This is a genomic window from Neochlamydia sp. AcF95, from assembly GCF_018342455.1.
GTDB lineage: Bacteria > Chlamydiota > Chlamydiia > Chlamydiales > Parachlamydiaceae > Neochlamydia.
In genome coordinates this window covers 1-42,027 of sequence record NZ_JAEMUC010000051.1, presented here as the reverse complement: position 1 = coordinate 42,027, position 42,027 = coordinate 1, and the positions used below count along the sequence as shown (strand labels likewise).

At 39.5% G+C, this 42,027-nt stretch carries 33 protein-coding genes, 1 tRNA gene, 1 other RNA gene and 1 pseudogene; 8 read left to right on the top strand and 28 right to left on the bottom strand.

The window, feature by feature from the left end; genetic code table 11:
• The 10 genes and pseudogenes from NEOC95_RS06635 to NEOC95_RS06590 form a co-directional block, all read right to left on the bottom strand.
• Positions 1-533: tetratricopeptide repeat protein (locus NEOC95_RS06635; RefSeq protein WP_213152235.1), on the bottom strand; the 533-nt coding region annotated here is incomplete at its 3' end.
• 418 nt (positions 534-951) lie between these two features.
• Entirely contained in the window at positions 952-1,113 is a 162-nt protein-coding gene (locus NEOC95_RS09875) for a leucine-rich repeat domain-containing protein (RefSeq protein ID WP_166157791.1), read from the bottom strand.
• Between the two features lie 48 nt (positions 1,114-1,161).
• Positions 1,162-1,839 (bottom strand): annotated as a pseudogene (locus NEOC95_RS09870) (leucine-rich repeat domain-containing protein); the annotation flags it as partial.
• Between the two features lie 1,842 nt (positions 1,840-3,681).
• Positions 3,682-4,824: a cysteine desulfurase family protein gene (locus NEOC95_RS06620; protein ID WP_213152233.1), complete on the bottom strand. Its 1,143-nt coding sequence runs from the start codon at positions 4,822-4,824 to the stop codon at positions 3,682-3,684.
• Positions 4,808-5,575: a Stp1/IreP family PP2C-type Ser/Thr phosphatase gene (locus NEOC95_RS06615; protein ID WP_242678236.1), complete on the bottom strand. Its 768-nt coding sequence runs from the start codon at positions 5,573-5,575 to the stop codon at positions 4,808-4,810. Before NEOC95_RS06615 ends, NEOC95_RS06620 begins: the two co-directional genes overlap by 17 nt.
• A gap of 188 nt (positions 5,576-5,763) precedes the next feature.
• The gene (locus NEOC95_RS06610) at positions 5,764-7,032 is read right to left on the bottom strand and encodes a serpin family protein (RefSeq protein WP_213152232.1); all 1,269 of its coding nucleotides are present in this window, start codon (positions 7,030-7,032) and stop codon (positions 5,764-5,766) included.
• The gene (locus tag NEOC95_RS06605) at positions 7,032-7,862 is read right to left on the bottom strand and encodes a CPBP family intramembrane glutamic endopeptidase (RefSeq protein WP_213152231.1); all 831 of its coding nucleotides are present in this window, start codon (positions 7,860-7,862) and stop codon (positions 7,032-7,034) included. The genes NEOC95_RS06610 and NEOC95_RS06605 overlap by 1 nt, the downstream gene beginning before the upstream one ends.
• A 140-nt stretch (positions 7,863-8,002) precedes the next feature.
• A complete protein-coding gene (locus NEOC95_RS06600) occupies positions 8,003-8,617 on the bottom strand; it encodes a DUF7499 family protein (RefSeq protein ID WP_213152230.1) in 615 nt (204 codons plus the stop codon).
• Between the two features lie 289 nt (positions 8,618-8,906).
• Positions 8,907-9,005, bottom strand: an RNA gene (ffs, locus tag NEOC95_RS06595) — signal recognition particle sRNA small type.
• Positions 9,006-9,020: 15 nt separating this feature from the next.
• Complete coding sequence (locus NEOC95_RS06590; protein ID WP_213152229.1) at positions 9,021-9,686, bottom strand: MazG family protein; 666 nt, start codon at positions 9,684-9,686, stop codon at positions 9,021-9,023.
• A 309-nt stretch (positions 9,687-9,995) separates the two neighbouring features.
• Between NEOC95_RS06590 and NEOC95_RS06585 the strand changes: the two genes are divergently transcribed.
• Positions 9,996-10,460 carry an NUDIX hydrolase gene (locus tag NEOC95_RS06585; protein WP_213152228.1) on the top strand — a complete coding sequence of 155 codons (465 nt, stop codon included), beginning with the start codon at positions 9,996-9,998 and terminating at the stop codon, positions 10,458-10,460.
• Between the two features lie 500 nt (positions 10,461-10,960).
• Here the strand turns inward: NEOC95_RS06585 and NEOC95_RS06580 are convergent, their stop codons facing one another.
• The 12 genes from NEOC95_RS06580 to rlmN form a co-directional block, all read right to left on the bottom strand.
• The gene (locus tag NEOC95_RS06580) at positions 10,961-12,577 is read right to left on the bottom strand and encodes a hypothetical protein (protein ID WP_213152227.1); all 1,617 of its coding nucleotides are present in this window, start codon (positions 12,575-12,577) and stop codon (positions 10,961-10,963) included.
• Between the two features lie 92 nt (positions 12,578-12,669).
• Entirely contained in the window at positions 12,670-13,737 is a 1,068-nt protein-coding gene (waaC, locus tag NEOC95_RS06575; protein ID WP_166157748.1) for a lipopolysaccharide heptosyltransferase I, read from the bottom strand.
• A complete protein-coding gene (locus NEOC95_RS06570; RefSeq protein WP_213152226.1) occupies positions 13,734-14,609 on the bottom strand; it encodes an RluA family pseudouridine synthase in 876 nt (291 codons plus the stop codon). The genes waaC and NEOC95_RS06570 overlap by 4 nt, the downstream gene beginning before the upstream one ends.
• 88 nt (positions 14,610-14,697) lie before the next feature.
• Positions 14,698-15,726 (bottom strand): phenylalanine--tRNA ligase subunit alpha, encoded by a 1,029-nt coding sequence (gene pheS, locus NEOC95_RS06565; RefSeq protein WP_166157754.1) that lies wholly within the window; start codon positions 15,724-15,726, stop codon positions 14,698-14,700.
• Positions 15,727-15,809: 83 nt separating this feature from the next.
• Positions 15,810-16,166, bottom strand: a complete 357-nt coding sequence (gene rplT, locus NEOC95_RS06560) for a 50S ribosomal protein L20 (RefSeq protein WP_166157757.1) — start codon at positions 16,164-16,166, stop codon at positions 15,810-15,812.
• Between the two features lie 96 nt (positions 16,167-16,262).
• Entirely contained in the window at positions 16,263-16,448 is a 186-nt protein-coding gene (gene rpmI, locus NEOC95_RS06555) for a 50S ribosomal protein L35 (RefSeq protein ID WP_207391834.1), read from the bottom strand.
• Between the two features lie 42 nt (positions 16,449-16,490).
• Positions 16,491-17,069 (bottom strand): translation initiation factor IF-3, encoded by a 579-nt coding sequence (gene infC, locus NEOC95_RS06550; protein ID WP_347566662.1) that lies wholly within the window; start codon positions 17,067-17,069, stop codon positions 16,491-16,493.
• An 80-nt stretch (positions 17,070-17,149) separates the two neighbouring features.
• A complete protein-coding gene (locus NEOC95_RS06545) occupies positions 17,150-18,850 on the bottom strand; it encodes an aminoacyl--tRNA ligase-related protein (protein WP_213152225.1) in 1,701 nt (566 codons plus the stop codon).
• 10 nt (positions 18,851-18,860) lie between these two features.
• A tRNA-Val gene (locus tag NEOC95_RS06540) sits at positions 18,861-18,937 on the bottom strand.
• Between the two features lie 92 nt (positions 18,938-19,029).
• The gene (gene uvrC, locus NEOC95_RS06535) at positions 19,030-20,859 is read right to left on the bottom strand and encodes an excinuclease ABC subunit UvrC (protein WP_213152224.1); all 1,830 of its coding nucleotides are present in this window, start codon (positions 20,857-20,859) and stop codon (positions 19,030-19,032) included.
• A gap of 424 nt (positions 20,860-21,283) precedes the next feature.
• Entirely contained in the window at positions 21,284-21,493 is a 210-nt protein-coding gene (locus tag NEOC95_RS06530) for a hypothetical protein (protein ID WP_213152223.1), read from the bottom strand.
• A gap of 111 nt (positions 21,494-21,604) precedes the next feature.
• Entirely contained in the window at positions 21,605-22,672 is a 1,068-nt protein-coding gene (rlmN, locus tag NEOC95_RS06525) for a dual-specificity RNA methyltransferase RlmN (protein ID WP_213152222.1), read from the bottom strand.
• 471 nt (positions 22,673-23,143) lie between these two features.
• On the opposite strand from rlmN, the gene NEOC95_RS06520 reads away from it, so the two are divergent.
• Positions 23,144-26,200, top strand: a complete 3,057-nt coding sequence (locus NEOC95_RS06520; protein ID WP_213152221.1) for a glycine--tRNA ligase — start codon at positions 23,144-23,146, stop codon at positions 26,198-26,200.
• A 375-nt stretch (positions 26,201-26,575) separates the two neighbouring features.
• Here NEOC95_RS06520 and cyoE read toward each other — a convergent pair whose 3' ends face one another.
• The 6 genes from cyoE to NEOC95_RS06490 all read right to left on the bottom strand — a co-directional run bounded on the left by cyoE (position 26,576) and on the right by NEOC95_RS06490 (position 32,310).
• Positions 26,576-27,427 carry a heme o synthase gene (gene cyoE / locus NEOC95_RS06515; RefSeq protein ID WP_249270198.1) on the bottom strand — a complete coding sequence of 284 codons (852 nt, stop codon included), beginning with the start codon at positions 27,425-27,427 and terminating at the stop codon, positions 26,576-26,578.
• Positions 27,428-27,476: 49 nt separating this feature from the next.
• The gene (gene cyoD / locus NEOC95_RS06510; protein ID WP_213152220.1) at positions 27,477-27,842 is read right to left on the bottom strand and encodes a cytochrome o ubiquinol oxidase subunit IV; all 366 of its coding nucleotides are present in this window, start codon (positions 27,840-27,842) and stop codon (positions 27,477-27,479) included.
• A gap of 1 nt (position 27,843) precedes the next feature.
• Positions 27,844-28,452 carry a cytochrome o ubiquinol oxidase subunit III gene (gene cyoC, locus NEOC95_RS06505; protein WP_213152219.1) on the bottom strand — a complete coding sequence of 203 codons (609 nt, stop codon included), beginning with the start codon at positions 28,450-28,452 and terminating at the stop codon, positions 27,844-27,846.
• A gap of 2 nt (positions 28,453-28,454) precedes the next feature.
• Positions 28,455-30,419: a cytochrome o ubiquinol oxidase subunit I gene (gene cyoB / locus NEOC95_RS06500; protein ID WP_213152218.1), complete on the bottom strand. Its 1,965-nt coding sequence runs from the start codon at positions 30,417-30,419 to the stop codon at positions 28,455-28,457.
• A gap of 39 nt (positions 30,420-30,458) precedes the next feature.
• On the bottom strand, positions 30,459-31,355 hold the full coding sequence (gene cyoA, locus NEOC95_RS06495) for a ubiquinol oxidase subunit II (RefSeq protein ID WP_213152217.1): 897 nt from the start codon (positions 31,353-31,355) through the stop codon (positions 30,459-30,461).
• Between the two features lie 448 nt (positions 31,356-31,803).
• Entirely contained in the window at positions 31,804-32,310 is a 507-nt protein-coding gene (locus NEOC95_RS06490) for a Dps family protein (protein ID WP_213152216.1), read from the bottom strand.
• Between the two features lie 364 nt (positions 32,311-32,674).
• On the opposite strand from NEOC95_RS06490, the gene pgm reads away from it, so the two are divergent.
• From pgm to NEOC95_RS06460, 6 genes are all read left to right on the top strand, one after another.
• Positions 32,675-34,339 carry a phosphoglucomutase (alpha-D-glucose-1,6-bisphosphate-dependent) gene (pgm, locus tag NEOC95_RS06485; RefSeq protein ID WP_213152215.1) on the top strand — a complete coding sequence of 555 codons (1,665 nt, stop codon included), beginning with the start codon at positions 32,675-32,677 and terminating at the stop codon, positions 34,337-34,339.
• A gap of 505 nt (positions 34,340-34,844) precedes the next feature.
• A complete protein-coding gene (locus tag NEOC95_RS06480; RefSeq protein ID WP_213152214.1) occupies positions 34,845-35,255 on the top strand; it encodes a thiol-disulfide oxidoreductase DCC family protein in 411 nt (136 codons plus the stop codon).
• 160 nt (positions 35,256-35,415) lie between these two features.
• Positions 35,416-36,600, top strand: a complete 1,185-nt coding sequence (locus tag NEOC95_RS06475) for an autotransporter outer membrane beta-barrel domain-containing protein (RefSeq protein WP_213152213.1) — start codon at positions 35,416-35,418, stop codon at positions 36,598-36,600.
• Between the two features lie 158 nt (positions 36,601-36,758).
• Positions 36,759-37,184: an IS630 transposase-related protein gene (locus NEOC95_RS06470; protein ID WP_213152212.1), complete on the top strand. Its 426-nt coding sequence runs from the start codon at positions 36,759-36,761 to the stop codon at positions 37,182-37,184.
• Positions 37,185-37,458: 274 nt separating this feature from the next.
• The gene (locus tag NEOC95_RS06465) at positions 37,459-38,040 is read left to right on the top strand and encodes an ISAs1 family transposase (RefSeq protein WP_213152236.1); all 582 of its coding nucleotides are present in this window, start codon (positions 37,459-37,461) and stop codon (positions 38,038-38,040) included.
• A 180-nt stretch (positions 38,041-38,220) separates the two neighbouring features.
• A complete protein-coding gene (locus NEOC95_RS06460) occupies positions 38,221-41,913 on the top strand; it encodes a tetratricopeptide repeat protein (protein WP_213152211.1) in 3,693 nt (1,230 codons plus the stop codon).
• Positions 41,914-42,027 lie beyond the last annotated feature (114 nt).

The following is a 42,027-nucleotide window of genomic DNA, read 5'->3' as shown; positions in this document are numbered from 1 at the left end:
TTAGGAGAGTTTATAGAAGAAAGGCTTTTCTCTTTACCTTTATCTCTACTCTCAGTAAAAAGAGGGGGAAGTTGCTGGGAAGATAAAGAAGCTTTGGAAGAGCGTTTAAGGCAAAATTCAAGATAAGCTTGAGCTTTTTCATAGGTAGGAGTTAATTGCAAAGCTTGAAGTAAAGCTTCTATAGCAGTTGTATACTCTCCTTTTTCAGCCAGTTCTTTACCTCGTAGGAAATGTCCTACAGCTTCTTCGCTAGGCTCATGCTTAAGTTCTTCTAATGGATGAGATTCAGCCGTTTCGGCTAGGTGTCGCACCGTGTAGTTAGGTGCATGTCTTTCAATAAGCCTTCTATCTAGAGGACAAAGTTTATTGCGCGCTAAGCATTGGATAACGGTATCTTCATTAAAGGTATGGCCACAAGGGAACAAAGTAACAGCCCGAGTCATCAGCTCTCCTGAGACGGCATCTTCTATATTCTCTGAGACTGTAGTACGGAAAGTTACCTGGGTGCTAGAAGTAGAAGATGAAGGGACCATAATAAGCTCCTTAAAATTTTAGGATAAGTGATTACCTTAAATGCTGATGTAACCTGCTTTTTAAGGTCTTGTCTTAACTTTTCGCCATTAACTTATTCTTTTCATCTTTATTGATCAATTTTTATTTTAAAGAAAAAAAAGAAAAGCTTCGTTTGCATTTGGTAGAAGCTATAGTCGCTGTTCTTACCTTTTATCAATTTTTATCTCATCTTTTTGGATTAGCCTCTCAACGTTTTTGCTCCCAAACCTTCCATTTCATAGACTGCATAACCTGCTAAAAGGCTTAAAAAGGGAAAATTTTTGCCAATTATACGCTACCTATCTGAAAACTTGGCCCAAAGGCTAGGAAAGATAGATTTCCGTTTATTCACCAAAGTAAACAAGCGTACAAAAGATAGGATTGACTTCTTAATGTCATCTAAAGAGGGTTATCATCAATCTTGAGTGATCTTAGCTTAGGAAGAGGAGGAATAACGGCTAGCTGGTTATATCTTAAGTCAAGCTTTTCCAGCTTAGTTAGCTGCCGGATTTCCGCAAAAATAGCGGCTAGCTGGTTGAAGCTTAAGTCAAGAGCTTGCAGCTGCGATAGCTGCCTATCTCAGTAGGCAAGAGGTTAGCCGGTTGTTGCTTAACAAAAGCGTAAGCGTATGCAGCCGAGAGGCAATTTCCGCGAAATACAGTTTCGCTGGTTGTTGCTTAACCAAAGCGTTTTCAGCTGAGAAAGCTGCCCTATCTCGGCAGGGATAATAGTTAGCTGGTTATTACTTAAGTTAAGCGATTGCAGCTGAGAGAGCTGCCATATTTCTGCAGGAATAATAGTTAGCTGGTTATTACTTAGGTTAAGCGATTGCAGCTGAGACAGCCAACCTATTTCTGCAGGCAGAGCGGTGAGCTGGTTATTACTTAAGTCAAGCCATTTCAGCTGAGAGAGCTGTCCTATCTCTGCAGGAATAATGGCTAGCTGGTTATCACTTAAGATAAGCATTTGCAGCTGAGAGAGTTGCCATATCTCTGCAGGAATAATGGTTAACTGGTTGCGGCATAAGGCAAGGCTTTGCAGCTTAGTAAGCTGCCCTATCTCGGCAGGTAGAGCAGTTAACTGATTATCGCCTAAGTTAAGCACTTCTAGCTTAGTAAGCTGTCCTATCTCTGCAGGAAGAGTGGTTAGCTGGTTGTTATATAACCAAAGCCCTTGCAGCTGAGAAAGCTGCCCTATTTCTGATGGAAGAGTAGTTAGCTGATTATTACTTAAGATAAGCCATTCCAGTTGAGAAAGCTGCCAAATCTCTGGCGGTAAAATGGTCAAATTTAACTCATCATGTAAGTCCAGTTTGATAATGTTTTTACCATGCTTTTCTATCCACTGTTTTAGCAGTTCTCCTTTTTTCTTTAAAGGTAGAGCTTTAATCTGTGGTTGATTTAAGTACTCTGTCCCTCCAGGGAGTTTTTGCCAGAATAAGAGGCGGTTAATATTTAGTAGATAGGAGGAATAATTAGAAAGAGTGAAGGCCTTGCTTTCCTTAGCATTTCCATCAAATTCTAAAGGAGAAAGAGAAGCGGCTAAGGTAAAAAGCTTTTGAAAAATGTAGGGTACTTTTTCTTCAATAGAAAGAGTAGGTTCAATTTTGTAAATCTTATCTAAAATGCCAGCTTGTGCTATGAAATCCCCATTCCCTTTAGGAAAATGAACCTGGAGAATGGCGTTGTAAAGCGAGGTCATGGAAATAGAGGCTGTGGAAGAAAGAGAAAGAGGTTGAATTTCATTAGTCGAGCTGGTAGATGAAGAAGAAATAGAAGGTTGAGGAACGCCCGGGGCAAGGGAGGAGGACTCTTGGTGGATTTGCCGCAGTTTCTCAAACACAAATTGCCTAACCTTTTTATTTTCTCCTAGTAATTTTTCTGTCCATTTATAGCTTATTTTTTCTTTCTGATTTAGCTCTTCACCTTCCTGGCTCATCAGCTCTTCGACTTGATTCTCTAATATCTTCTTTAAAATAGAGTTTTCTTGAATGGAAGGCTCTTCTAACAGATTGAATAAAAGCTCAGTATAACGTTCTTTAGGAGAGTCTGTAGAGGAAAGGCTTTTCTCTTTACCTTTACTATGAAAAGAAGGCGGAAGAGGAGGAAGCGGCTGCGAGGGTAAAGATGCTTCTGAGGAGCGTTTAAGGCAAAATTCAAGATAAGCTTGAGCTTTTTCATAGGTAGGAGTTAATTGCAAAGCTTGTAGTAAAGCTTCTATGGCAGTTGTATGCTCTCCTTTCTCAGCAAGTTCTTTGCCCCGTAAGAAATGTCCTACAGCTTCTTGGCTAGGTTCATGCTTAATTTCTTCCAAGGGATGGGATTCAGCCGTTTCAGCTAGGTGCCTCACCGTGTAGTTGGGAGCATGTCTTTCAATACGCCTTCTATCTAGAGGACAAAGCTTATTGCGCGCTAAGCATTGGATGACGGTATCTTCGTTAAAGGTATGGCCACAAGGAAACAAAGTAACTGCCCGAGTCATCAGCTCACCTGAGACCGCATCTTCTACATTCTCTGAGACTGTGGTGCGGAAAGTTACCTGGGTGCTAGAAGTAGAAGATGAAGGGATCATAATAAGCTCCTTAAAGTTTTAGGATAAGTGATTGCCTTAAATGCTGGTCTAACATGCTTTTTAAGGTCGGGTCTTATCTTTTCGCCATTAACTTATTCTTTTCATCTTTATTGATCAATTTTTATTTTAAAGAAAAAAAGAGAGAAGCTTCGTTTGCATTTGGTAGAAGCTATAGCAGCTGTTCATATCGCTTATATTTTTTATACTTTCTATAAAGAAAGACATGGAGAAAAATTTCTTAGGAAGTAAGATATAAATTTATCTTGAAAAAAGAAACTTCTTGTTTCTCAGTAAGAGAAAACAAAGGTATTCTTGGATGACCTGTAAATTTAAGGAAAATACAACAAAATTTAACTTAATAAAAAGGGCTAAACTCTCTAACACATCCAAAATATATTAAAGCGCTTTAAGGTTTAAGGAGAAATTTTATAGGGTAGGATAACTGGAAACATTTTATGTGCTATAAAAAATTATCAATCGACCTCTTCTAGAAAGAACGTCAGCATTTTTTTCCATGTATGTCTGGCTTATTTGCAAGCCTCTATTCTTAAAGATAGCTTATAAAGCCTTTAGTTTGGTTACCAAGTTCACAATTATATTAATCGCCCGATCTATTTCTTCTTGAGTGGCATATCGGCTTAAAGAAAAGCGAATCGACTCTCTTACCCTTTTTAAAGGAATTCCCATGTTAAGAAGAATACGTGAAGGCTCCATGGCTCCTGAGGAACAGGCAGACCCATGGCTAGCAGCAATTCCTGCCATATCTAAAGCCGCTAACAATGTTTCTCCATCTACCTCGTCAAAACTTAGGTTGACTGTATTGCAAACTCTGTCCCCCTCTCCATTAATGCGCACGGCCTCGCCTAAATGCTTTTTTAAAGACTCTTCGAAATAGATCCTTAATTTTAACATCTTTTCAGAAGCTTCCGGTAAAGTTTGGGCCAGTATTTGTATGGCTGCAGCCATTCCAGCAATATCGGCCAGATTTTCAGTTCCTCCGCGACGGTTATATTCTTGCAGCCCTCCGTGCAATAAGGGGAGTAATTTTTGAGAAGATTTTAGATAAATAAATCCACAGCCTTTAGGAGCATGAATTTTATGCCCACTAAAGGACATTGCTGACACACCTGCAGGAATTTCTAATGGCTCTTTACCAAGCAAAGCTACACCGTCTACAAAAAAAGGAACATTTGCCTCTTCTGCTATCTTGGCGATAGCTTTAATATCTGTTTTCACTCCTGTTTCATTATTTGCTCCTATTAAAGCAATCAATCGAGTATGGGGACGAATAGCCGCAGCTACATCTTTTGGCAGAACAGCGCCATGCAAACCTGCCGCAAGGGATGTAACCTCAATTCCTTGATGCTGCAATAAATCCATCACGCTATGCACACAGGCATGTTCAACGTTAGAGGTCACTATATGCCCTTGAGTTAACGCACCTAGGATACCGCGAATGGCCATATTCGCTCCTTCTGTACCTCCAGAAGTAAAAATAATCTCTTGAGGACGTACTTTAAGATAGCTAGCAATAGCCTGGCGTGCTTGGCTTAAAACCTGGCGGGCTTCACGGCCAAAGGAATGAGGACTAGAAGGATTTCCTGGATAGGTCCGTAAGACTTCGGTCATTACCTGGATGACGTAAGGATCCACACAAGTGCTGGCGTTGTTATCTAGATAAATTCTATTCACGCGTTTCATCAATTTTAATAATCACTAAGGTGATATTATCATGCCCACCTTTTGCATTAGCTTTGGCAACTAGAATGTGGGCAGCGGCCTCAATATTTTGAATGCTGTTGAGCACGGATTCAATTTCTTTTGTGCTCAGCATATCGGTAAGGCCATCTGAACACAGCAGATAAATGTCATTTTTAGCTACGTCGCTAATATGCACGGAAGGCTCCACCGATTTTTCTGTGCCTACCGCTTTAGTGATAATGTTTTTATAGATAAATTTATCTTTACTTCGTTCATTCACTTGACCTAAGTCCACTAACTCCCTTAGCAAAGAATGATCTTTAGTTAATTGTTGAAGACGAGCGTTGTGTAAACGATAAATTCTACTGTCCCCTACGTGAGCATAAATAATACCCTGCGGATGGCAGAGTAAGCAGCATAGGGTGGTTCCCATTCCCCGCCACTCCTTTTCAGCTTTGCTCAGCTCATAGACAGTATGATTAGCATGCTCGATAGATAGCTGAATAAGGCCATGTGCTTCATCAATGGAGAGCGAAGGGCCAGCAATAGCAAGCGTTTGCTGCAAGTGCTCACAAAGAGCTTTAGCTGCCTCACGTGCCGCTACTTCCCCTGCACGATGTCCCCCCATGCCATCTGTTAAGACCACAAAGTCCAACTCATGCACATGCGTCCAAAAATCTTCATTATTTGAGCGTACAAGGCCTTTATCTGAAATGCCGTAAACGGAGACCTTATAATACTTTAGGTTCATAAACATAGAATTTTTGAGGAAAGGCCTTACTAATCAGCTGCATTTTAATGAAAAAATCATAACTCATTACAGATTTTTTTACTAGATGGGAGTAGAGAGAAGGAAAACAAGCTCAAGGGGTAATTCTTGCCCTCTATCAAGATTGCTTAGGCACTTGATAGAGGGTAAGCTTTTTAACGAGTTAGTAGCTAACTTTTATTAGGGTCGGTTACCCTGCCCATAAAGAGGATAGCACCTGTCTTTTTCTCATAAATCATATAGATAAAAGGATGATCTACTTGAAAGATCACAGGAGCTTTTGGCTCCAAAATTGAGGTAACATTCATGCTAATAGAGGTGGCTGCTGCAGCTTCGCTACCATTTTCATCCATGGATAGATAGACTTTATGTAGAACATTTCCAATCTTTAACCCTTTAAATTCAGTTATCTTGGAGAAATTGGCTTGATCACTAAAAGGTGTGTGCATCCCCATCTTTTCTAAGATCTCTTTTAGATTGCTAAATTGGAGAACTTTAAATTTAGGGATTGTTACGAGTACCTTAGTATTTTTTAAATTTTTTCTCCATTCCTCTAGCTTTCTTGCTGTTAACCCTTTTTCTACTTCCCTTAAAGCCTCTTTTTGATGAGGTAAAATAATCATCATAGAAAATTCAGGACCTTCCTTCCGCGAAAGAATGTAAGGAAGCTCCACGATGGCAGCTTCGGGAGTATCTAGATAAGGAAAATGAGCTGTTTGAGTCATGGATAAAGCTGTCTGAACGATCCCATCCTCTGGAAAGAAAGGTTGTTGAGTAGTTAAATGGGGATCAAAAGGGCTTTTCCATTTTGCTTTCAAATAGAGAGCACTTATTAGGACCATGCGGGTGGATGAATCTATAGCTTGGGGATGCAAAATATCAACGATTTTGCCAAAGGTATGGTGCTTAACCCAAGCATTAATGGTAGCCCTTGCAGTTTCAGTTTGTCCTTTAAAGTCGACGATTCTAAATGTGCCATTAAAATATTTTTTCATTTCTTCTTTATATGAAGAAAGTAAGGGAAAATTGGTTTGAATCCACAAAGAATTGGCTACCCGGACGCGTATTTCCTCAGAAGCACTGCTTGGATAAAAAGTAAAAAAGTGATTTAGCTCTGCTAAGCCTTTTCCCAATTTCTCAACAGAGGAAGGATAATGAAAAGCAGTGGAGATTTCTTTATGGGTATTTTCATTAGCACCGCTATAAGCCATCGCAAAAGAAGAAAAAATACTGTAGGGAGAAAAGCAAAGGTTATCACTGGAGGGCAGCTGATTGTACATATCTATAGCAAACGCATTCGCCCCTTGAGAGACTAAAAGTATTTCACTCAGCTCATCCTGAGAGACTTTTTCTTCCTCCGATTGTATAGGTAGGGAGAATAGACTTATCCATCCTAATATCACTAATTTAAACCAAGCTTTTGTAAAGATGTGCTTCATTAAACCTCTCTTTTTGTATAAAAAATTAGCATAATATTAACCGCATTGAAAATAGCATGTAAGCTAACAGATGCCCAAATCGATTGCTGCCGCTCGTAAATAAATCCTAGAAAGCAAGACAAGACAAAAAGCGAAGCAATTAATTCAACATTTCCCCAGCCCTGTAGGGAAGAAAAATGTAGGAGGGCAAAGATTAAGGAAGTCAATCCAATCGCTTGCTGGGAGGTCATATATTTCTTCAATCCATTTTGTAAAAACCCCCTAAAAAGCAATTCCTCAATGATGGGGACGATGAATATAATGCATACACTTAAAGTCATTAACAGAGGTAGAGAAGAGGTTGCCATCCTAATTTGCTGCACAGCTACTTGTTCAATTTCAACATTTTGATAGGTGAGCATTAACAAAAGCGCAACAAATTGACCTGTTGCGATCACTAAAGGATAACTTAAGACTCCACTGATGCAAGCAATAAAAAAATCTTGTAACTTATAAAGACTGCCCTTTGAAGCACATGCACCTAAAATTATCTCTTGATTTTCTTTAGATAAAGAAAAGTAGTAGGCGCCCATTCCTATGCCTGTTATAAAAATAGCGTAGATAGTGTACCACCCTTGCATTTCTGCAGTAAGAGATGAAGGGAAAGAGGGCCCTTCTTGTGGATAAAAAAAAGTCCAAAGCTTAAAAGAGGCAGGAACCCATACAATTTGTAAAAGAAAGAAAATAGCAAAAGAATAACTCCATAACTTTACCGCTAACGTTTGCTTGGTTTCAGACAATCTTCTACTGGAGCTAAAATAATCATTTTTCCAGGCCATTAACAAAAACATTATAAATATAAAGCTTGCGCTTGCAAAAATCTGTAACCGCTCAATCATCACTGTTTGCATGTTTTCCATTTCTTAAACTTAAGTTTATAAATTAGAAAGAGTAAGGCTTGCTTGATCTCCCTCCCTCTCTCTTTTTTCATCTACAGAACGTGTAATGCTACATTTTCTAAGCGTATGATAAGATCTCTTACTAAACGCTCGCTTAATTTTTTAAAATAATAGTTTTCCTTATCACTGTCCCAGGCTGCATGAGGGAGCAAGAGCTGCTCTGTCATAATCTCTTGCAGAGCTACTATCGGTTGCTCTCCACGTAGATCAATTATACGCACCTTTAGCTTCATAGTGAGTAGGTGTTTGTTATGTAGATGAGGGGGCATGCATTTCATCTCTACCTCTCCATACCTATCTTTTCGATATTCTACAAGTTCGGTAGCTACTATTACATCAGCTCCCCCAAAATTCTTTACAAAAGAAAAATCGGGGTCAAAAAAGGAAACTTTTTTCATCTTATCCAATTGTCTTTCGACGAACTCTTGGGGATAAAGATATAAACTTCCTCTTTCTCTCAATTGCTGACGCGTTTTCTTTAGCAGATAATCGACACTAGAGGAGCTTTCCATAGTATCAACGGTAGGCAATAGTACTACACGTGGTTTGGCCCTACCATCATCATGCATGGGATAAAAATCTCCATAGCGCGAACCACAAGAAATAGTAAGTAAACAGATTATTAAAGATAATATAATTTTGTTCATCAATTTCACCTCAAATAGACATAAAAATCTGTTATTAATAAGAAACTAGTTTTATAAGATGCAATTTTATCAAAAAAATTATTATTTCTCTATAAAAATTTTAACATCAAAGCACTAGCAGCCGAGTAGGAGAAGAATAAATAAAGAAACATATTTTCCCACCTCATTTTCTAGAATAAAGGAAGGTAAAAAACAATGACCTTAGACGTGCAAGGAAAAAGTTATTAGAAAGATAGCTTACTTGGAAGGCATACTATCGTTTAACTTTAAGAAAAATTAAATTAAAAAGAGTGCCGGAGATTATCTCAAGGCATAAACATTATCCTTAAGGCTGCTACATTCCTGTCCTGACCTGGTTCGAACTATTTCATTCCACAAGGTCCCCGGCAGCTATAAAGATAGCTTATTCCTCGTTATTTATAAATGCTTTTTTTTCAAAAAGTTGAAAATCTTTTTCTAAATGGGTGAGAGTTTTTCTTAAAGCATGCTCAGCATCTAGGCCCTGCTTTTGAGCTACTCCTACCAAGAAAAGAAGATGTTTACCTAATTCATTTTCATTATGAATGCCAGCAAGATCACCGGGAGGTAAATCTTTTAAATAGCCAGAATTTTTTATTTTTTTAAGGACTTTTTGAGCGCGTGATAAAGCAGGCAAGCACTTAGAAATGCCATCCAGTGCACTTTTGCGTGTATCTTTACCTTTTTCACGTTTTTTTATCTCTTCCCACTGATGGGAAAGCTCTTGAGAAGTATTTATCTTTTTTCCCTCGCCAAAAACATGAGGATGGCGTCGAACTAATTTCTCATTAAGCTCGTTAAGCACGGCACCAAAAGTAAAACGCTTCTCTTTTTCTGCTATCTTACACAGAAAAACAGCATTAAAAAAAAGGTCCCCTAGCTCTTCTTGAATATGGCTATTGTTGCCTAAATCTATCGCTTCAATGACTTCACAGCTTTCTTCTAAAAGCGAAGATCTTAGCGAATGTAACGTTTGTGCCTGATCCCAAGGGCACCCGTCTGGCGCTAACAAACACTCGATAATTTCTATCAGTTGATTAAATTCTTGCATAGCCACTTTATGTTTAGATGATTCAATAAATAATTGAGGTTTACAGCTTCATAGGGGCCCTATTAAGAAATTTTATCTTTTATGCTTGGGGGTTTTCCTTCTAAAAACAGCTTAAAAGCCAACCATTCACAAGACAAGATAGAACAAAACAGAAGTCAACATTCCCTAGCTACCCCATAAATAAAATCTGACTTTTAGGTTTATAGCCTTAATAGGCCTTTTTATTTATAAACTAAGGTGATGTAAAAAAACTAGAATAATCCTTCCGTAAGTGATAGGGTAGGAGGTTAAAATTTTAGATAAGGTTATATGGAAAAACAATGCACCGCTACCGCTTATATTTTTGATCATGAAAAAGTTTTACTCGTTTTCCATCGAAAATTAAGCAAATGGTTGCCTCCTGGGGGGCATATGTATCCTCACGAAACGCCTCCTATGGCAGCCAAACGAGAGGCTAAAGAAGAAACGGGCCTTGAGGTTGAGATTATCCTTCAAGAAAATATATGGATTGAACGGTGGAATGCGCATAGTTTTGAACGTCCCTATCTATGCTTGTTAGAAGAAATTCCTCCTTTCGGAGATCAACCTGCCCATCAACATGTTGATTTTATTTATATTACCCGCCCCATCGGAGGCGAGATCAGAGAAAACCCTGGTGAGACTAATGGGATACGCTGGTTTACCCTAGATGAGATAGAAGCTTTAAACCCGGATGGAGAGATTTTTGTGGAAACTCAGCAAACACTTCGTCATCTTTTCTTAAGAGGCTTTTAAAAAATGTGGCCCCCCATGAAGTCTTTGAACAAAGTAAAACTTTAATCATCAATACAAAAGGTCAACGAATGCACTACCTCCCCTTTCATTCTTATCACTTTCCCGCTTCAACAAAAAGTATTAACGAAATTCACCCTTAAAAGATATAGGAAGACTTATCAAGGGAAGGTAAAGATTTCCAAAGAAGGATTCATTCTTGCCATTTAGTACCTATATTGACCGTCCTGTACCTTTCAATGGCATTCATACAGTGCATATCTTTGTACTTCCTGTCCCTCAAAGATGAATTCATGCAGCTAGGGACTCATTTTATTGCAAAAATTAGTGCTAAGAATACTTTATTAAGGTGAGAAAGCTAGCAAGCTAGTAGGAGAAAACTCTTGGAGGAGACTTAAAATCTACAAAGATAGGGTTTTAAGGTGGCAAGCTTAAAAAGCTAAAAACCTAATGTCTATTAAGGGAGCCATAGGCCTTTAGCTTTTTATCCATTCTCATGCTTTTTAGCTAAGCTTTATCCATGAATTTCTTCTTTTAAAAATCCGCCAAAAACAGGCTAAAAGCCATTGGCCAATTTTAATAAAAGGAGCCGCTAAAAACTTGAAAACCTTTGTGACTAGGGATTCTTGCTTAACTTTAGCCATTTTCCCTTTATCCTTTACCTTTTGAGCTGTGTCTCGCTTTGTTTCTACCCTCTTTGTAGAAGCAGCTCTTAAAGGAGAAGCCTGCACAGACGGCCTTGCTCCTTCTCTACCCTTTTGAAAAGTTATGTCAGATGCTGTAGAGGCCTCTGGTAATGCCCCGTTCTTTTTTTTAATATGACGGGGAGCAAGAGAAGAAATGTTAAAGGTAGCTGGCTGAATCCCCTCTTTACCTTTTTCTTCTGTCCGTTGCATGCCCTCAAGCGAAGATAAAGGGCCTCTGCCAAAGTTTTTAGCTGCTTTTTGCTCTCCCTCATTTTTCTTAGGCGGGTTTGATTCTTCAAATTCTTCTAAGCTTGCGGCTAATGCTTCTGCTAGTGCTTTTTCTTCATCATAGCTTGCAAAGGTAAGAGGATTTTCTTCCCGGGGTGAGGCCCTTTCCACACTTGGCTCTTCTCTAGCCCTTTCTTCTTCGTCATCCATGGCGGCTATTACAGCTAATAAGTCTGCTAGGTCTTTTTCTTCCTTTTGATAAATGTCATCTTGCGATGTAGGAGGAGTTTCTCCTCTGTTTATAGAAGAAGGAGGGAGTGGGCTTTGAATAAACAGTTCATGTTGCTCGCCATATAATCGATCAAGCTCTCTTTCTTTATCAGCAATCTCTTCTTCAAGCGCTAGAATTTTATAGGCATTTTCATTCAAAGTTTTTCTCACTTCAGAGGCTAGGAGTTGATTGCCTGCAGGCAAGTCACTTAGTATTTCAATATTATGAATATTGGCTTTGCGAAGGTAGGAAATGTTTTCGGGTTCGAAAATTCCCCAGTCCACCCTTGCGAGAAATTCGCGCATCCTAGCTTGCTCCGCTTCGGAAAGGCTTTTTTTATTTAAATCGTTGAGGGTACGCAAGATTTTAATTATATGGGCTTTATGCTGCCCAAGGAGAGAATTCTCCTCTTTTAAAATAAACCCATCAAGCTTCTCAATCAAAGGCGATAAGTAGATAAAGGAAGGGCCTTCTATATCCTTAAGAACTGCTTGATTGGCTTTTAATAGAGCAGAACGCTCCTCTTTGCTTTGAGCTATTTTCTCTTGCAGCCATTGCTTTTTATAAGCAGGGCTTTTTTTAAAGGCTTTTTCTTCCCCAGTGATAAAAGCTTCTCTCTCGGGGTGATTAATTTTATCGAATAGCTTTTCTAATCGCTTAGTTGTATCATTGTTATCATCCTCTATTTTAGAAGCTAGATAAGCTACCGCCTGCTCAACTTTTATCTCTCTATCTGAGCAATTTCTATCGATTAAACGCTGTATAGACTCTCGTAAGCGCCCTTCAGGAGTAAGCGTTTTATCAATTTTAAGGCGATTAAAAGTTGCAATAGCATTCCTTAGCTTCGCTCGCCCTCCATGAGGCCGAATATCTTTATAAAAGCTATATAAAAGCTCTCTTCCCTTTTCCGCCCCTTTGTCTACATTAAAGCTCATCAAGCCCCTCCTAAAATTATCTATTAATTAATCTGATGAATAGACAATAGCAATATCCTTTAAAGATTTTATTAAAGCTTAAAAAGATCCTCTTAAATTTCTAACTGTGAATAAAAATGGGCAAACTGCTGAAACAAATATTTTCCTGATAAGCCACGCATGCACAACCCCGTCGTACAAGACCTTAATACAGGACAACGCCTTTCAAAAGTCTGGCCATAAGGGCACTCGCCTTGTATAGCTTCATGGAGGCTACCCTTAGGCTTATATTTACGAGCAGAAGAAGCTCCAAACACACTAAAGGAAGGTGTCCCCGACATTCCAGCTAAATGTAAAGGCAAGGAATCCATCGCAATGACAGCATCTATCCGACTCATTAAATTTTGTAAAACCGCAAGAGAGACTTTATCCAAAAGGCTTACGTTTGTCAATAAGGCAGACTGAAGCTTTTGGGCTATGGCTAATTCTTCGGAATTTCCCCATACTAAAATGAGCGAAACTTTCAGGTTGCTAGAAATTTCATATAAAAAGCTTTCAAGGGCTTCATAAGAAAGCCTTTTATTTCTCCAAGCAGAGCCTGCACAGACTAAAATCTTTGGCCCAGGTAACGCTTTTATCTGGGTCCAAAGAAGATCAAAAATGCCTTTTTGTTCCTCATTTAAATTTAAAATTAATTTTTCTTCTTTTAAGGGAGAATAACATTGAAAATAGTGCTGAACCAGATATACGTTTTCATCTCGCACATTTAATTCTTTAGGAGGATCGAAATGATGATGGGTTACCCACCGGTTAGGCCACTCCTGGAGAGATTTAGATCCAAACCCTACTTTATGAGCACTTCTTGCTAAAAAAGTAGGAATGGCTGATTTAGTGTTACCTTGCAAGTCAATCACAGCCGCATATTCTTGCTGTTGTAGGGCGGAGCGAAAGCTTAATATGCTGCTCCATGTTTTTAAGTTAAAAGGCTTTTTTCGCCAACCTTTTGTATCTATTTCAATGACGCGTTCAACTAAAGGGTGACTTTTAACAATTTCGGCAAAGCTCTTCTCCACTACCCAATCCACTTTAATATTTGGAAATTGCTGATGGAGAAAAGCAAGTACCGGAAAGCCATGGATAATATCCCCTAGTGACGAGGTTTTAACGATCAATATTCTCATAACACCTGCGCCATGGCTTGCTGAAAATCTAGAGGAATAGGAGCTTGAAAGTACATTTTGCGTAGAAGAGTGGGATGAATAAAGGATAGCTCATAAGCATGTAAAAGACAACGCGGGCTATAATAAGAACAATGAAAGAGCTTTCCATACTGCCGATCTCCTAAAATAGGATGTCCCATTTCACTCATGTGCACGCGGATTTGATGGGTGCGGCCTGTGCGCGGATAGCAGTGTACTAAAGAGGCTTTTGGGCCTTTTTTCTGAACTTTCCAGGCGGTTAGGGCCTGCTGGCCCTCAGCGGGAGGGACAGACCCCCATAACGACTGTCCAAGATAACCATGAATTTTACCTAAATAGTTGTTAATGCGTCCTGCTTCTTGCCTAGGAATTCCATCAATAAGAGCTAAGTAAACTTTATCGATCTCCTGCTTTTTAAAAGCAGTTACCATCTTTTCGCGAAACGCCTTACCTTGCGTAAACATCAAAAGCCCGGTCGTATCCCGATCTAGACGATGCAAAAGCTCCCACCTCCCATTATAAGCTTTTAAAGCTTCTATTAATACTTGGCCATCCGAGGCTACCCCTGCAGGCTTATTGTAGACAAGTAATTCTTCATCCTCATAAATAATCTGACTAGGTAAGAATTGGAAAGAAACAGAAGGTTTTTTCTGTAGAATTTCTGCTGGCAAGGAAACTTTATCTCCCTTAGCGAGAACCGTGGAAGCAAAATGCTCGAGCCGATGATTCACATAACATCCATTATATTCAATACAGCTCTTAATTTGGCGAGCAGAATAGCTTGAACCTAACTTTTCTTTAAGAAAATTGACCAGCTTTTGGCCACTTTCTGCTGTATCTACCATCCATTGCATATTAACCCTTAAAAAAAATTTAAACAGGCTAAAAAATTTACTCCTATTCTTTTTCTATAACTTTTTAAGCATCCTTAATTAGAAGGGATTAAAAATGGGTGAATTGCTCTAAAAAACGCAGATCATTTTCTGTAAATAGACGAATATCTTTTACTCCATGTTTTAGCAATACCATTCTTTCTACGCCTATTCCCCAAGCATAGCCCGAATAAACTTCCGGGTCAATTCCTCCATTCTTTAATACTTCGGGATGCACCATTCCAGCCCCTGCAACTTCCAGCCAACCAGAGTGCTTACAGAGCTGGCATCCTGTTCCCTTGCAAGAAAGACAGGAGATATCTACCTCTAAGCCTGGTTCAACAAAAGGAAAGTAACTTGGACGATAACGCGTCTCAATTTCTCGTCGAAATAGTTTTTTAAAAAACTCTTGCATGGTAGCTAAAAGATCGGCAAAGGTCACGCCTTTGTCGATATATAGGCCTTCCACCTGATGGAAGAAAACATGGGAACGAGCTGTAATGGTTTCATTGCGATAAGCTTTACCAGGAGTAATGATGCGAATAGGGGGCTGGTGAGCTTCCATGACGCGCACTTGCACATTACTGGTATGAGTGCGTAGAAGGACATCAGGCGTGATATAGAAAGTATCTTGCATATCACGGGCTGGATGATCAGAGGAGAAATTAAGGGCTTCAAAGTTGTAATAATCGGTATCAATATCAGGGCCATATTGTACAGAGAAGCCCATGCCTACTAAAATATCTAGGATACTGTCTAAGGCTTGCGTAATTATATGCTTACGCCCAATGGAATGTCGCCTGCCAGGTAAAGTAATGTCAATCTTTTCTTGAGCCAATTGCTGATCTTCTTCTTTAGCTATCAGCTGCTTTTCATGCTCCTCAATTTGATGCAAAACTTTTTCTTTGAGCTCATTAATTTCCTTGCCAAAGGCGGGCCGCTGGTCAGGATTAACCTCTTTTAAGAGTTTCATCAAATTTTGGATAAGACCCTTTTTCCCTAAATACTTTATTTTCAAATTTTCTATCTCTGCCGTGGTCTTTACGGCAGCTATATCGGCAGCAAAATCGCTATGGATGGCTTGAATGGAGCTATGCACAATCTTCCTCAAAAAATAAAAATAAAAAAATAGCAGAGTCACACTCGGTGGCTCTGCTAAAAATGTAGGAAATCAATACCTTGTTATGCAAGGGCTTGTTTTGCATGATTCACCACGGCGGCAAAGCCTTGGGGATCACGAATAGCCATATCGGCTAACATTTTTCTATCTAAATCACATCGCGCTTTTTGCAAACCATGAATAAACTTGCTATAAGAAATTCCATGGATTTTTGCAGCGGCTCCAATTCGCATGATCCATAAGCTACGGAACTCGCGTTTTTTCTCTTTGCGATGGCGGTAATTATAGGCCAACGCTTTATTAACCGCATCACTTGTAAGACGCAAGTGGTTTTTTCGATCACCGAAAAACCCTTTAGCTCTCTTAAGTAGTCTTTTTTTGCGACGATGTGAAGCAACAGCATTGGTTACTCTAACCATAGCTTATCTCCACTGTTATTTGTCTAATTCTTTAATTATTAAAATATTAGATCGTTTCATTCATCTTTCTGACTTTTAGCTAGTCAGATCTATATTTTATACGCACATTAATCGTTTGTACGTTTTCAAGTGCGCCTCATTAACTAACGCCGGTTTGGATAGCTGGCGTTTACGCTTAGGTGTTTTTTTATTCAAAATATGCCGCTTACCTGGACGCCCTCTTTTGAGCTTACCAGTTGCCGTCAATTTGAATCTGGCCGCAACAGCCTTTTTTGTTTTCATCTTAGGCACGTGAACTTCTCCCTACATATCTTTTCATTTTGCCTATGCGCTTTCTTCTTCCCTGGTAGGCTGGCTCTCATTCGAGGGGCCTTTCGCGCCTTCTTTTTTCTTCTTTCCACCAGGTGCTAATATGACAATGAGCATTCTTCCAAATAACTTAGAAGGAGACTCTACAGTGGCGATTTCTTCTAGATCTTCGCACACTTTACGAAGAACCTTTTCTCCAATCTCTGGATGAGCCATCTCTCGCCCTCTAAACATGCATGTTAACTTGACTTTATTGCCTTTAGCGATAAAATCCCGAGCATGTCTAATCTTTGTCTCTAGGTCATGGATATCGATATTCGGCTTGACCTTAATTTCTTTTACTTTAACTTGATGTTGAGCTTTCTTGCTCTCTTTTTCTCGTTTCGTTTGATCGTAACGAAATTTGCCGTAGTTGATAATTTTACATACGGGTGGATTAGAGCCTGCTGATATTTCTACCAAATCTAATCCATCTTCTTCAGCTCTAGCTAAGGCTTCATGCAAAGGGACTACACCAATTTGCTCACCAGTTTGCGTAATCAAACGAACGCGCGGAGCACGTATTTCTCTGTTAACTTTCAACCGAAATTCCACCCTCGTTATAGAAGCACAAAAATGTTACCTTGCACTTCTTAGTTTTTATTAGACCTCTTTCTTAAAGAGGTAGACTTCATTTAAGTTTTTAATTCGTTTTCTAACTTCAATTGCTCAAGAAATTTATTTAAAACTTCCTCTTGCACGCTTTCTTGCTGATATTTCTTAAATATAACGGTGCGATTTTCCTCTTCTTTATCCCCTACTCTTACAAGATAAGGAATTTTTTCATAGTGAGCGGCTTGAATCTTTAACCCAGCATTGTGAGTAGAATCATCCATACTCACCCGGAAACCAGCTTTTTTTATCTCCTCAAACACCTGAATAGCATAATCGAAATTTTTATTCATCTCTGGAATGATGCGTATCTGTTCAGGAGCAAGCCATAGAGGCAAGTTCCCGGCATAGTGTTCAAGGAGAATAGCTGTTAAACGTTCAATTGAACCTAGTACCGCTCGACCTACCATGACAGGCGCATGTATTTTGCCATCTTGCCCTGGATAGGATAAGCCCATTTTATCGGGATGGTACAAGTCAATATAAATGCAAGAGCTTTTCCAATCACGCTCCAGTATATCAGTGAATCGCGCTTCTATAGCAGGACCATAATACTCTTGAGGCTCTTTGTCAATCACATATTTAAAGCCGCTTACATCCAAGGCTCTGACTAAACTAGCTTGAGATTCCTCCCACTTTTTAGGAAGCTTCTTATACTTTCTGCTTTTAACAATCAGATGCCATTGGATCCCAAACCCCATTACTTTAATAGTTTTATTAATGAATTGCAAGGAAGAAATGAGCACATCTAAAAGTTGCTCGGCACCACAGAAGATATGAGACTGATCGGCATGAAAGGAACGGGACCTTAACATTCCCCATTGGTGGATCTCTTTCCCTTGATTGTAAAATTCAGCGTATTCTGCATAAGCGAGAGGCAGTTCTTGGTAAGAATGTGGCTTAGATTTGTAAAGAGAAGCATGCAAAGAAGCTTTACTAGCACATAAAGCATAATCTAATCCTTCGGCTTCAAAACGTAAAGCCAAAGGCTCTATTGAATCGGCAAAAGGCTGCTTTACCAGCGTGGGAGTTGTTACCCATTGACACCCTTGTCGTTGATACTCGGCTTTCAACCAATTTAGCAATATTTCACGAAGGATAACTCCTTTAGGGTACCAGGTCCAGCAGCCTGGACACGTCTCGTCCAAAATAGTGAATAGATTCATCTGCTGACCCAGTTGCCGGTGATCGCATTGCTTGGCAATCTCTCTTTTCTTCAGAAATTGCTTAAGGCTATAGCTTTCAGAAAATACGGTTCCCTGGATGCGTGTTAATGAAAGATTAGGTCTACCGGGTAAGGAAACTTTAAAAGAACTTACCTCTAATAATTTAAAGGCTCCCACCTGCTTAGTCGTCTCAACAAAAGGAGGTGCCACCCAATCGTAAAACTCACCCACTTGACAAACATGCACTAAAGTCTCTGCACAAGCCTTTAATAAAATAACTTTAAGGGTTTGCCCCTGATGTTTAAATAGCTCGATAGCATTTTTGCGCATCATTTCCATAGGCTTGAAGGGCAGGCTTTGCCGCATAAAGTCACGCATGCGCTCTTCGATATACAAGAATTGCTCGTGAGTAATAGCTTCGGGAAGAAAAAAATCGTAGTAGAAGCCCAGATCTGTAGCCTCGCCTTGGAATAGCTGTGCTTTTGGAAAAAGGCTACAAATAGCAAGCGCTAATAACTCTGCAGCCGATTGTCTTAGAGTTTTTAGCGGATTAGTCATAACCATAAAATGGTGGGATATAGCTGACTCGAACAGCTGACCTCCACGATGTCAACGTGGCGCTCTAACCAACTGAGCTAATATCCCATCGGGATTAGTGAAGAAGGCATATTAACGGAGAGCACTGAATTTATTCAATCAAAAAAGAATGATTCCTTAATTTTTAATAAGCAGCCCCATTACTTAGCATTTTTTAAATATTCGGTTAAAGCTTTTATATCTTTTTGGGTAAGGCGGGGAAGTTGCGAGATCTCTTCTAGGGTAGCTTCCCTTATTTTTTTAACACTACCGAAATGCTTTAGCAGCAAAGCACGTTTTTTAGGACCTATGCCGGGAATATCATCGAGGGAACTTTTAATTGTTTTTTTTGTTCTTAAATGGCGATGGTAGGTGATGGCCGTACGGTGAGCTTCATCACGAATTTGCTGGAGTAAAAACAAAACAGGTGAGGTCTTATGCAATAAAAGGGGATCTTTAACGCCTGGCAAGAACACCTGCTCTTCTGTCATGCCGCGATCGTGTCGCCCTCTTTCTTTTGCTAAGCCGATCACATCGACCGTGGCGATATCTAAATCGGCTAGCAGCTTTAAAGCCATGTTAAGATGTCCTTTTCCTCCATCCACTATCAACAAATCAGGTAAGTCATTTTCTTCTTTAGCTCTTAGATAACGTCTATTTAAAGCCTCTTGCATAGAAGCATAGTCATTCGATTGATCGATCGTACGAATCTTATACTTGCGATAACGATTGGAGTCTTTTTGACCATTAGTAAAAGCAACCATCGTAGCGACAATGGTGGTGCCTGCCATATTAGAAATATCAAAACATTCGATGCGCTCAGGATACCTATTCAAATGGAACCTCTCTTCCATTTCTAATAAGGTTCGCTCCCTAACAGCTTGCAAATCTTTTTCTTGATGAAAAGAAGCTTTGGCATTAGCGATAGCCATTTCAACCATCGCTAATTTGTTACCCCTCTGCGGATGATAAATGCGTACTCCTCTTTTTCTTTGGCTAGAGAGAATTTCAGCAATAGCCGACGGGTTATCAACAGGCGCGGAAAGTAAAATTTCATGAGGCAATTCAGCCTGCTCATCATAATTTTGTAATAGGAAAGATTCGAGCAACTCATGATCATTTTGAGCGATCTGACTAAAGTTATGGCGCCTTGATCCTACAAGCTTACCTGCCCTAAATAAAAGCTGGCAAAGAATGGCCTCATCACCTTGGCGAAAAATTCCAAAAGCATCGGCATCCTCCCCGAGAGGCTTATCTACTTTTTGCGTTTCAATCGTTCTCTCAATCTGACGAATGGTCTGTAAAATCTCTCCTGCCCTTTCAAACTCTAAAGCTTCCGACTGACGCTCCATTTCAGCTTTTAAGTCTTGCAAAACTTCCTTATCTTGCCCCCTCAAAAACTTGATAGCTCCATCCATGTAATGATTATACTCTTCTTTTGTACATTTATTGACACAAGGGGCTATGCAACGCTTGATATCGTAAAGAATACAGGGACGATGGCGCCGGACGAGTTCCTGATCAGAACATTGCCTTAAGGGAAAGATACGTTGAATTAAACCTAAAGTATGGCGAGCAGCTAGGGCACTCGTATAAGGTCCAAAATAGTAACCATCGGATTTAGGTTTACCCCGATACCGTATAAGGCTGACCATAGGCCAGGGATGTCGATTGTTAATTTTTAAAGCAATATAACTTTTATCATCTTTGAGTAAAGCATTATATCTAGGCTGGTATTGCTTAATCAGATTGTTTTCTAACAACAAAGCTTCTTTTTCTGAATTAACAACAATCGTATCAATTTCTTCAACTTTTGCAATTAAAAAAGGGACCATTAGACGCCCATCTCTACCTGCAGCAAAATATTGTTTGACCCGTTGGCGCAAATTGTTAGCTTTGCCCACGTAAAGAATCTCATTTTGCTCCCCCTTCATCAAGTAAACACCAGGCTGGGTAGGAAAAAGATCGAGTTTTTTGAGATCAAAAGACATAAACACCTTTTATTGCAGAGCGTAATTTTAAAGGGAGCTTCTTATCTTAAGCAACCTAATAAATAAAAATGCTTTTTCCTTCCTCCCTAGAAAGCCAGGAAAAAACCTCCTTTTAAGGCTTTTCACCCCTTTTTAAAGGTAGCCGTTTAGTAAGAGAAAACTTAAATAATTCTTCCCTAAAAAGCTTTACCGCCAGGTGGTTAGGCCCTAGCGCTGCCTATTTTATCCATCAACCGCTTGAGTGAAGTCCATTTTTAAAGGTTAAGAATTTTCTCTTGCCATCTTTTTCTATGCCATCCTGCCAAAGATTAAAGGAGTGATTGCTGGTTTAGCTGGATCCACCAAACTGGCCGATAGACAAAAATGAAAGAATGATAGCCTTGATTTTTTCTGGAGGGAGTAAAAGTCGGAACAACCTTTATACTTAAGGTTTAGCTCCTCTTTTAGGAGACCGACGATTTTTCTTTTGCTCAGATCTAGGCGATTTAGAGCGATTGCTGGGAGGAAGATTTAGCATTATTTCAAGCTCGAGAATGCGCTTTTCAAGACGTTTAATCGTCTGTTCCTGCTCAAAAACCATCTGGCTCTGATGCTGGACAAGTATGAAAAGATCTTCATAGGTGGGTTTCATCATGATAAATTGACCTCCTAAGCTTTTTTTAACAATGATACCGGAAGCCTACTGCTGGATTAGCAGTTGCTTAAAGCATCCCCCTTAATTGATTAAAAAGCAGATCGCTTGTGTTTACTCTGGCATCATCGCTAAAGCAGGCTTTGGTAAATTCTGCTGCTGCATGGCCAATTGCCCACAGGCTGCCGCAATATCATCACCTTTGGTGTAGCGGCAAGTGTTAACGATCTTGCATCCAAATAAAACGCTTCTAAATTCTTTAATCGCTTTCCTATCAGGCCGCTGCAGCCTAACATTTGGAATAGGATTGTAGGGAATTAAATTAACTGTACATTGTTTGCCTTTTAATAGATGGGCCAATTCATGCGCATGATCAGGATGATCATTGATACCCGCAAGCAGAGTGTATTCATAGGTAATATCGCGCTTCGTTTTCATACTATACTCATCCATAGCAGCTAAAATATCCTCTAAAGGATATTTGCGCGCATAGGGAATAATCTTTTTGCGAATATTTTGATTAGGAGCATGAAGAGAAAGAACCAAATTGACTTTAAGGTTTTCGGTGCTTAAACGCTTGATTCCATCTACGATTCCTACCGTAGAGACCGTAATCCTTCTCTGAGAAATATTAAGGGTTTCCTCATCAATGATGAGATGGATCGATTTCATCACGGCCTCATAATTTTTAAGAGGCTCACCCATCCCCATGTAGACCACATGGCAAACACGTTCTTCTTTTTGCTTTAACCAATGGTTAATCTGCACGATCTGCTCGACAATTTCCCCAGGTCGTAGATTACGAAAAAAACCTTGTTTTCCCGAAGCGCAAAAGGCGCAGTTAGCAGGACATCCTACTTGCGAGGAGACACAAACAGTACGACGCTCACCAGAGCAGATCAGTACTGATTCGACCAGATTACCATCCCTTAACTTCCAGAGAAATTTATAGGTTTCCAAGTCGGTAGAAGGGGTGATTTTTACCAATTGCAAAGTAGGCAAAAGCAAGCCCTTTTTTAGCTTTTCACGCAGAGGCTTACTGAGGTTAGACATCAAATCCCAATCTAGGATCGATTTTTTATACACCCATTCAAAGAGTTGGCGCGCATGAAACTTTTTTTCCTCATAAGTTTCTAGCCAATCTACAAGCTCTGAATAGGTTAGGTCACAAAAATTTGTCATTATTTTCTCAATTAATAATTTTATTTATAATGCAGCATACCATATGTATTAAATAACTACTAGTTAATTCCTTACTAATTATTTTAGCTGGCGTTAAAAAAACAAGCCTACTAAAAATCTGTAGAGCCTGCTTAAAACTTGCTTGTTGGGATAAGAGAAAGTGCCTTACCTCCTTTATTAAAGGCCAGTTTCCCTGGTAAGAATAAAAAAAGTTATCCATACGTCTAAAAATTTATAAAGCTATTTATTGGTTATTTAGAAGTTTTTTTCCTCGATTTTTATGATTTCCTAGCTAGGGAGGGTTCAGTTTAAGCTATTTACAAGACGAAAAGCGCAAGTAGAGAACTTTAGGGCTATATAATAAAAAATAAAAGGGAAAACAATTAAGAGAGAAGTGAAGATGATGAAAATGTAGCGTTATTTTTCTTAAATAAGATAACATCATGCCTTTTATAAAAAATGAGTATCTACATGATTACCTTTCAGGAAGTTTTAAGACGTCTCTCGCTTTTTTGGGAACAGCAAGGATGTATTATCCATCAAGGATATGATCTTGAAGTAGGAGCCGGGACCTTTAACCCTGCCACCTTTCTACGCTGCTTAGGTCCCGAGCCTTATCGTGCAGCTTACATTGAACCCTCACGCCGCCCTGCAGATGGACGTTATGGAACCAATCCCAACCGCCTTCAACACTATTTTCAATACCAGGTGATTCTCAAGCCCTCACCCTCGCATATCCAGGATCTATATCTAAAATCCTTAGAAGCTATTGGCTTTAACTTAAGTGAGCATGATATCCGCTTTGTGCATGATGATTGGGAGGCCCCTACACTAGGAGCTTGGGGATTAGGATGGGAAGTCTGGATGGATGGAATGGAAGTTACCCAATTTACTTATTTTCAATGCGTGGGGGGGCTCAATTTAAAACCCATCACCGGTGAGATTACCTATGGGATTGAACGTTTGGCCATGTATCTACAAAAAGTCAATAACATCTTTGATTTACAATGGAATGAAGAGATTACCTATAAAGATATTTATCATCGTAATGAAGTCGAATGGAGCCATTACAATTTCGAAAACGCTTCAACCGAAATGTGGTTTCGACACTTTAATGATTTTGAGAAAGAGGCTCAAGCATTAATGGCTGCAGGCTTGCCGCTGCCGGCCTATGATTTTGTCATGAAAGCTTCGCATGCTTTTAATATTCTGGATGCACGGGGCGCCATTTCTGTTACTGAGCGAACAGGTTATATTGCCCGTATACGTAATCTTACTAAGCAAATTGCCGAAAGTTATACCAAGAGCCGCGAACAACTTAACTACCCTTTACTAGGCAAATTTAACTCTGCGCCACCAGCGGGAAAGGAAGAGATTATAGCTCCTACGCCTTCTAAAGAAGAAGAAAGGGAAATGCTCGATACTAATAAAAAAGAGGCTTTTCTTTTAGAAATTGGCTCTGAAGAGCTCCCCGCTTCATTTGTCAGCTTGGGCTGTCAAAATCTAGAAAAAGCATTTAAAGCTTTTTTAAATAAAGAAGGTATTGCTTATGGAGACATTAAAACTTATGGAACTCCTCGCCGCCTGACCTTGTATGTTGAAGATCTTCCTTACCTTAAGCCCCCGCAAATCCTAGAAAAAAAAGGGCCCTCTTTAGAGCAAGCCTATGATAGCGATGGGCAATTAAAACCAGCAGGTGAAGGTTTCTTTCGCTCGCTTGGCATTTCCCCTATTTCCTTGGCTACTATCCGTGAAGCTCCCTACGGCTCGGTGCGCATTCAACAAATCAAAGGAATCGATTATCTATTTGCCTCCATGCAAACACCAGGAATACCGACAGCGCAAATCTTAGCTAAAAGCTTACCTAGTCTCATTTTAAGCCTCGATTTTCCTAAAAAAATGCGCTGGGGTTCTCTTGAAATTTCTTACGCACGTCCTCTGCGCTGGATCACCTGCCTTCATGGCCCTCATATCATCCCCTTTAGCGTGGGCAATATTCAGGCTGGTCGGAAATCCTTTGGGCATCGTCAGCTGTCCCCTGAAGCTTTTGCTCTTAATAAAGCCCAAGAGTATGTGGAAATTTTAAAGAAACATCAGGTGATGGTAGATATGGGGGAAAGAGAAAATACCATCATTGCTGCCCTAGATAAGCTAGAACACTCTTTACAAGCAAAGATTATCTGTCGAGAGGCTGTCATCCCCCAAGTTTTGAACTTGGTGGAGTGGCCCCAAGTAACTTATGCCTACTTCAATGCCTCTTTTCTTAAGGTTCCTAAAGAAGTATTGATTTCTGAGATGGTGGAACATCAAAAATATTTCCCTGTTACCGATGCCCAAGGGCAACTGCAAAACATCTTCATTATTACCGCTGACAACAATCCTTCGGATTATATACGGGCTGGTAATGAGCGTGTCTTATCAGCTAGGCTCTCTGATGGAGCTTTTTTATATGAGCAGGGCTTGAAAGTATCCTTAGATTCTTACAATGAAAAGCTTAAACAAGTGACTTTCCAAGCTCACTTAGGGAGCGTATGGGATAAGGTTAAACGGATTGTCTCTCATGTAGAGATTTTGCAAAAATTGCTTAACAAAGGTAGCTTGGAAAAAGCTAAACGAGCAGCTTGGTTATGTAAAGCCGATTTAGCCTCGGAAATGGTTTATGAATTTCCCAACCTACAAGGTACAATAGGAAAATACTATGCGCTAGCTTCAGGCGAGGATCCCGAGGTAGCCGAAGCCCTAGATGAACATTGGATGCCGCGAGGAGAAAACGCCCCTTTACCCCAAACCCTTACAGGCACCTTAGTAAGTCTTGCTGACAAAATCGATAATTTAATCGGTTGCTATTGTGTGAATCTTAAGCCTACCTCTTCTAGTGACCCCTATGCGCTAAGGCGCCAGACTCTCGGCGTGATTAAAATGCTTATCAATGGCTGCTACCGTCTACCCTTAATGGAGGTCTTCCGGCAATGTTTTGATCATTTCCCTGAAGCTCTAATAAAAGATAGAGAGCATTTATTACAAGAGATAGAAGCTTTTATTACCAACCGTATTAAATCAGTTTTCCAAGAATATGATCTTTCTAAAGATGAAATCGAAGCTTCTCTTTCTTCTAACTTTAGTGATATCTACGATACTTTTTGCAAAGCTAAATCCCTTCACCATTTTAGGCAAACCAACAAAAAGTTTCCTCTTCTCTTTGAAGTTTATAAAAGAGCTAAAGGCCAATTAGCAAACATTCCAAGTGCCGCTTTTTCAAAAGAATTACTTAAAGAAAATGCTGAGAAGAACTTGGATGCTTTGCTAGGTCAAAAGCAGATGCAACTCACTCAGGCAATTACCTTGCATGATTATGATAAAGCTTACGAACTAATTGCAGATATCCAACCAGCTTTAGCCCAGCTTTTTGATGAAGTTAAAATCTTGGCGGATGATCTAAAATTGCGAGACAACCGTATAGCTTTGCTGCAGCGCGTTTTTGACATGTTCTCTCAATTGCTAGACTTTAGTAAAATTAGTGAGAAATAGGTTTTAATCCTCTAGGAAGCTTTAGATATGCTGCTGCAAAAAAATTTAACAATTTTTCTCCAAAGATTTTTAAACCCTATCAACCTTTTTCGTTCATAAATCTATTTACACCTTTAAAAAAGCAAGGAGATAAACCTAAAATCGCGAAGGTAATTTTTTTTTGGCTATTTCTTTGTCTTTTAGCATTAATGGATTCTTTTATAGTTTTTAGGCTTGAATCTTAAAATAAATTCTTAGTTACTGTTAATACTGTCTATCTATCCTTGCTATTTGCTAGCGAAAAATGCTGTAGAAATGATTATCTTGATTCTTAAACTCTTTTACAAGATAGCCAAGCAGAGGTATCGGGTTGGTTAGCCAAGTATCTGTTTCCTTTTAAACCCTATCGATAGCCATCATGAAACATTCGACCATAATCACTACGATAGAAAATAAAAACATTTGGCGGGCCCATTGCTTGTCGTTATCACTTTTAAAACCTTTTAAACATAACACATACCACATTAACCCCATCAGGACAGCCACGGTTAAATAGGCATAGCCAGTATATCCCATGAACGTTAACATGACAGTCGCCAAGATAAAAGCCATGATATATAACCACATTTGTATTTTGGTCGTGTATATACCCTTTTCAAGCGGCAAAACTGGGATGGAGGCGGCAGCATAATCCTCTAGGCGATAGAGGGTAATCGCAAAGAAATGGGGCATTTGCCATAGGACCATAATGGTAAACAGGAGGAAAGCACCTAAGTCTAATTGATTGCTGGCCGCGCAATAACCTACAACGGGAGGGACGCCTCCTGCTAGGCTTCCTATTACCGTGCCATAAGAAGATCTATATTTCGATAGGCCATACACGACTACATAGAATAAAAAACCAGTTAGAGCTATCATGGCTGTCAAAAAATTAACATATAAAGCTAACACGCCCATTCCTAACAAACCAAGAAAAGTACCAAATAGGAGTGCGTTTTGTTTAGAGACCAGACCCTTAACAAGCGCTCGATCTTTAGTCCTCGCCATTTTCTTATCTATCTCTCGATCCATATAGTTGTTAAACACGCATGCTGAGGCAATCACTAAAGATAGACCCAGCAGAGTCCAGCAAAACAGCCAGAAGTTAAAAGGTCCTTTTGAAGCAAGCATAAAGCCGCCAAAGGTTGTTACCGCATTACCTGCTATGATGCCAGGCTTAGTCAACATGTAATAAGTTTTAATGGTCATCGTCTTAAATAGCCTTATGATTTAATCCTAGAGGTTAGAGTCATATTTTCTATTCGCTGGGGTGAAACATCGCTTGCATAGACATCAATCTTTCATCTAAATCATTCATAATCCATAGCGAGCCGACTACTAAAATGGCAATCACCCCTATCATAAAAGCTAAAGCCACTAGATTCCAGCGGGGCTTATTCTCTTCTTTAAGATGAAGAAAAAATAAAAGCTGGATTAGAGCTTGCATGACTCCTAAGCTAACCAGGGCAACAACTAAAACTTTACCGGTTAATAAATGTTCCTGGACAATTATATAGGCAGCTAAAGTCAATACTAGGGATAAAGCAAAGCCTATTCCATAGGATTTAAAGCTTCCATGCCTAGAAGCTTGCGGAGTTTTTATAGGATAAAGATTATCTTTCATGTTACTGCGCTCCCATTAAGTAGACAAAGGTGAAGATAAAAATCCATATAATATCTAAAAAATGCCAAAACATGCTAAAGCAAGCTAATCGTCTAAGCGTATTTGCGCTCAAACCCCGTGACAAAATTTGCATTCCCAGGACTACTATCCATAGTAAGCCTGCTAGAATATGCAAGCCATGGGTACTAACCAAGGTGAAATAGGCTGAAAGGAAAGCACTTTTTTGCCAGCTATGTCCCTCCTGGATAAGATAGTTAAATTCCATTATTTCCAGGATCAAAAAGGATAGCCCTAATAAAAATGTTAAGCTTAAATAGCTTAACGTCTTATTTTTTTCTTGTCGGTGAGCCGCTAACATAACCAATCCGCTGGTAAAGCTGCTGGTTAATAAGATAAGAGTTTCTATCAAAGCAAAGGTAGGGCTAAACAATTGACCAGCAGAAGGTCCACCATATGTACTATTGTGCAGCACGGCATAGGTAGCAAAAAAGGTGGCAAACAAAATGCAGTCGGTCATTAAGTAGATCCAAAAGCCAAAGAGCGTTTTAGCAGAGGTGGCTTGAGAAGAGTCCGCATGATTGATGGATGAAAGCGTCGTTAAATCTGTCATAGCTATCCCCTACTCCTGGCATGTGCTAACTCTATTTTTTCTACCTCTGCAGCTGATAGGTAGTAGTCGGTATTATCATCTAAGAGACGTATAAGGGTGCCTATTATAGTGCCTAGCAAGCTCAAGAGAGCAAGCCACCAAATATGCCAAATAACCGCAAAGCCAAAGAGGAGGCTAAAGCTAGCCACATAGATACCCATTGCAGAGTTTTTAGGTAGATGAATATCTTGATAACAAGGCTTCTTTGCATCCAGCACATGCGCCTGTTTTTTAGCCCAATAAGGATCGCGTTCGTTCACTTCAGGGATCATAGCAAAATTATAAATGGGTGGAGGAGAAGAAATGGACCATTCCAATGTTCTACCATTCCAGGGATCATTACCCACCTTATTTTGTTTTCGTTGGATCACACCTACCATAAGTTGTAAAAATTGGAGGAAAGCGCCACCGATAATGATGCAAACGCCTACCCCGGCAATCACAAATAAGGGATGCCAGCCAGTGGCCTCCTCATAATGGTTTAAACGGCGGGTGGCTCCCATTAAGCCAATGAGATAGAGCGGCATGAAGGCCAAGAAAAAACCTATAATCCAACACCAAAAAGCATATCTTCCCAGCTTTTCATGCAATTTGAACCCTAAAAACTTAGGAAGCCAATAAGCAAGGCCGGCGAAAAAAGCAAATAAGACGCCTCCAATGACCATGGAATGAAAATGGGCTACCAAAAATAAGCTATTATGCACCTGGAAATCAGCAGCAGGCACAGACATTAACACACCTGTCATGCCTCCACTCGTAAAGATGACTACGAAACCTAAAAACCAAAGCATAGGCCGTGAAAATTGAATACGTCCTCTACACATAGTAAATAGCCAGTTAAAAATTTTTACGCCCGTGGGAATAGCAACAAGCATGGTCATAATGCCAAAGAAGGCGTTAACATTGGCCCCTGCTCCCATCGTAAAGAAGTGATGCAGCCACACGATAAAAGATAGAAAAGTAATGGAAGCTAGCGCCCATACCATGGAGGTATAGCCGAATAAGCGCTTATGTGAAAAAGTTGCCACAACTTCTGAGAAAATTCCAAAACCTGGCAACATGAGAATATAAACTTCGGGATGCCCCCAGGCCCAGATGAGGTTGATATACATCATAGGGTTGCCTCCAAAATCGGCCGTGAAAAAATGGGTTCCTACGGTACGATCTAAGCTCAACATGCCAAGGGTAGCTGTTAAAATTGGAAAAGCAAAAATGACTAAAACCATGCTATTTAAAGCACTCCAGGTAAATAAAGGCATTTTCATCAGCGTCATGCCAGGGCAACGCATCTTTAAAATAGTCACTAAGAAATTAATTCCCGAGAGCAAGCTGCCCATACCAGCAATCTGTATACTCCATATCCAGTAATCTACGCCTACATCAGGGCTGTACTGTAGACTTGAAAGAGGTGGGTAAGCTAACCATCCTGTCGCCGAGAAATTTCCTATAACAAGGGAAAGATTGACCAAAAATGCACCTGCTGCAAACAGCCAAAAGCTCAAGGAATTCATAAAAGGAAAAGCCACATCCCGAGCCCCTATCTGTAAAGGCACGATTAAGTTCAACAAGCCGAACACGGCTCCCATGCTCACAAAGAAAATCATAGTGGTACCATGAGCAGAGAATACTTGCTGGAAATGGGAAGAGGTCAAAAAGCCCTGCGATTCCCCTACTGCGAGTATCTGCTGAGCCCGTAACATCAAAGCATCTACCACGCCTTTGAATAGCATTAAAAGAGAGACAATGATATACATCATGCCAATTTTTTTATGGTCCAATGAGGTTAACCATTCATTCCAGAGCCATTTCCACCTACGGAAATAAAATAAGAGAGCAACAATCATTAAGCCAGCTATAGCCATGCCTATACCCGCACCACTTTCAATGGGGTCGTGCTTGAAAGCTTCAAGGTTTAATTTTCCAAACATGTCATTTCCCTATATGGATTAAGATCAAATACTTACTAATTATTCTAAAGAGGCATCGCTTTTGCTTGGATTTGAGCCCATGGGCATCATGTAGCTCATAATGATCCAATCAAACAAATTTTCTTTTTGCAAAATATAGGTCTCTGCGGAGGAATTTTGAGTGGGTAGGATTAATTTTTTATACTCGTTTAAGCTAAGTTGCTTAGGTGATTGCTTTGCTTTTTCTATCCATTGCTCGAAATCTTCGGATGAAGTGGCTTTAGCCGTAAATTTCATGCCAGCAAAGCCTTCTCCACTAAAGTTTGCAGAAGAGCCTCTAAAGCTGCCTAGTTCATGCGCTATAAGATGTAGCTTTGCTTTCATGCCGGGCATCGCATACACTTGCCCCCCCAGTTGCGGGATCCAAAATGCATTCATAGGAGCGTCAGCAGTGACTTCAAAATTAAGGGGTGTATCTTTGGGAAACTGAAGAAAGTTTACCGTAGCAATTTTCTGCTCAGGATAGATAAATAGCCATTTCCACTGTAGAGCTACAGCTTGTATGGTCAGAGGCTTAGTGCTTGCCTGTAGCGGCTTGAAAGGATCTAATTCAAAACTACTTTTCCAAGTGATAACCGAAAGGACCAGAACAATTACAAAAGGAATTGCCCACCAGATAAACTCAACAAGATGGCTGTGATCCCAATCGGGTGTATATTTTGCTTTGGAGTTGCTGGCTCTATAGCGGCAAGCGATAGCAATCATCAGGATAAATACTGGAATAACCACGATCAACATCAGAAGAGTTGCTTGAATGATTAAGTCCAGTTCTCTTTGAGCGATCGCTCCTTTAGGATTGAGCACAGCGATATCGCTATTATGCACAAACCATCCTACTACGAGGAAGATGGCAAGGAGAGAAACAATAAAAAAGGCTGATTTGTAAATTTTGTTCATCTTTTTCAATTCCTAAAAAGATAATAGACACCAGCTACTTTGCTGGCACCCCTACCTATTTATTCAAATTTTTCTTTATCCTTTTATCTGAGACGAGCCACTTTGTCTAGATAAATGAAAGAATGAACAATAAATCTTTTATTTCCGAATTCAAATCAACTTTTTTTTGATGGTTAGCTATGAATAGATTAAGGAAATTCAGGCAGATGAAACTTTTTTATCCCCTTTAAATCTTACTCATTAGTTTCTACCTTAAGTTAGGAGCTTATTCTTATAATCTTCAAAAAGCCTTTTCTTACTTTCTAGGATTTTCTTTGCAGAAAAATCAACCAGCTTTAAATTATTTTTTAAGAAGAAAGCACAAAAGCCAAGAATAAAGCGTTTTTGGAGATCCACGTCAATAGCTCCCCCAACTTTACGGTATCTTAAGGCCTGATCAGCAAAGGATTTAGCTTTGCTGCGTTTCGAAAAGAAACCAGGCTCGCCGCTGGGCCTCGTCGATATAAACTTCAAGGATACTAGTCGTGGCCACATCTTGATACTCTTGACAAACTTTATGGGCAGCAAGCATGCGAGCAGCCAAGTTTCTATTTTCCTCTTCTAAACGCTTAAGCATCTGGATAGCTTCAAAGGATGGCTCGTCATCATCTTGCACATTTTGCAATTGACTAATCTGTTTGATAGAATGAATGGTAAGAGCTCCAAGCTTACGTACCCTTTCTGCAAGGACATCGATCATCGCAAAGATCTGCTCGGCTTGCTCATCCATCAAGAGATGATAATCGCGAAAGTGAGGGCCAAACATATGCCAATGATAGCTTTTTGTTTTTACATATAAAGCAAAAGCATCCGCAATTAAGGGATTGAGAACTTGAGAAATTTTATGACTTGCTTCCGTTTGGAGATGAGTGGATACTGCCAGAGTGGAGGGGACAGGATTGTATGTATTTTTCATAGAGGCTCCTCTAGTATGCTTTCTGTATTCTTCAAATTAACGCAAAAAAATTTTGTAGAATCTTTATCTTTTTAGCAGATAGGGTTGCTTTTTATCTTGGACACACTTTATCTACATCTTGACATTTTTGCAAGGTTGCCTATAAATTTTATATACATAAAATATTTTAAAAGCCATATTAAGCTTCAAAGCTGGCACCCATAAGCCGCTTGGAGAATCCTTTAAACGAAAAAGGTTAAAAAGCTAATAAACTATTTTATTGGTGCGAGTTAAAATTAAAAGCCTTTCTGCAGTAAGGAATTTCATGCAGGGTCTAATACAATTTTAAGCTAACATGCTATCATACAATATGAAGAGGAAATAAATGAGAGTCAGCCCACTAGCCGGAAAAATCAGTCCTTCTGATAAGCTTGTAAATATACCCCAACTTATCACAGCTTATTACGCTGAAAAGCCCGATCCCCTAGACACCGCTCAACAGGTAGCTTTTGGAACATCGGGCCACCGTGGTTCTGCATTGCAAAAAAGCTTCAATGAACATCATATTCTAGCTATTAGCCAGGCGATTTGCCAGTATCGCAAGCAGCAAGGAATTGATGGCCCTTTATTTCTGGGCATGGATACGCATGCGCTTTCTAAGCCAGCTTTAATGAGTGCTCTAGAAGTATTAGCAGCCAATGGAATAGAAATTTTGCTAGCTGAAGGAGAAGAGTATACACCTACGCCCGTTATCTCCCATGCTATAGTGTCTTATAACCGCCATCGCACCAAAAATTTAGCCGATGGTATCGTCATTACCCCTTCCCATAACCCCCCCAGTCAAGGTGGCATCAAATATAATCCGCCTAGCGGAGGACCTGCTGACCTTCATATTACCCAATGGATTGAAACAAAAGCCAACGAGCTAATGCGCAATGAGCTAAGAGGCCTTAAGAGAATTTCTTATGAAAAAGCTTTAAGCTTGTCTACCACTAAACGCTATGACTATCTTGAAGCCTATGTTGGCGATCTTAAAAATGTAATCAATATGGAGATTATTCAAAAATCCCAGATAAAATTGGGAGTAGATCCGCTAGGTGGAGCGGGAATTCATTATTGGGAGCCTATAGCAGAACGTTACAAGCTAAACCTTACCCTAGTTAACAAGACAATTGATCCAACCTTCCAATTTATGACTCTAGACTGGGACGGTCAAATTCGTATGGATCCCTCTTCAGCCTATGCTATGCAAGGGCTAATCAATTTAAAAAATCGCTTTGATGTCGCTTTTGCCTGCGATACAGATCACGATAGACATGGCATTGTCACTAAAAGTTCAGGCTTACTTCCCCCTAATCATTATCTCGCTGCCGCCATCTTTTATCTTTTTCAACATCGGCCTTTATGGAATCCCGGGGCGGCAGTAGGCAAAACGCTCGTCAGCAGCCAAATGATTGATCGTGTGGCCACTCAATTAAATCGAAAAATTTATGAGGTACCAGTAGGGTTTAAATGGTTTGTCGATGGCCTTCTTAATGAATCTTTAAGTTTTTGTGGCGAAGAAAGTGCTGGTGCCTCTTTTGCTCGTTTAGATGGAAAAACCTGGACGACGGACAAAGATGGGATTATCCTGGCCTTATTAGCTGCTGAAATGACGGCCAAACAAGGTAAAGACCCAGGTGAAATTTATCAGGATTTAACCCGTGAATTTGGAAACCCTGCTTATGATAGAGTAGAAGCACCCGCCAGTCTTAAGCAAAGACAGATATTAAAAAACTTTTCTGCCTTGCAGATAGAAGCAAAGGAAATAGCAGGCGAAGCTATCCAGGGTATCTTTACTCATGCAGCAGGAAACAGTGCTGCCATAGGAGGGGTAAAGGTCGTTACCGAAAATGGATGGTTTGCTGCTCGCCCTTCAGGGACAGAAGACATTTACAAGATTTATGGAGAAAGTTTTCGAGGTCAAGAGCATTTAGAGCAAATATTAGATGAAGCCCAATCGATTGTGGGAAAAGCATTTGAAGAGGCTTATTTGCTCAAAACTCCCTAAGAATAAAGGCCAGTAGGAAGGCCTCTATGAATATGGCTAGCTGCTTAGGTGGATAGGATTGATTAAAAAGTTTTTCCTATTTTTTACAATTTTCCATCCAGAGAACAACAACTTTAACTTTTTTCATGAAAAAAAGCGTAAAAAAACTACTCTGATTAGCCTATTGAATACAAACTAGGCTTCAAAGCATTTTTTAAAGAAAGGCTCAAAGATCAGGACTTTTAAGAGGGAGTTAAAGATATGATGAAAAACACTCCTTTCTTAAGCTTCACTTTATCGTGAGCATGTTTAAGATTTTAACCCTCTCAGCGAGCTTGCCGCTTGCTAGCGCGTTGATTACTCAGCAGATGCTTGCATGCCAGATCACTGGAAATACGATTGATATTTTTACTTGATAATTTTTTGCTTATGAAACACCTTTATTAATATTAAAAATTATATCTAGATAACTAGCTCTTAGAGCTTTGTTTTGCCTTTCTTAAGCGATGGATGAAAAAAAAACAGCATGGATAAACATTTAATTTTTTATGATGGCACCTGTGCCCTCTGCAGCCATGTTGTATATTTCCTTATAAAACATGATACCAAGCAACTATTTCTCTTTGCACCTTTACAAGGCTTAACGGCAGAAAAGCTGCTAGGAACTCTGCCTAGAAAGGTTCATACAGCCGATTCTTTAATTCTTCTTAAAAATTATGCTTCCTCTCAAAAAGAAGTTTATTTATGGGGGCAAGCTGCCTTGCAAGTTTTATGGCTATTAGGCGGAAGATGGAAGCTTATTGGCTGGATTTCCTTTCTTCCTTCTTTTTTATATAATTGGATGTATCGATTAATCGCTCAAAATCGTCAACGTTTTTTCTTGCAAAATAGCTGCTTGCTCCCAAAAGAACAGGATAAAAATCGTTTTCTCCCCTAAATTATTTATTAAGAAAATAACCTCCAAAACAAGCTTAGAGCTAAGAAAGCAAATAAAGCAAATCAGCCTCATCCTCCTCTTTATCAATTTTTTCTTGAGATAAATTTAAAAAAAACCTATCAGTGAGTTTTTCCATTATCAACCAGCATAGGACATGCGTATGAAAAATAATTTAAAAGCCCTTTTAACAATTTGCTTGAGTAGTTGTACTTTAATTTGCCCTTTGGGCAATTTGATGAGTGCCTCATTTTCTGCCTCTACCTATAATGAGAGACACATCGCTCAGCAATGGAGCTCTACTAATACAGGATCTGCCGATGAAGCGCTGGTCATTAATAACCTCTCTAATCTTTCTTCTAAGGAACAAAGAGAAGCTCTCAATGATTTGTCTGGTGAGCAATATGCTAATTTAATGCAGCCCAATCAAACAGCTTCCCAAACATTTATTCGTAGGATGTACCAACCTATCATCAATGATAGCTTAGGCTTACAATGTGGAGAAAACTGTGATGAATATAGATTGTGGGGAGCTGTAGGCGGAGGCCAGAGCCGTCTACGTAACTCTCATGGAGCTAAAGGTTATAGAATGGATGATTTCAATATTACCTTTGGTGCCCAAAAGCCATTAAATTTTAATTTCTTAAACTCGTGGCTAACGGTTGGTATTGCCGGTTCTTATGAAAAAGACCATATTCATTTTAAGCAAAATGGGCATGGCAAGGGTAATAATTGGCAAGGAGCTATTTACTACATGTGGAATAATCCCCACTTCTATTCTTTTTCTGGAACAATTCTTGGTGCCGACTGCGTAAGAGTCAAACGTTCTATTGATGTGGGTAACCTTACGAGAAAAGCTAGAGGAAAAGCTAGAGTCAGCGAATGGACATCTTTTACAGAACTTGGCCTAAATTTAGGTTACGAGAACTTCTATGTTCAGCCTTTTGCACGACTAGAACATGCTTCTTACCGTCGCCATGCTCTTAGCGAACATGGAGCTCAATCACTCAACTTACATGTGCGTGGCAAAAACATCAGTGCCTCTGTGGGTTATTTAGGAACACACTTGAGCACTAATCTACCTTGGTGGGAGCTTCATTTAAATGCCGATGCTGCCTGGAAATATCGCTTTAACTTGTTACAAGAACGTTTCCAAGCCCACTTTAAAAACTTAGGCTCGCAATTTAGAATTAAAGGCGTCCACCAAAAAACTAGCGGTTTTGAAGGTTCAGTTAATATTGCTAAAACCTTTTATAACTGCTGGCAAGGCTATGTTGAGTTTTCTGGTGAAGTGTGGGATCGTTTTTCTGCCTGGAACCTTGCTGGAGGCGTAACAGTTACTTGGTAATAGGTACTCATTGATGATAGATAATAGGTAGCTAAAATCCGAGAGATCTAAGGAAATGGCTCTTAGATCTCTTGTTTTTTTTAAGCCTTGTTGCGTAAATGGCCTAATATAGTTATTTAAATTCTATTTTTCTAAGGATGTATGTATAATCAATTGGCATGGTATATTCACACGATTTAAGAAAAAAAGCTTTGAATTATATAGAGAATGGCGGCTCCATGGCCACAGCTAGTGAGGTGTTTGGCGTAACAGTTCGCACCTTAACAAACTGGATTAAGCGGAAAAAACAAGGTGGTCTAGCTCCTAAAAAAAGACGACAGAGCCCCAGTAAAATAGATAGTGAAAAGCTAAAATTATATATAAAGCAAACTCCTGATGTCTACCTTAGAGAAATAGCTGAGGCATTCGGAGTGACAATAGCTGCAGTTTTTTATGCTTGTAAAAGGCTGAAAATCACTTTAAAAAAAAGACACCCTTTTACAAGGAAAGAGATGAGAATAAGCAGAGAGGAATTTAGGCAAAAGCTAGAAAACATTCCGGAAGAAAATAGGATTTACATAGATGAAAGCGGGATAAATGCCTAATTACAGCGCCAACACGCAAGATCACTTATAGGAGAAAAGCTTTATGGTGCTATAGCAGATCTTTGCTAGGGAAAGCTTTATAGCAGCTAGATGTTTCTTACCGAGAAGATAAAAGCAAAGTCCGTAAAGACCATGGTGCCCAAAATCTATCGGTTTTGAAAAGATGTACGATGAATCTACTAAAAGCTGATACACAAGCAAAAGCAGGAATTAAGGGTAAGAGAGCAAAAGCCGGCTGGAATAAAGATTACATGATGGAAATCCTAAATGGTAAATAAAATCTTCATGCAATTTCCCTGCTATAGTAGGAATTAAAGGTAACCAAAGCCATCTTAAAGCAGAAGCGTATAACTTCTTTGAGCAAGCAAAAGCAGTTAATTACCAGGGAGTAGAGGGAATAACTCGAGAGGAAACTCATGAGAAAAATCGTGGTCGCATAGAAAGCCGTCATGTGTGTGTAGTCAATGCCTTACATTGGCTTCCTCAACGGGAGAAATGGCGTTTGCAGTCCATGATTGAAATACGTTCTGAACGGAAGGTAGCAGATAAAGTAGAACAAGCTATCCGCTATTATGGATCTAGCCGAAAAGCAGGGGCTAAAGAATTTGCCAAGTGGATTCGAGCGCACTGGGCGATAGAAAATAGTTTGCACCATGTAATGGACGTGATTTTTAAAGAAGATGCTTCATTAAGTGATGTAGGCTTTAGTGCTGAAAACATAGCTTTAATCAGACGCTTAGCTGTTAATGTAATAAGAACCATGGATTCTGACCGAGGGATTACCGATGCTAGGCGAAATGCCACTTATGCACCTAATTATCTGAGAGGATTACTAGGTAAGGTATTTATCAAATAATTCTCATCAAAACACCCTGGAGCCACTATAAGCTTATAAGCTCCCACATTAATTCTTTTCTTGTCATTTTTTAATTTTTTTAGGAGGTTCATTTTAAAATGAATTTTTTATACTCTCCTTTACGAGTCAAGGTTATGCAGGAGCAGTGCATTTTGAAATTAGCTAATAAGGATAAAATGAATGAATTTAGAGATCTATCCTATCCATCCCCATCTATTTCCTGCCTTTGAGAAAAAAGGAAAGCATTCTAGCTATATTATAGAAGATACTTGCGTCTATACAGCGATCGCTTTAAAAATATTTAAAAAATTAGAACTTCAGGATTTGTGCCAAGTCAAGCTAGTATGTAAAGAATGGAAACATCTAATTAGAAACAGCTTTTTAGCTGAAGAAAAAGCCTACACCTTAGCTTTAAAACTAGCTATTCAACAGGAAGATCTTATTCAAGAAGCCCTTTATGTAGAAAAATTGGGTGATATTTATGTTAATAAAGGCACATCGAAAAGGCTTTTACAAGGAGCAGGACTTTACAATTATGCTTTGCAAATTGTTTCTGATGACAAAAAGAAATTTTTTGAAGAAAAGCTTTTGAAAGCTCAACATTTACTTATCAAGTCGTGTCAGGGAAAAGTTTCAGAAAATAATAGAATAAGAAAAGAATTTAAGAGCAATCGTCAAGCTTTAAAAATTTTTAGAGAAGAAATAGAGGGGATGATTCAATCTCTTCCAGAAACTCCTTCTTTCCTAAAAGTGAAAGATCTTTACGGTAAGATCGCTCAGGATATAAAGGCTTTTTTTAGCTTACTAGTTAATCAGGCGCTTGATGTATTAGGCCCGCCACCTTGTGAATATGCAATGGTAGGCTTTGGCTCCTTAGCTAGGGAAGAAATGACTCCTTATTCCGATCTAGAATTTGGCATTCTTATAAAAGAAGATAACGACGCAAATAAGAAGTATTTTAGGAATCTTACAAATCTATTCCACTTAAAAGTTATTAATTTAGGAGAAACCATCCTCCCTGCTTTAAATATTCCTAGCTTAAAAGCTATAGATTTTTTTGATAGCATTACGCCACGTGGCTTTGCCTTCGATGGAGCAGGGGTGGAAGGAAAAGGCTGCAAAACTCCTTTGGGTAATGGTAAGACATTTGAGCTTATTCAAACTCCTGGGCAGATGGCTCAGTATATTGGTAAAGATGAAAAAGGCCAATGGTGGCATGAAAAAGAGCCTCACCTTCCTATGGAATTGCTAAACTTTACTCATTTGTTAGGCAAAGAAGAGCTAACTGAACAGTATAGACAAAATGTTCAGAGCAAACTTAATACCTCTTATCAAGATAGCCTGGATCTGCGCCAGTATTTAGCTAAACAGCACCTTGTGCTAGCTGATATGGAAGCTTTTGACCCAGGAATAGGTGATTTAAGCAGGCATGGTATGCTCTTCAAAGTTAAAAATGATTTTTATCGCTTTCCTCATTTAGCTTTAGACCGACTAGCCCTTATCAAAGGAATAGAAGCTTCCGATACGTTTACTAGGATTGATAAACTAAGCGAGTTAGAGGTTATAACAAAAGGGGCTACTGAAAAGTTAAAGGATTGGATGAGTTTAGCATTATTCATGCGCCTTAAGACTTATTCTTATTATCAAGCGCAAAAAGAGATGATGAATCCTCTCCTCAAACCTTTTCACTTTGAGGATCAAGATATTGCTAAAAAGCAGTTTGCCTTAGATCATAAAACCTTAAAAAAAATAAAAAAAATCTACCATATCTTTATTCCTTTTTATCAAGCTATTGACGAGTTTTTAGCAGGCAATGAAGGTAAACTTAAATCTTCTAATTTGGATGATAACTCTCCAAAGGTGAAAGGGGATATAGCCCACAGGCTTTTTCAACATGAAAAAGCAAGAAAATGTTATCTTCAAGCCATACAAACAAGTCCACACAACTCGAATGCCCTAAATAATCTTGGAACCATCTACTTTAGACAAGGCAATTTAGCCAAGGCGCTCGAGTATTTCAGCCGAGCGTTTGCCATTGACTTTAAGCATTATGGTAAAAATCATCTTATGGTGGCAAGAAATTACACCAACCTAGGACAAATCTATCAAGATCAAGGCAATTTAGATAAAGCGCTAGAGTATAGCAGGAAAACGCTTACCATTAGCCTTAAGCATTATAGCGAAAATAATCCCAACGTAGCAATCGATTACAGTAACCTAGGACAAATCTACCAAGATCAAGGAGAATTAGATAAGGCAGCAGAGTATACCCTCAAAGCGCTTGTCATTAGCCGTAAGCTTTTGGGTGAAGATCATCCCATGGTGGCAAGAAATTACAACAATCTAGGACAAATCTACCAAGATCAAGGCAATTTAGACAAGGCGCTAGAGTATAGCAGGAAAGCGCTTACCATTGATCTTAAGCTCTTTAGTGAAAATCATCCTAGTGTAGCTACTTGTTACAGTAACCTAGGAAAAATCTACCGAGATCAAGGCAACTTGGACAAGGCGCTAGAGTGTATCAGCCGAGCCCTTGACATTGACCTTAAATTTTCTGATGAGAATCATCCTAATGTGGCAATTCGTTATGCCAACAGGGGAGCAATCTACCACAAGCAAGGCCATTTAGACAAGGCGTTAGAGGATAGCAGCCGAGCCCTTGACATTGGCCTCAAGCATTATGACGAAAATAATCCTATTATAGCTATATACTACTGCAACCTAGGACAAATCTATAAAACTCAAGGCGAGTTAGATAAAGCAGCAGAGTATACCCACAAAGCCCTTACCATTGATCTTAAGCTTTTTAGTGAAAATCATTCCCGGGTAGCTACTCGTTACAGCAACCTAGGACAAATCTATCAAGCTCAAGGAGAATTAGATAAAGCAGCAGGGTATATCAGCAAAGCGCTTGTCATTAGCCGTAAGCTTTTGGGTGAAAATCATCCCATGGTGGCAACCGACTACAACAATCTAGGACAAATCTACCAAGATCAAGGCAATTTAGACAAGGCGCTAGAGTATACCCACAAAGCGCTTACCATTGGTCTTAAGCATTATGGCGAAAATAATCCCACCGTAGCAATCAATTACAGTAACCTAGGACAAATCTATCAAGCTCAAGGAGAATTAGATAAAGCAGCAGAGTATATCAGCAAAGCGCTTGTCATTAGCCGTAAGCTTTTGGGTGAAAATCATCCCATGGTGGCAACCGACTACAACAATCTAGGACAAATCTACCAAGATCAAGGCAATTTAGACAAGGCGCTAGAGTATACCCACAAAGCGCTTACCATTGGTCTTAAGCATTATGGCGAAAATAATCCCACCGTAGCAATCAATTACAGTAACCTAGGACAAATCTATCAAGCTCAAGGAGAATTAGATAAAGCAGCAGAGTATATCAGCAAAGCGCTTGTCATTAGCCGTAAGCTTTTGGGTGAAAATCATCCCATGGTGGCAACCGACTACAACAATCTAGGACAAATCTATAAAACTCAAGGCGAGTTAGATAAAGCAGCAGAGTATACCCACAAAGCCCTTACCATTGATCTTAAGCTTTTTAGTGAAAATCATCCCCGGGTAGCTACTCGTTACAGCAACCTAGGACAAATCTATCAAGCTCAAGGAGAATTAGATAAAGCAGCAGGGTATATCAGCAAAGCGCTTGTCATTAGCCGTAAGCTTTTGGGTGAAAATCATCCCATGGTGGCAACCGATTACAACAATCTAGGACAAATTTGTCAAGAACACGGGAATTTAAAACAAGCGTTCGAATATACTAAAAAAGCTCTCAGAATTAGCATAAAATTGTATGGTGTCCATCATCCAACTGTAGAATTAATTAATGCTAATCTGCAAAGGCTTAAATAGTACTACTTCGTTAGGTTTAAGAGGTATCAAAAAATAACCTTTTGGATGAGTCATGAATAGCTTGGCAAAAAGGGCAAATAGTAATGCAAAATAAGCTGTTAATTAATCTTCTGA

Bases quoted from the DNA above. Each gene is read 5' to 3' on its own strand.
- NEOC95_RS06605 (WP_213152231.1), bottom strand. From the start codon at position 7,862: ATGTTTTTGTTAATGGCCTGGAAAAATGATTATTTTAGCTCCAGTAGA.
- cyoE (WP_249270198.1), bottom strand. From the start codon at position 27,427: ATGACCATTAAAACTTATTACATGTTGACTAAGCCTGGCATCATAGCA.
- rlmN (WP_213152222.1), bottom strand. From the start codon at position 22,672: ATGACAAATTTTTGTGACCTAACCTATTCAGAGCTTGTAGATTGGCTA.
- NEOC95_RS06530 (WP_213152223.1), bottom strand. From the start codon at position 21,493: ATGATGAAACCCACCTATGAAGATCTTTTCATACTTGTCCAGCATCAG.
- NEOC95_RS06480 (WP_213152214.1), top strand. From the start codon at position 34,845: ATGGATAAACATTTAATTTTTTATGATGGCACCTGTGCCCTCTGCAGC.
- NEOC95_RS06600 (WP_213152230.1), bottom strand. From the start codon at position 8,617: ATGAACAAAATTATATTATCTTTAATAATCTGTTTACTTACTATTTCT.
- waaC (WP_166157748.1), bottom strand. From the start codon at position 13,737: ATGAGAATATTGATCGTTAAAACCTCGTCACTAGGGGATATTATCCAT.
- cyoB (WP_213152218.1), bottom strand. From the start codon at position 30,419: ATGTTTGGAAAATTAAACCTTGAAGCTTTCAAGCACGACCCCATTGAA.
- NEOC95_RS06570 (WP_213152226.1), bottom strand. From the start codon at position 14,609: ATGCAATGGATGGTAGATACAGCAGAAAGTGGCCAAAAGCTGGTCAAT.
- NEOC95_RS06585 (WP_213152228.1), top strand. From the start codon at position 9,996: ATGGAAAAACAATGCACCGCTACCGCTTATATTTTTGATCATGAAAAA.
- NEOC95_RS06470 (WP_213152212.1), top strand. From the start codon at position 36,759: ATGGTATATTCACACGATTTAAGAAAAAAAGCTTTGAATTATATAGAG.
- NEOC95_RS06610 (WP_213152232.1), bottom strand. From the start codon at position 7,032: ATGAAGCACATCTTTACAAAAGCTTGGTTTAAATTAGTGATATTAGGA.
- cyoC (WP_213152219.1), bottom strand. From the start codon at position 28,452: ATGACAGATTTAACGACGCTTTCATCCATCAATCATGCGGACTCTTCT.
- NEOC95_RS06590 (WP_213152229.1), bottom strand. From the start codon at position 9,686: ATGCAAGAATTTAATCAACTGATAGAAATTATCGAGTGTTTGTTAGCG.
- NEOC95_RS06460 (WP_213152211.1), top strand. From the start codon at position 38,221: ATGAATTTAGAGATCTATCCTATCCATCCCCATCTATTTCCTGCCTTT.
- uvrC (WP_213152224.1), bottom strand. From the start codon at position 20,859: ATGTCTTTTGATCTCAAAAAACTCGATCTTTTTCCTACCCAGCCTGGT.
- NEOC95_RS06545 (WP_213152225.1), bottom strand. From the start codon at position 18,850: ATGACTAATCCGCTAAAAACTCTAAGACAATCGGCTGCAGAGTTATTA.
- NEOC95_RS06490 (WP_213152216.1), bottom strand. From the start codon at position 32,310: ATGAAAAATACATACAATCCTGTCCCCTCCACTCTGGCAGTATCCACT.
- rpmI (WP_207391834.1), bottom strand. From the start codon at position 16,448: ATGAAAACAAAAAAGGCTGTTGCGGCCAGATTCAAATTGACGGCAACT.
- NEOC95_RS06520 (WP_213152221.1), top strand. From the start codon at position 23,144: ATGATTACCTTTCAGGAAGTTTTAAGACGTCTCTCGCTTTTTTGGGAA.
- rplT (WP_166157757.1), bottom strand. From the start codon at position 16,166: ATGGTTAGAGTAACCAATGCTGTTGCTTCACATCGTCGCAAAAAAAGA.
- cyoA (WP_213152217.1), bottom strand. From the start codon at position 31,355: ATGAACAAAATTTACAAATCAGCCTTTTTTATTGTTTCTCTCCTTGCC.
- NEOC95_RS06620 (WP_213152233.1), bottom strand. From the start codon at position 4,824: ATGAAACGCGTGAATAGAATTTATCTAGATAACAACGCCAGCACTTGT.
- cyoD (WP_213152220.1), bottom strand. From the start codon at position 27,842: ATGAAAGATAATCTTTATCCTATAAAAACTCCGCAAGCTTCTAGGCAT.
- pgm (WP_213152215.1), top strand. From the start codon at position 32,675: ATGAGAGTCAGCCCACTAGCCGGAAAAATCAGTCCTTCTGATAAGCTT.
- NEOC95_RS06475 (WP_213152213.1), top strand. From the start codon at position 35,416: ATGAAAAATAATTTAAAAGCCCTTTTAACAATTTGCTTGAGTAGTTGT.
- NEOC95_RS06580 (WP_213152227.1), bottom strand. From the start codon at position 12,577: ATGAGCTTTAATGTAGACAAAGGGGCGGAAAAGGGAAGAGAGCTTTTA.
- NEOC95_RS06615 (WP_242678236.1), bottom strand. From the start codon at position 5,575: ATGAACCTAAAGTATTATAAGGTCTCCGTTTACGGCATTTCAGATAAA.